This is a genomic window from Streptomyces sp. SD15 (genome assembly GCF_054462255.1).
Map to the genome: position 1 here is coordinate 1 of NZ_JBTLMO010000052.1, position 56,392 is coordinate 56,392.

Consider the following 56,392-nt stretch of genomic DNA (forward strand, 5'->3'; position numbering starts at 1 on the left):
CCCGCCAGGGGCGCTGCGCCCCCTGGACCCCCGCCATCGCCCGAAGGGCTCGTCCTCAAACGCCGGACGGGCTGGATATCCCGGCCGGGGTGTGATCTTTCAGCCCGTCCGGCGTTTGAGGACGAGGCCGTTCAGGCCGAACGGGGGTCTGGGGGCGGAGCCCCCAGGGGACGGGTAGGGGCGGCGGGGGCGAAAAATCGACCCCGGAATCGAGGAATGCCCGGCCCCCTACGGGGCAGGCGCACCGTACCCCCACGGGATCCGGTGCCGTCCCGGAGGAACCGGAGCAATACACCGCCTCCAGGACCCCGGTACCCCCTTCGGCGGCCGTCGCGCCAACTCTCCCGGGCCGGCGGCCGCCTCTCAGGGGACTCTGTGGGGTGGGCCACACGGGACCCGGCCGACCGGGATCCCGGATGCGCGATAACCTGACGGCGAATCTCTCTTGACGCCAAGAGATCGATCATCGGTATCCCTGATCGATCATCGCGGCGGACGCAGGGGAGGATTCTGCACCCCGGGGCAGGGACGCCCCACCGCCAGCTGTCATACGGAGAACGCCATGACCCGCACTCCCGTGAACGTCACCGTCACCGGCGCGGCCGGCCAGATCGGTTACGCCCTGCTCTTCCGCATCGCCTCTGGCCAGCTGCTCGGCGCGGACGTGCCGGTCAAGCTGCGCCTCCTGGAGATCACCCCGGCGCTGAAGGCCGCCGAGGGCACCGCCATGGAGCTGGACGACTGCGCGTTCCCGCTGCTCCAGGGCATCGACATCTCGGACGACCCGAACGTCGCCTTCGACGGCGCCAACGTCGCCCTCCTCGTCGGCGCCCGCCCCCGTACCAAGGGCATGGAGCGCGGCGACCTGCTCTCCGCCAACGGCGGCATCTTCAAGCCGCAGGGCAAGGCCATCAACGACCACGCCGCGGACGACATCAAGGTCCTGGTCGTCGGCAACCCGGCCAACACCAACGCGCTCATCGCGCAGGCCGCCGCCCCGGACGTACCGGCCGAGCGCTTCACCGCGATGACCCGTCTGGACCACAACCGCGCGCTGACCCAGCTCGCGAAGAAGACCGGCACGACGGTCGCGGACATCAAGCGCCTCACCATCTGGGGCAACCACTCCGCCACCCAGTACCCCGACATCTTCCACGCCACGGTCGCCGGCAAGAACGCCGCCGAGGTCGTGAACGACGAGAAGTGGCTGGCCGAGGACTTCATCCCGACCGTCGCCAAGCGCGGCGCCGCGATCATCGAGGCCCGTGGCGCGTCCTCCGCCGCCTCCGCCGCCAACGCAGCCATCGACCACGTGCACACCTGGGTCAACGGCACCGCGGACGGCGACTGGACCTCCATGGGCATCCCGTCGGACGGCTCCTACGGCGTCCCCGAGGGCATCATCTCGTCCTTCCCGGTCACCACGAAGGACGGCCAGTACGAGATCGTCCAGGGCCTGGACATCAACGAGTTCTCCCGCGCCCGCATCGACGCCTCCGTCAAGGAGCTCGAGGAGGAGCGCGACGCGGTCCGCGGCCTCGGTCTCATCTGAGCCACCGCCCCCCGCTGTTGCGTACGCAGGCCCCGTCCGGGTTTCCCGGGTGGGGCCTGCGGCGTTCCTGTGAATACAGGTGCAAGGGATGCCGCAAGCCCTCTATGCTGTGACGCTCAACACAGTGATGCGCCGGTGAAAACAGGACAGTTCACGCCTCGGGGGAGCAGCGTTGACGCAGACGTTCCATTTACCTCAACAGCCACAACCGCCGGATGCCGGTGTGCCGCACCCGCCCGGTGTGCCGCCGGGCGCGAGTGAGGCCACCCGGCTGCTGTGCGCGGGCAGTTACCTGGACTCGGACTACCGCGACGCGGTGATCGAGGAGCTGTACGTCCACGAGGAGCGCCTCGCCGCCCCCTCGCTCGGCTACGACGCCGCGCGCGTCCTGGCCCACGCACTGCGCGCCCGCCGGCTCGAACTCGGCTGGGCGGCCGGGATCCTGGGCCTGTGGGCGGTGGGTCTCCCGCTCTCCAACTATTTGCTGGTCGTCCTCCTGGTCCCGAGCCTGCTGCTCGCGGCCGCCTCCTGGATCCGGGGTTCCCAGGAACGTCCCCCGTGGTACCGGAGGTTCCCCGCCTGGCAGCTCCGCTGGGCGGGACGATTCCTGCTGCTCTACGTCGCGATCACGACGGCGCGCGCGGCCTTCGGGGCGGCGGATCAGGAGGAGCTCTACGACCTCTTCCGAACTTTCCTCCCCGACGAGTTGGCCACGGTGCTCTTCGAGGACGGCTTCACCATCAAGCCGATCCACGCCTGGGCCGCGCTGATCGTCCCGCTGCTGGTAGCGGTCTGCGTCGCCCTGCAGCGCGGCCAGTTCGCGCGGGCGCTGGCGCACGAGCTGCACCCGGCGCGCTTCGGCGACATGGCCGGCGACCCGGCCGAACTCGCCGAGGGACGGCGCTTCCAGCGGCTGCGCGCACGCATCCGGGTCGAACAGAGCTCGTCCCTGGTGATGTACCACGCGGCGCACCCCTTCTGCGGCGCCGGACAGGCGCACGACACCTGGAGCCTCGCCGTCGAGCTGCGGCCGGACCCGGACCGTCACGAGCCGCCGCTGCCCGTCAACAACCGGGTGATCCTCGACAAGGTCCATGAGCTGCTCGCGCGGTTGCGGCTGCCCTCGCCGCATGCCGGGGACGCGGTGCGGGACCGGCTGCGTCGGCTGGAGATCGACGAGTGTGTGTTCCTGCCGGTGGCGGGCCTGCCCCGGCGGGACCTCGCGCCGTACCACCCGGACGCGTTCCTCGTGCACCGCGCGGAGTCGGTCGAGGAGGGCGGCGAGACCCGGCGGCACTTCCTGCGGGCGCGGGTCGGAGGCTGGGAGGAGGAAGTCGTCACGACCGTCTTCGTCCGCGTGCACACCCAGGGTGGCATGCTGATGCTGGAGATCGCCCCGCACGTCCTGCTGCCGGTGCGCGCCGACTTCGAGGACGCGGACCGGATCGCCCACCAATACCGTCACAACAGCCCGCTGGGCAAGGCGGTCTGGGCCCTGGCGCGCACTCCTCGCTCGGTGCCGCTCGCCTTCGCGACACTGGGCCGCGGGGTGGCCCTGACCTGGCGGATCCTCACCGCGGGCTATGGCGCGGCGATGCCCGACGGGCCCGCGCGCTCGGTCCGTGAACTGGGCTCGGGGGACCGGGCCTCGCTCTTCCAGGACATGGACGTCAGCCGCTATCTGAAGTCGATCCAGGACCGGGTCGCGCAGGGAGTGCGGCAGGTGCTCAAGGACGCGGGCTACCGGACCGACGAGTTCGCCCAGAAGGTCGTCAACGTGAGCGGCGGCAGCACCCTGATCGAGAACGTGCAGGGCGCGTTCGCCATCGGCGACAACAACGTCGTCACCAACAAGACGCCGAGCGCGCCCGGTGCGCCGAGTACGGCGGGAGTGGATGGAAATGGCTGACGAGCAGGGCGCCGGAAGGGGCTCCATCAACATCAGCGGTGTGAGCGGCGCCTTCGCGATCGGCGACGGGAACAGCGTCGTCAATCAGTCCGGCGCGGGCCTGCCGCAACGGGACCCCGCGCAGGAGGAGTTGCTGCGGCGGGTGCGCGAACTCCGGGCCGACCTGGAGCGGCTGGTCGCCAGCAGCCAGACGGCCGAGCTGGACGCCGAACTCGCCGGGGCGCAGGCCGAGATCGAGGAGTCGGGACGGGCCGGTCAGGGGCGTCTCGCCCGGATCCGGCAGGCCCTCACGGACGCGGGCGCGCTGACCGGACTGTTGGCTTCGGCAGGCGCGGTGGCCGAGTCCGTCGCCGCGCTGCTGGGGAGCTGACTGTGGCCGGCGAGGGCGAGGTCCACTGGAATTCGGAGACACAGAGCTGGGAGACGGGCGCGGGACCGGCCCGCCACACCCCGCCGCCTCCGCCGCGGCCGGCCTTCGAGCCGGTGGTTCCGCCGGGTCCGGCTTCGGGTTCGGGTCCTGCTTCGGGTTCGGGTTCGGGTTCGGGTTCGGGTTCGGGTTCGGCTCAGGGTCCCTATCAGGGGGGTCCGTACGAGACTCCTGGCCTCGGTCCCGATCAGGTGGGCCCGTACCCGGCTCCTGGCCCCGGCCCTGCTGACCTGAGCGGGCAGTACCTGATTCCCGGACCGGGACCGGGCGGCGACCCCGGTCCGGGTCCGCGCCCGACGACGAGGAAATGGGTCGCGGTGCTGACCGCCGCCCTGCTCGTCGGCGCGGCGGCGGGATTCGGCGGCTGGTACGCGTCGAAGGGGGACGGCGGCGGTACGCACAAGGACGACGCCCGCACCAAGGTGTCCACCGCCCCCACCACCCCGAGCGTCTCCGAGTCCGCGCCCACCCCGACCCCGACCCTGGACGAGACGTCCGCGTCCCCCTCGGAAAGTGCCCTCCCGGCGGGATACCGGTCGGTCTCGACCGGGGAGTTCGACATGGTCGTACCGGAAGACTGGGAGCCGGATTCGGAGAACGGCAAGAACGGCGTCACGATCTACTACTTCAGGGAGTCGGGCGGCGGCCCCCGCTATCTCCAGGTCTTCCGGGTCAGCGAGGCCGACCCCACCCCGCGCGGCACGCTCACGGCGGCCGAGGCGGACCTGAAGAAGCGGCTGCCGGACTACCACCGCAACAGCCTCGAAGCCGTCGCCGACGACCGGGGCGAGGCCGCCGAGCTCGACTACACCCACTCGAGCGAGAAGTGGGGCGTGGAGCTGCGCACCCTGGACCGTGTCATCCACGCCGACGACAACCAGCTGTACGCCGTTCTCACCGCGGGACCGGCCGACGCGTGGCCCGAGCAGCAGGAGATCCAGGACGCGGCCGTACGGTCGTTCTGCCTGACCGGGGCCGCCTGCTGAACGAGGGGGTCACCGTGGGTCAGAGCCGCTTCTCGAACCAGTGGGCGGCGTACACGTTGTCGTCGTACCGCGGGATCTCCGTGTAACCGCACGCCCGGTACATCGCCTGCGCCTCGGTGAGCACCGCGTGCGTGTCGAGCCGTACGACGCCGTACCCGCGCTCGACGGCCCCTCGCTCCAGTCCGTCGAGGATCCGCCGGGCGAGGCCGAGCCGCCGGGCATCGGGATGCACCCACACATGCCGGATCTCGCCGACGCCCGCATCGAATCGCCGCAGCGCCCCGCATCCCACGGGGCGTCCCTCCTCGTACGCGACGAGGAAGGAGCCCGAGGTCCCCGACACCTCGTGGGGCCGGACGAGGGCGGCGGGGTCGAAGCCCTCGGGGAACCGTTCGTCGATGTCCGCGGCGTACGCGGCGAGGCAGTCGCGCGCGTCGCGGGAGGCGCCGTCGACGCGTTCGACGGTGATCGAGGCCAGCCGCAGCAGCCGTTCGGCGGTGGCGAGGGCGGTGGTGAGTTCGCCGCGCCGGCGCCCGTCGAGGCCGCCGAGCAGGCCTTCGGCCAGACCGTCGGCCCGCCGGTTCTGCTCCCGCACCTCGGCCCGGCCGGCCGGGGTGAGCTCCACGATCCGCAGCCGGCTGTCGCGGGGATGCACGCGCACCCGCACGAGCTCCTGCGCTTCGAGCGCCCGGACCATCCGGCTCAGGTACCCGGCGTCCAGTCCGAGCCGGCTCCTCAGCTCGCGCAGCGGTGCCCCGTCCCCGATCTCGAAGAGCAGCCGCGCCTCACCGAGGGGTCGGTCCTGCCCGAGATAGTGATCGTCGAGAACTCCGATGCGGCGGGTGAAATAGCGGTTGAAGCGCCGCAGCGCCCGCACGTCGTCCGTTGCCACCGGCTCGATTGAAACTGGCTCCATATTTCTTTGACCATAGTCAAAGAAAGGGTGGCTGTCCCGGGCTTTCCGTCCTCGTCCGTCCTCGTCCGTCCTCGTCCGCTCCCGGTCACCCTCGCCGAATGGTTCGGGTCATATGTGCCGAATTCTTCCGATTTTTCAGTGACGCCGGGGACTTCTGGTCACGGGTTGTGCATGCATCCGGGGTCGAGGGGCAGGTGCTCCGGGCCCTCGAGGTGACACGCGTGTGACGCAGGGGCATGGAACGGGAACGGAAGGCAACACCGATCATGGCTGGACAGCAGGCACAACAGACCATTCACGTGGGCGGCGAGTGGCGCGAAGCCGACTCGCGCGCCACCCGCGAGATCCGCGACCCCGCGGATGCCAAGCCGTTCGCCGTGGTCGCGGAGGGTGACGAGCGCGACACCGACGCGGCCGTGACGGCCGCCCGCCGAGCCTTCGACGAGGGCCCGTGGCCGCACACCCCCGTCGCCGAGCGCGCCGCGCTGCTGCGCCGCGTCGCCGACCTCCTCGTACGCGACCGTGAAGAGCTCGGGCTCCTGGAGAGCCGCGACGCGGGCAAGACGGTCGAGGAAGGGCGCGTCGACATCGACTGCGTCGCGGACGCCTTCCGGTACTTCGCCGATCTCGTCGTGGGGGAGGGCGGCGGGCGTGTCGTCGACGCCGGGTCCAAGGACATCCACAGCGTCGTCGTGCACGAGCCGGTCGGCGTCTGCGCGCTGATCACCCCCTGGAACTACCCGCTCCTGCAGGCCAGCTGGAAGATCGCTCCGGCCCTCGCCGCCGGGAACGTCTTCGTGATCAAGCCGAGCGAGATCACTCCGCTGACGACCGTGGCCCTGGTCCGGCTGCTGGCCGAAGCGGGGCTGCCGGCCGGGGTCGCCAACATCGTCACCGGCCCCGGGCACACGGTCGGCGCGCGCCTCGCCGAGCACCCGGGCGTCGACCTCGTCTCCTTCACCGGCGGGCTGATCAGCGGTACGAAGGTGGCCCGGGCCGCCGCCGAGACCGTCAAGAAGGTCGCCCTGGAACTCGGCGGCAAGAACCCCAACGTCGTCTTCGCCGACGCCTGCGCGACGGAGGAGGGCTTCGACACCGCGGTCGACCAGGCCCTCAACGCTGCCTTCATCCACAGCGGCCAGGTCTGCTCGGCCGGGTCGCGCCTGATCGTCGAGGAGTCCGTGCGCGAGCGCTTCGTCGCCGAACTCGCCCGCAGGGCCGGCCGGATCAGGCTCGGACGCGGCACCGAGGACGGCGTCGAGTGCGGCCCCCTCGTATCGGAGCAGCAGCGGGAGAAGACCGAGGCGTACGTCGCCTCCGCGCTGGCGGAAGGGGCCGTGCTGCGGGCGGGCGGCAGGCGTCCCGAGCCGTCCGACGCCAGGCCCGCCACCGGGTACTTCTACGAGCCGACCGTCCTCGACCAGTGCCGCCGCGGGATGCGGGTCGTCCGCGAGGAGGTCTTCGGGCCCGTCCTGACCGTGGAGACCTTCCGCACGGAGGACGAGGCCGTCGCGCTCGCCAACGACACCGAGTACGGGCTCGCGGGCGCCGTCTGGACCGCCGACGCGGGCCGCGCCCGCCGCGTCGCCGGACGGCTGCGGCACGGCACCGTCTGGATCAACGACTTCCACCCCTACCTTCCGCAGGCGGAGTGGGGCGGCTTCGGAAAGAGCGGTGTCGGGCGCGAACTCGGCCCCGCGGGGCTCGCCGAGTACCGCGAGACCAAGCACGTGTACCAGAACCTCGCCCCCAAGCCGGTTCGCTGGTTCGCCGGCTGAGCCCGGGCGACGTCCCCCACCGCACACAGCACCTTGGAGCACCACACCATGTCCCAGCACGAGAAAACGTACGACTACGTCGTCATCGGCGGCGGCACCGCGGGCTCTGTCATCGCCTCCCGGCTCACCGAGAACCCCGACGTCACCGTCGCCGTCATCGAGGGCGGACCCAGTGACGTCGACCGCGAGGACGTCCTCACCCTGCGCCGGTGGATGGGGCTGCTCGGCGGGGAGCTCGACTACGACTACCCGACCACCGTGCAGCCGCGCGGCAACTCGCACATCCGGCACAGCCGCGCCCGTGTCCTCGGCGGCTGCTCCTCGCACAACACGCTGATCGCGTTCAAGCCGCTGCCGTCGGACTGGGACGAGTGGGAGGCGGCGGGCGCCAAGGGCTGGGGCGCGGTACCGATGGAGGCGTACTTCGCGCGGCTCCTCAACAACATCGTCCCGGTCGACGAGAAGGACCGCAACGCCATCGCCCGGGACTTCGTCGACGCCGCCCGGGCCGCGCTGGGCGTACCCCGCGTCGAGGGCTTCAACAAGAAGCCGTTCACCGAGGGAGCCGGCTTCTTCGACCTCGCGTACCACCCCGAGAACAACAAGCGCTCCAGCGCGTCGGTGGCCTATCTGCACCCGGTGATGGACGAGCGGCCCAATCTGACACTCCTGCTGGAGACCTGGGCGTACCGGCTGGAGCTGGCGGGGACGCGCGCGACGGGCGTGCACGTGCGGACCAAGGACGGCGAGGAGATCCTCGTACGGGCGAAGCACGAGGTCCTGCTGTGCGCGGGCGCCGTGGACTCGCCGCGGCTGCTGCTGCACTCCGGGATCGGCCCGAAGCAGGACCTGGAGAAGCTCGGCATACCCGTCGCCCACGACCTGCCCGGCGTCGGCGAGAACCTGCTCGACCACCCCGAGTCGGTGATCGTCTGGGAGACGAACGGCCCCATCCCCGAGAACTCCGCGATGGACTCCGACGCGGGCCTGTTCGTGCGCCGCGACCCCGAACACGCGGGCCCCGACCTGATGTTCCACTTCTACCAGATCCCGTTCACGGACAACCCGGAACGGCTCGGCTACGAGCGCCCGGCACACGGCGTCTCGATGACCCCGAACATCCCCAAGCCGCACAGCCGCGGCCGGCTCTACCTGACCAGCGCCGACCCGGCCGACAAGCCCGCCCTCGACTTCCGGTACTTCACGGACGAGGACGACTACGACGGCCGTACCCTCGTCGACGGGATCCGCATCGCCCGTGAGATCGCCGCGGCCGAGCCGCTCGCCGGCTGGCTCAAGCGCGAGGTGTGTCCGGGTCCGGACGTCACCGGCGACGAGGAGCTCAGCGCGTACGCACGCCAGGTCGCGCACACCGTGTACCACCCGGCCGGCACCTGCCGCATGGGCGCTCCTTCCGATGAACTCGCCGTCGTCGACCCCGAGCTGCGCATCCGAGGCCTCGACGGCATCAGGATCGCCGACGCGTCCGTCTTCCCGACGATGCCCGCCGTGAACCCGATGATCGGGGTGCTCATGGTCGGGGAGAAATGCGCCGAGCTGATCGGGGGTGGTGAGCGATGAGTACCTCCACTCTCGTCAACGAAACCCCGGTCGAACCCGTCTTCTCCGTCCACAACCTGTGGAAGGTCTTCGGGCCCAAGGCCGACCGGGTCCCCGCCGATGCCGAACTCGCCGCCCTCACCCCCGCCGAACTCCGCTCCCGCACCGGCTGCACGGCCGCCGTCCGGGACGTGAGCTTCGAGGTGCGCAAGGGCGAGGTCTTCGTCGTGATGGGCCTGTCCGGCTCGGGCAAGTCCACGCTCGTGCGCTGTCTGACCCGGCTCATCGAGCCGACCGCGGGCGCGATCGTCATCGACGGCGAGGACGTACGCTCCATGGACAAGACCCGGCTGCGCGAACTGCGCCGCCACCGTGCCGCGATGGTCTTCCAGCACTTCGGCCTGCTCCCGCACCGCTCGGTCCTCGACAATGTCGCCTACGGCCTGGAGATCCAGGGCGTCGGCAAGGGGGAGCGCCGGGAGCGGGCGGCCGAGGTCGTCGCCAAGGTCGGCCTGGAGGGCATGGAACAGCGCCGGCCCGCTCAGCTGTCCGGCGGTCAGCAGCAGCGCGTCGGGCTGGCCCGGGCGCTCGCCGTCGACCCCGAGGTCCTGCTCTTCGACGAGCCGTTCAGCGCGCTCGACCCGCTGATCCGGCGCGACATGCAGGAGGAGGTCATCCGCCTGCACCGCGAGGAGGGCCGCACGATGGTCTTCATCACCCATGACCTGAACGAGGCCCTGCGCCTCGGCGACCGCATCGCGCTGATGCGCGACGGCCGTATCGTCCAGCTCGGCACGCCCGAGGAGATCGTCGGCTCGCCCGCCGACGACTACGTCCGCGAGTTCGTCCGGGACGTGCCGCGCGAGCAGGTCATGACGGTGCGTACGGCGATGCGCACCGCGTCCGCGGAGGAGGCGGGCCGGGGCCCGGTCGTGGCGCCGGACGCGACCGTCTCGGAAGCCATCGAGGCGGTGGCGCGCTCGGGTGACCCGGCACGCGTGATGGACAAGGGGCGCTGCGTCGGAGTCGTGGACTCGACGGCGCTGCTCGGGGTGGTGGCCGGGACGGACGCGCCCGCCGGTGCCGCCGTGGGCGAGAAGGCGGCCTGATGGCCACCGTCACCGCTACCGTCGGCCACACCGGCGTCTTCGCACTGGTCAAGGGCGCGACCAGACACCGTGCCGTCGGCAAGCTCCTGCTGCTCGCCGTCGCCGCGGCCGTGATCGTCCCCCTCCTCAACGCCCGCTGGGGCAGCGGAACCTGGCCCCACACCCTCACCGTCGACCTCACCGAACCCCTCGGCAGGGCCAGCGACTGGATCATCGACAACCGGGACAGCCACCCGCTGTTCCTGTACTTCTTCGGATACGTCAGCAACGCCATCGCCCTCGCCGTGCGCGCCGTCTACCTGGTGCTGCTCGCGGTGGGCTGGGCCGGCGTGACCGCGATCGCCGCACTCGTGGCCTGGCGGGCCGCAGGCGTACGGCTGGCGCTCGGCACGGCCGCCGCGTTCCTCGCCTGCGGACTGCTCGGCATGTGGGTGCCCACCATGCAGACGCTCGCACTCATGGTGGTCGCCGTCCTCGCGTCCCTCGCGCTGGGCGCCCTGCTCGGCCTCGCCGCCGGGCTCTCCGACCGCACGCACCGCGCGCTGCGCCCGGTCCTCGACACCATGCAGGTGCTCCCGGCGTTCGCCTACCTCCTGCCGGTCGTGCTGGTCTTCGGCATCGGCGTCCCCGCGGCGGTGCTCGCCACCGTCGTGTACGCCGCCCCGCCCATGGCCCGCCTCACCGCGCTCGGCCTGCGCGACGCGGACGCCGGTGTGATGGAGGCCGTCGCCTCGCTGGGGGCCACGGCCCGCCAGCGCCTGCTCACCGCACGCCTCCCGCTGGCCCGCAAGGAACTCCTCCTCGGCCTCAACCAGACGATCATGATGGCGCTGTCCATGGCCGTCATCGCCTCGGTGATCGGCGCGGGCGGCCTCGGCGACCGCGTCTACCAGGCCCTCGCCTCTGTCGACGTGGGGGCCGCGCTCGCGGCCGGTATCCCGATCGTGCTCCTCGCGGTCGTCCTGGACCGGGTGACCGGCGCGGCCGGGGAGCGGCTGGGGGAGGCGCAGAAGACCTCCACGCCATGGGCGTACGCGGCGGTCGTCGCCGTGGTCGTCGCGGTCGCCGGACGCCTCACGGGCCGTCTCGACTGGCCCGGCACCTGGACCGTGCAGATCGCCGAGCCGGTGAACCGCGCCGTCGACTGGATGACCAACCACCTCTACTCCGGCGTCCCCTACATCGGCGGCACCGCCGACTGGGCGGGACACTTCACCACGTGGGTCCTCGACCCCCTGCGCGACGGCCTGCAAGGGCTGCCCTGGTGGTCGGTTCTCCTGATCGTCGCCGCCCTCGCCTGGCTGCTCGGCACCTGGCGCACCGCGCTCACCGCCGTCCTCGCGATGGCCGCGATCGGCGTGCTGGGCGTCTGGAAGCCGTCGCTCGACACGCTGTCGCAGGTCCTTGCGGCGGTCGCGGTCACCCTCGTCCTGGGCTTCGCGACCGGCGTCGCGGCCGCGCGCAGCGAGCGGGTCGAGCGCCTGCTGAGGCCCGTCCTCGACGTCTTCCAGACAATGCCGCAGTTCGTGTATCTGATCCCCGTGGTGGCGCTGTTCGGCGTGGGCCGCGCGCCCGCCGTCGCCGCGGCGGTCGTCTACGCCCTCCCCGCCGTCGTCCGCATCACCACCCAGGGCCTGCGCGCCGTCGACCCGGCCGCGCTGGAGTCGGCGCGCTCGCTCGGCGCCACCGGCGCTCAGCAGCTGCGCCAGGTCCAGCTGCCGTTGGCCCGCCCCGCGCTGCTCCTCGCCCTCAATCAGGGCGTCGTGCTCGTCCTCGCCGTCGTCATCATCGGCGGGCTGGTCGGCGGCGGCGCGCTCGGCTACGACATCGTCTTCGGCCTCGCCCAGGGCGACCTGGCGACCGGCCTGGTCGCCGGAGCCGCGATCGTCTGCCTCGGGCTGATGCTCGACCGGGTGACGCAGCCGACGGAACGCCGCGCGAAGAAGGGAGCGTGACATGCGAGTTCGTACGACTTCTGTGGTGGCCGGTGTGTCCGCCCTCCTGGTGCTGACCGGCTGCGGCGCCGCCGACATGACCAAGCAGGCCTCGCCCTTCGCGGGCGCCCAGGGCGCGAAGACGGTGACCCTGTCCGTGCAGTCCTGGGTCGGCGCGCAGTCCAACGAGGCCGTCGCGCAGTACCTGTTGGAGCACGAGCTCGGCTATCGCGTCGACACCGTCCAGGTCGACGAGGTCCCCGCGTGGGACGCGCTCAGCCAGGGCCGGGTCGACGCCATCCTGGAGGACTGGGGCCACCCCGACCAGGAGAAGCGGTACATCGAGGACAAGAAGACGATCACTCCCGGCGGGGATCTGGGGGTCACCGGGCACATCGGCTGGTACGTCCCGACGTACTTCGCCGAGCAGCACCCGGACGTCACCGACTGGAAGAACCTGAACAAGTACGCCGACCAGCTCCGCACCGCGGAGAGCGGCGGCAAGGGCCAGCTCCTCGACGGCTCCCCGTCGTACGTCACCAACGACAAGGCGCTGGTGGACAACCTGAAGCTGAACTACCAGGTGGTGTTCGCCGGTTCGGAGGCGGCGCAGATCACGCAGATGAAGCAGTTCGCGAAGGAGCAGAAGCCGTTCCTCACGTACTGGTACTCGCCCCAGTGGCTCTTCAAGAAGGTCCCGATGACGGAGGTGAAGCTCCCGGCCTACAAGGAGGGCTGCGACGCGGACGCGGCGAAGATCGCCTGCGCATACCCGCACACCCCACTCCAGAAGTACCTCAACGCGGACTTCGCGAAGAGCGGCGGCAAGGCGGCCGCCTTCCTGAAGAAGTTCAAGTGGACGACCGCGGACCAGAACGAGGTCTCGCTGATGATCGCCAACGACAAGCTGTCGGCCCAGGAGGCGGCGAAGAAGTGGGTGGACAGCCACGCGTCCACCTGGAAGGCGTGGCTGTCCTGACTCCTGGCCCAGCCCGGCCGCGATCTCCCGTAGCGCGGCCGTGGCCCGGTGCTGGAGTCCCGGCCCGAACGTGACGCGGGTGGCCCCGAGTCCGCCGAGTGCGGCGGGCGAGGGGCCCTCGCCGTCCCACCGGGCCGGCATGTTGACCGGCCCCTGGAACCCGGACCGTAACAGCGGCAGTACGGCGGCCGGGGCGAAGACCGGATGCACGCGGTCGGCGCCCGCGGCGACGTACAACGCGGCCCGCTCGACGGCCTGTGCGGGGCCTGCCCGACCGCCGGGTCGAGCGCCTTGGTGCGCTCCGTTACCGGTGCTGCCCCGCCTCGTAGTGGCCCGGGACCATGCGCGTGGCCACCCCGAACCGGTTCCACGCGTTGATCACCGTGATCGCGGCGATCAGGTGCGCCAGCTCGGCCTCCTCGAAGTGCTTGGCGGCCTTCTCGTACACCTCGTCCGGTACGAAGCCGTCGGTGAGGACGGTGACGGCCTCGGTCAGCTCGATCGCCGCCAGTTCCTTCTCCGTGTAGAAGTGCCTGGACTCCTCCCACGCGCTGAGCTGCACGATCCGCTGGACGCTCTCGCCCGCCGCCAGCGCGTCCTTGGTGTGCATGTCGAGGCAGAACGCGCAGTGGTTGAGCTGCGAGGCGCGGAGCTTCACCAGTTCGCGCAGTTTCGGGTCGAGGCCCTGCTGGGCCGCCACTTCGAGCCGGATCATGGCCTTGTAGACGTCGGGGGCGAGCTTGGCCCAGTGGAGGCGGGGGCTGTGCTCCGGGGCGTATTCCACGGTGGTGTCGTTGTCATTCGCAGTCATGGCATCGACCCTACGAGTGAAGCAGCCCAGGTATGGTCCACCTCCATGGCTAAACCATGGGCCACTTTGGGGGTCGACCTCCACCTCGAGCCGGCCGGGCCCGGCGTCCGCAGGGGCACGGCGTGTGTGAATCCCGAGGGGACGGGCGTTCGTTCATCGAATGCGTGACTTTTGTGTGGGGTGGTCGTTGGGTGTGATGGAAGGATCTTCGGTTCACGGGCGGGGGTGGCGGGGTGGGCGGGCTGCGGGAACTGGCGGCGCCGTTTGTGGTGCCCGGCCCTTCGGGGGTTGCGATCCGTGACCGGCTCAAGGGCCTCACTGCCGCGGACGAGAAGGTCCTTCGCCTGGTGGGGGACCATCTGGGCACGCTGGCTTGCCGTGACCTCAAAGCCCGCTGCGCGGCCGGGCCGGAGCACCACGCCGAGGCATGGGCGAAGCGCAAGCGTGCCCTCACACAGGAGTCCTCCTCGCGCTGGGCCGGATCGATCACGAAGGCCAGCCATGACCAGTGGGCGCTGGCCCGGCGCGGTCAGCTCGCGCACATCCAGAGCCTCCAAGCCGGGATCAGCACGATCACTCACCGGCTGTCCCTGCCCGTCGGGGAGAAGGGCAGCAAGCACGCTCCTGGCGGGTACCGCAGCCCACAGGAATGGTTCGCCAAGTCCCGCCGCCTGCACCTGCTGACCGACCGGCTCGACGCCGCGCGGACCGAGCGTGAGGCCGGGGTGGTACACGTGGTGCGCGGCGGGAAGCGGCTGCTGAACACTCGCCACCACCTGGAGCAGGCGCGGCTCACCGAAGAGCGATGGCGCGCGCGGTGGCAGGCCGGGCGGCGGTTCCTGCAGGCCGACGGCGAATCCGGTAGGCGGTACGGCAACGAGACCCTCCGCGTCACCCCGGACGGCGAGGTCTCCCTCAAGCTCCCGGCCCCGCTGGCGCATCTGGCAAACGCCCCGCACGGCCGGTACGTGCTGGCAGCCCGCGTGGCGTTCACGCACCGGGGCGAGCAGTGGCGCGACCGCATCACCGCCAACCGGGCCGTCGCCTACCGCATCCACGAAGACACCGCCCGAGGCCGCTGGTACCTGACCGCTTCCTGGACCATCTCCCCCATCCGGACAGTCCCCCTGGAAGCGGCCCGCACGGGCGGCCTGGCCGGCGTCGACACCAACGCCGACCACCTTGCAGCCTGGCGCCTCGACCAGCATGGCAACCCCGTCGGTGAACCACTCCGCTTCGGCTACGACCTGACCGGCACCGCCGACCACCGCGACGCCCAGGTACGGCACGCCCTCATCCGCCTGTTGCACTGGGCCAGACGCCACGGCCTCGCGATCGCGATCGAAGACCTCGATTTCACCGCCGAGAAGACCCGCGAGAAGCACGGACGCCGCAAACGCTTCCGCAACCTCATCTCCGGCATGCCCACCTCCAGGCTGCGGGCCCGGCTGGTGTCGATGGCCGCCGAACTCGGCGTCGCCATCGTCGCTGTCGACCCGGCGTACACAAGCAAGTGGGGCGCTCAACACTGGCAGAAGCCCCTCACGAGCAAGAGCAGGAAGACCACTCGCCACGAGGCGGCAGCCGTGGCGATCGGAAGGCGCGCCCAGGGACACCCGATCCGGCGACGGACGGCACCGCCCCCACACGACCAGAGCGATCGTGCGGGGCATCGGACCGTCCAGGCCCCATCGGGCACCCGAGGGCGTGAGGGAAACCGCCCCCGTATCCCCGGACCACGGACACGATCCGTGCCGCCCGGACGCGGAGCGAACGCTGTGGACCAGAACGCCCAACACCGTTCGGGGCGTTCGGCTGAGCACGGGTCCTGGCAACAGGATTCACTCCCGCTCAGTCATGAGGAACGGTACGGGACACCGCCGGAACACGCGTGGTCGGGGGCGTTGGACGCGTTGTGCGCGGCGTTGCCTTTCGACGACCAGGACACCGGAAGCCCTTTTCCTGGATAGAGTCACCGGAAACCCTTTTGCTGGATAGAGTCACCCCATGAGCAATAGTGTTTCCATATCCCGCGTAGCCCTCAAGAAGACAACCCCCGACGTATCCGCGGCGATGGGCTCGCTGCACGGCGCCGCCGTTTCCGCGGCCCAGGACGCCAAAGTCGAACCGGAGCTCCTTGAACTGGTCCGGATTCGCGCCTCGCAGATCAACGGCTGCGCGTTCTGCCTCGACATGCACACGAAGGACGCCCGCGCCCAGGACGAGGCCGAGCAGCGGCTCTACGCGCTGAACGCCTGGCGGGAGACCCCCTTCTTCACCGAACGGGAGCGCGCCGCACTGGCGTTGACCGAGGCGGTGACGCTGGTGCACGACGGACACGTGCCGGACGCGGTCTACGCCGAGGCCGCGGAGGTCTTCGACGAGGCCCAGATCGCGGCGCTGATCTGGGCGGCCACCGTCATCAACGCGTACAACCGGATCGCGATCGCGACACGGATGGTGCCGGGCGCTTATCAGCCCGCCCGGAAGGCAAGCTGAATTTAGACAGCAATGAGCGTGCCGGGGCGAATGGAATTCGATCCGGCACGCTTTCTCATTGGTTTTCCCGGCGGTTCAGTCAAGCGGCTCCATGATGTCGTCCAGCCATTGCCGCCATTCCGCCGCGCGCACCGCGGGCGCGGCCCTCATCGGGCGCTTGGACGGGCTCATCCAGCCCGTCACCGGCCGGATTCCGTGCAGCGCGTTGACCAGCCACACCTCTCGGCCGTCCAGGTCGGCCACGGTCCGCTCGCGGTGGGCGATGCGGATCCCGGACCGTCGGGCGCGGTCCTGGACGAGCCCGGCCGTCACTCCGGCCAGGACGGGCAGTTGCGGCGAGGGCAGGCACAGGGTGTCGTCCTCCCACCAGAGCAGGCTGGAGGTGGCACCCTCCAGCGCCACACCCGAGGGCGTGATCAGCACCGCCTCCTCCGCGCCCTCGTCGGACGCCCGCCTGCGGACCCGGGCCAGAGTGTCCAGATCCGGTCCCTTGCGACGGGGGACCGTCCGCGGATCGGGCTGGCCCTCCGCCCAGACCCGCAAACCGGAGCCGAGCGGCGGTGCGGGCCGCAGCAGCAGTCTCAGCTCCGGCTCCTGGGATCCCGGCGCGAGTTCCACCCGGGGGAACCACTCTCCGGTGCGCGGCAGCGCGGCGCTCATGTCCTGCCAGAAGTCGACGAGCCGGCGCAGCGGGGGCCCGCCGCAGTCGCCGCAGGCCCGCAGGAAGCGTTCCCGGTGCCGTGCGAAGCCGCGCACCCGGCCGTCGCGCAGCAGCCACGAGTCCGCGACGAGCAGCCGCCCGCCCGATGCCGGGGCCGAACTCAGGCCACGGCCGGTCGACCACGCCAACAGCCCCTCCGCAATCGCCGGTTGTGTCACCAAGAGCTCCTTTCAGTACGTGTGGTTCAGTACTTCCGGCCCGCCACGGCCGCCGCCCCGTGCCGGGGCCCGTACGGTGCGTGCTCCAGCCAGGACCCGCACCACGGCAGCACGGGCGCGAGGGCCGCTGCCGTGCGCTGCTTGACGCGGACGATCCGGCGCCGCGGCCGCAGGTGGTCCAGCGCGATACCGGCGGCGGCGCTGTTGAACAGGGCCGCCGCGCGCCGGACGTCGGCGAACTCGGCGACCGCCTCCGTCGTCCCCGCGGCGACGGCCCGCGCCGCGGCCGCAGCGTCCGCGATCCCGCTGTTCATGCCGCGGGCGCCGAAGGGCGGGAACAGGTGGGCCGCCTCGCCGACGAGCAGCACGCGCCGCTGCGCATCGGTGAACGAGGCCGCGACCTTGCGCAGGAAGCGGTACGTCGACACCCACATGATCCGCTCGCCGTACCCCTCGCCCACGACCGACGGCAGCCATTGCCGTACGGCTTCCTCGGTCCCGTACGCCTCCTGCGCGTCGTCGTCCCGGCACTGGAGGTCGACCTGGAAGCCCCCGGTGAACGGCACCCGCATCACGCTGCGCCCGCCCACCCCCGGATGCTCGTAGTGGAAGACCCGCTCCAACGGCAGCTCGGCGCCCGGGATGTCGGCGACGTCCACGACGACGTGGAACCCCTCCGCGTGCGTGCCCTCCATGGCGATGCCCAGTTCGCGCCGGACGGTGGAGCGGGCGCCGTCGGCGGCGACGGCATGCGTGCCGGTCCAGAAGCGTCCGTCCCCGTCGGTCAAGGTGACCTCCGTCGGCGTGGCGATCACCCCCTCCACCCGGACGCCCCAGACGAACTCCACCCCGGCGGCCTCGCAGGCGGTGCGCAAGAAGCGCTCGGTGTCCACCTGGCGCAGGCTGGTGAAGGGCGGGGTGCCGGAGCCGGACGGTGGGGGGAAGGTGCGGGAGTACACCTCGCGGCCCCGGTACAGGGTCCGTCTGGTGTGCCAGGTGCGTCCGTACGCCGTGATGTCGGCGGCGAGTCCCGGGCGCATCCCGTCGAGCAGCCGGAGGGTCTCCCGGTGCACGAACAGGGCGCGACTGCCGGGCCGTTCACGATCCTGCGGGTCCGCTTCCAGGAGGACGACGGGGAGGCCGCGGGCGCGCAGGCCGAGCGCCGCCGACAGGCCGACGGGGCCGGCACCCACGACGAGGACCGGCTGCTCGCGATCGGGCGCCGGTGACTCGTCGCCGTCGGTGGCCGGGTTCACACGCGGGCGCTCTCGGTCAGCATGCGGGTGATCTCCACCCGCTTCACCTTCCACGTCGCCGTCATCGGCAGCTCCTCGAACCGCCACTGGCGAGGCTCGGCCATCGCGGGCAGGTCGGCCGTGGCCTCCCGCCAGCGCGCCGGGTCCAGGGGCCGTTCGCCGCGCACGCACACCACCGGCACCGGTTCGCGGTCCACGCCGGGCACGATGACGACCTCGCGCAGCTCGTCGAGCCGGGACATGAGCGTGTCCTCGACCTCGAGATTGCTGTGCACCGAGTCGATCTGATCGATCTCGCGGTCGATCAGATACAGGGCGCCCAGGCGGCTCCGGTACCCCATGTCGCCCATCTCCCACCAGCCGTCACCGTCGAGCTGGCGCTGGTACTGCTCCCGGGCGCCCAGGTAGGTGAGGATGCGGCCCCTGGTGCGGGCCTCGATCCGGCCGGGCTTCCCGGGGCGGGCCCGCCTGCCGGAGTCGTCGGTGACCCGGACCCGGGTGAAGCCGGGGATGCCGATCCCGACCCGGCGGCCGTCCGCACGCGCCGCACTGCGCCGGGTGAACCACTGGAACGCGACCGGGCCCGTCTCGCTCTGCCCGTACAGCTGGATCAGCCAGGGCGCGCGGCGCCGCGACGCGTCGAGCAGTCGCCGTACGGTGCGCGGATGGATCGCGTCGAACGTGGAGCCGTACGAGCGGACCCGGGACAGCGGTGCGCCGGGTGCGTCGGCCAGCTCCTCCCACAGCACGAACGTGTTGGGGTGGGTCTCGACGATGCCGGGGCGGTGCCGGGCCAGCAGCGGTCCCACCGTGGCGGGGTCCGGGTCGGTGATCAGCACGAGCGGGCTGCCGAAGCGCAGCAGGACGCCGAGCAGGTGATAGAAGCGCGAGTGCACGAACGACATGTGCAGTGCGGCGGTCTCGCCGCGGGTGGGCCAGCCCATCGCCTGCTGCGGTACGAGCCGGTTCCACATGGTGTTCGGGCAGTGCACGGCGAGCTTGGGGACGCCGGTGGTGCCCGAGCTGTGGGTGATCAGGGCGGGTTCCCGTGGGTGGAGCCGTACGGGCGAGGGAGGTTCGGCACCGGCGTACTTCTCCAGGGGGACGGCCCCGGGCGCGTCGTCCACGGAGAGTATCTGCCGTACGAGCGCGGAGACGTCGAGGTCCGTCAGCGGGCCGTCCAGTTTCGCTCTGTCGGTGATCAGCCAGGGCTGGTGCAGCCGTTCGAGGAGCTGTCCGACCACCGGTCCGGCCAGACCGGGCGACAGGAGGACGGGGACGGCGCCGATACGGGAGACGGCGCAGGTCAGCAGCATGATGTCGACGTTGTCCGTCTTGTGGACGACCACCTGCTCGGAGGGCCGGACCCCGGCCTCCCACAGTCGGCCGGAGAGTTCCTCGACCACGTCGGCCAGTACCGGATAGCTGAGGTCGACCCCGAGATCGGGATTGACGTCCAGCGGCCGGTCCAGGGTGACGAAGACGGCTCCGTGACGGTCCGCCGCCCGGCGGAACATCGGGCCCAGATAGAACCCGCGGTCGGCGAGCAGGGGGTGCGTCGGCTGGTGCTGTCGCATGCGTCCGTTCCTTTCTGAGAGGGGTTCTGCAAGGGGTTCGGCAGGGGGTTCTGCAAGGGAGGTGGTCGTGGTCACCAGGCGCCCTGCCGGACGAGGTGGCGGCGGAGCTTTCCGGTCGGGGTACGGGGCAGTGACCGGACGAAGCTGACGGATCTGGGGACCTTGAACGCGGCGAGGTGCTCGCGTGCCAGGAGCACGAGGTCGGCCTCCAGACCGGCGGGCAACGGCGTGACGGGGACGACGAAGGCCCGCAGCCGGCTGAAGCCGTGCCCGTCGAGGAAGGCGGCGACCGCGACCTCCCGCACCGCCGGATGGGTCCGCAGTACGGCCTCCACCTCCAGCGGGGAGACGGTGATGCCACCGACCATCTCCATGTCGTCGACGCGGCCCAGGTGCTGGTAGCTGCCGTCCGGTTCGCGGCGGGCGCGGTCGTGGGTGGCGAGCCAGCCGCCGACCAGGGTGCGTTCCGTCTCCTCGGGACGGTTCAGGTAGCCGGGCGTCACCGTCGGTCCGCGGACCCAGAGTTCGCCCTCCGCGCCGTCCGGCACGGGTCGTCCGGCAGGGTCGCGCAGTTCCACCTCGAAGCCGGGTACCGGACGGCCGACGGTGCCCGGGCGGTGGTGCTCGAAGCTGTTGGCGCAGAACGCGTGACCGGCTTCGGTGGAGCCGATCTGCTCCAGCACCGGTGCGCCGAGCAGTTCGGCCACTCGCTGTCCGAGCTCGTCGGGCATGCCCTCGCCGGCCGACACCGCGGCGCGTACGGAGGTGAAGCAGGCGGCGTGTCCGTTGCCCCGGTCGGTCACCAGGGCGGCGTACGCGGACGGCACGGAGTACAGCAGGGTCACCCGGTGCCGGGCGACGAGCTCGTCCACGGCGGCCGGGGCCGGACGCCGGTCCACCAGTACGGCGCTGGAGCCGGAGAAGAGCGGGAAGACGAAGGCGTTGCCGAATCCGTAGGCGAAGTACAGCCTCGACACCGACAGGGTGACGTCGTCCGGGGCGATACGCAGCAGGCGTCGGCCGATGAGGTCGTGGTACGTCTTCGGGTCGGCGTGACAGTGCACGACTCCCTTGGGCCGGCCCGTGGTGCCGGAGGTGTACTGGACGTACAGGGGCGTGTGCGCGTCGACCGGGTGGGCGGCGGTCGGCTCGGCGGCGGGGGTGAGCGCGACCAGCTGATCGGCGCCGAGGCGTGCCCGGTCCGCGAACCGGTCCTCCAGGCCCGGTCCGGTCACGCAGAGCACGGCCTCGGCGTCCTCGGCCATGAACGCGTGCTCAGTCGCGGGGAGTTCGGGGTTGACCAGGACCGCGACGGCCCCGAGGCGTGCGGTGGCGAGGAAGGCCGTCACCCAGGCGATCCCGTCGGGCAGTGCGAGCAGTACCCGGTCGCCGGGGCCCACGCCGTACCCGGCGAGCACGGTGGCCGCGCGGGCCGCGAGGTCGTGCACCTCACCGTGGGTCCACACCCGGTGCCCCTGGTGGAAGGCGGTCCGCTCGCTCCAACCGCGCCGCTCGACGAGGGCGGCGAGATGGGCCGAGAGGTTTCCGGGGGCGTCGGCGTCGGGCGGGGGTGGTGGCAGCGTGGACCGGGGGGTTGTAGTGGACCGAGAGGTCGTCGTGGACCGAGGAGTCGTCATCGGGCGGGCTCCTCGGCGGCCGTCGGGACCGGGGGCCGGCCCGGGCGGGACAGTGTCGCGGCGCAGTCCTGATGGGCTCGCATCTGCGCCGCAGTCTTCAGCAGCATCTCGTCGTACTCGGCGGCCGGATCGGAGTCGAGGACGATCGCGCCGCCGGCGCCCAGGTGCATCAGGCCGTCGGCGAGTACGGCGGTGCGGATGACGATGTTGAGGTCCGCGCCGCCGCTGCACCCCAGGTAGCCGAGTGCCCCGGAGTACACGCCGCGCGCCTCGGTCTCCAGGGAGTCGATGATCTCCATGGTGCGGAGCTTCGGCGCGCCGGTCATCGAACCGCCGGGGAAGCAGGCACGGACGCAGTCCACCGCGTCCGTGCCCTCGCGCAGCCTGCCCTCGACGGTGGAGACGAGCTGGTGCACGGTGGCGTACGTCTCGGTGGCCATCAGCCGGGAGACACGCACCGTGCCGGTCCGGCAGACCCGGCCCAGGTCGTTGCGGAGCAGGTCGACGATCATCAGGTTCTCGGCGCGCGTCTTGGCGTCCGCGGCCAGCGCGTCCCGCAGCCGGGCGTCCTCCTGGGGACTGTCGCCGCGGGGCGCGGTGCCCTTGATGGGCCTGGCCTCGGCGAGGCCGTCCCGGGTGATCCGCAGAAAACGCTCGGGGGACGCGCCCGCCACCTCGACCTCCCCGAACCTCAGAAACGCCGCGTACGGCGCCGGGTTGACGCGTCGCAGCACCCGGTAGAAGTCGTACGCGTCCGGCGGGGCGGGCAGCCGGGCGGCGTTGGTCAGACAGATCTCGTAGCTGGTGCCCGCCCTGAGCTCACGTGCGCAGGCCTCGATGTCCGCGAGGTACGTCGCCCGGTCGCGGACCAGCCACGGCTCGGCGGCGTCGAGGTCCGGCTCGGCCGGGAGGGGAAGCGCGGGCCGGTCCGTGGCGACGAAGGTGAGCTGGGCCAGCGCCGCGTCGAGCCAGTCGGTGGCCTCGCGGGTGGCCGCCGGGGTGTCCTCGGCGAGGCAGACGGCGTAGGTGAAGCCTTCCTGGTGGTCCACCGCGATCAGCCGGTCGGCGAACAGCCAGCACGCGTCGGGGGTTTCGGCCCGGTGGCGGTTCGGTGCGGGTGAGCCGCAGTCGGCCTTCATCTCGTAGCCGAAGTAGCCGACGTATCCGCCGGTGAAGTCGAAGGGCAGCCCGGTGGCGTCCACCTGGCGGTTCGCCAACTGCCGCTTGAGGTAGTCGAAGACGCTCGCCCGGACCTTGCGCGGGGGCCGCCCGGCCCGCTCGATCTCGCAGTGGCCGGCCGTGACGTCGTAGCGGACGAACTCGGCGAGCGGGCCACTGCCGTCGCCGAAGAACGAGAAACGGGACCGGCCCTCCTCGACCAGCGAGCTGTCCAGCCAGAACGCCCGCGGGGCGGCGGCGTACATGCGGGTGAAGGCGGCCTCCGCGTCGACCGCGGTGGCGATGCGGCGGGTGTGCAGGCGGTAGGCGGGGCGGACGGTCCGCGGGGAGTGCGCGGGGCGGACGGCTCCCGCGGGGCGGGGGATCGCCGCCGCGGACGGGGTGACCGCGGTGTTCTTCGTACGTGGCTTGCGGGCCCGTTCCGCCGTGAGGTTGCGGAAGTTCATGAGCATCCGGTGGCCGTAGTCGGTGAGGACGGACTCCGGGTGGAACTGCACCCCCCACAGCGGCCGGGTGCGGTGCCGCAGCCCCATCAGGACGCCGTCCTCAGCCCAGGCGGTGGCCTCGAGCGTTGCGGGGAGCGGCTCGGGCACCGACAGCGAGTGGTAGCGGACCGCGGTGAAGTTCTGCGGCAGCCCCTGGAACAGGTCCCGCTCGTCGTGCCGGATCGTGGACAGATGCCCGTGCCGGGGCTCGGGGGCGGGCGTCACCCGGCCCTGCTCCCCGAGGGCGATGCCCTGGTGACCGAGGCAGACGCCGAGTACGGGGATCGCGGACTCGGCGAGCACTCTGGCGCTGATCCCGAAGTCACGCGATGCGGCCGGGTGCCCCGGTCCCGGCGACACGACCACATTGTCGAATTCCCGGAGAGTCGCAAGATCCGGAATTCTGTCGGGCGCGTTCAGGATGACCACCGGTTCCTCGCCGTTGACCTCGGCAATCAGCTGGAACAGGTTGTATGTGTACGAGTCGTAATTGTCGATGAGCAGGGTCTTCACCCGCCCACCTCCCTTTGGTCGTTCTCTGGCCTACGCGGTCCGTCTCTTGTGCCGTCCACGGAGTGCCTGGAGCGGTGGGTACAGCCATTTCTTGAAGAAACGCTGGAGGCGCGGCATGAGAATCCAGGTGACGAGAGCCGTCACGCACAGGCACAACAGCAGAGTACGAATGAGCGGATTGAGGCCGCCCAGATAGGGGAGCACGGTCAGATTGAACAGGAGCACCGGCGGGAATACCGCGCTCATATTCACGAACCAGAGCTTCCATTTCGATGGAGGGCGCGGTGCGGCCGGTGCGGCGGATGCGGTCGGCGTGGTGGTCTGGGAATCGAACCACGCCTTCGAGCCCCGCACGCTCCTGCGTCCCGTCTCCCGGGCGAACCCCTGCGTCCGGGCCTCCCACTGTGCCCGGGTGATCGAGTTCTCCCAGGTCTGGGCCGAATCCTCGCTGTCGAAGCGGTAGAGCACATGCCACTCCGCCTCTCCGTCGGCAAGTACGCCACCTCCTAGGAAGCCCGGCTGCTGGGAGCCGGCCCGTAGTGCGGCCCACCCCCAGGAGTGGAAGTCGGTCTCGCGGCCCGGGATCACGTGATACGCCACCGTGACGGTAACGGGATTCCTGGTCACCCCACCGAATACGGAAAGAGGGACGGCCGCGTTCAAATCTTCAACGAAGTTTTCGACTGCCCTGTTGTCGTGCCTGGTCGCCTTGTCCGGTTGCCCTGCCCGGCTGTCCGTAACGTGATCTTTTACTGACTTTTTGGCCACCTTGGCACCCTCTGTCGAGTGATACTCCGGGTAACCTTTCTGGAATTCCTGAAAGTGCTTGCCGGGGAAGCGACTAAAGCTGCACCATCGCCATCCGGCCCGAAAATGGGGCGACGGAAAGAGTTGTGAAGGTTCCGTAAAGGAGATCCATGTCCAGGTACGACTGGAATCTGACCAATGAAGGAATCGAGCGGGCGCGTTCCGTGATCGAACCCGCCCGGAAAGAAGTGACCGCCCATCCGATTTACCAGCGGATAAACAGCCGGGAGCGTATGGCGACGTTCATGGCGCACCATGTGTTCGCGGTGTGGGACTTCATGTCCCTGCTCAAGTCCCTGCAACGGGAGCTGACCTGCGTCGACGTCCCTTGGGTGCCGCGCGGCTCGCAGGTGGGCCGACGGCTGATCAACGACATCGTGCTGGTCGAGGAGAGCGACGAGCTGAACGGCGGCTTCACCAGCCACTTCGAGCTGTACCGCGCGGGCATGACCGAGGCGGCGGCCGACACGACCCGGATCGACACCTTCCTCGCCCTGATCGCGGAGGGCCACGATGTGCCCTCGGCGCTGCGCGTCGCCCAAGTCCCGGGTCCCGCCGCCGAGTTTGTCCGCACGACCTTCGGGGTCATCGCCGACGGGCCACTGCACTGCCGGGCGGCCGCCTTCGCCTTCTCCCGGGAGGATCTCATCCCGGACATGTTCGACCAGGTCATCAAGAAGGAAGGAACCGACCGCTTCCCGCTCTTCTGCGACTACCTCGCCCGTCACATCGAGGTCGACGGCGAGGAGCACACCCCCATGGCCATGCAGATGGTGGCCGACCTCTGCGGCACGGACGACGCCCGCTGGCAGGAGGCCGTCGAAACAGCGACGCTGGCGCTGGAGGCCAGGTCGCGTTTGTGGGACGGCATCGTGGAGGCGATGGATTGACGTGAGCGCCGAGGACCGAGTTCGTGACTGTCGAGGCGTGAGTTTCGGGCCCGGTCGGCGTCTATGCCACGGCGGTCCCCGACATCGCGTACTTCAGCGTCGTCGACCCCGCCTGTTCCCCCTCCTCTCCGGACGCCGGCCCGAGCATCCCCAGCCCCGTGCACACCACCCCCAACGCACCCCCCTCCACCCCCCTCCACCCCGCTCAACCGCACCCGCGTCCAGCGCCAGCCCCGAGATACCGCCACTCCCGCAGTGCCCGCAGCAGCAGCGCGGCGTCCCCGCTCCCGACCGCGCCCCCGTCCCCGGTGCCGACTGCCGCCCGCGCGGCGATGGCCTGCAACACCGTCGCCGTATCGAAACAGGCCGCCGCACCAAGTGCGCACATCATCCCAAAAGGCACCAAGTGACTGTAGGGGGGATGATTGTCGGGGGACCGCTGTGCGTTTGTCGTAGGCGGTCTCTAATCTGATCGCTTGCGACAAGTGATATGAGTTACTTGATCGTTTGTGGCGAGCGAGATGAACTAGCGAGATGAACTTCTGATCGCTTCCGACGGGCGAGGCGAACTGAAGCGGGACAACGGGACAACGGGGGAACGAACATGGCAGACGCACGACGGCAACTACGCTCGGGCACGGTCGTACTCGGCGGCATGGGACTCCTCGCGGTGACCCTCACCGCCTGCTCCTCGGACCCCGACAAGCGCTGCGTGGACCGCGACAGCTACAACGCCACCAAGGGCTACCAGGTCGTCGCGGACAAGAACTGCAAGTCCACCAAGACCTCCGCCAACGGCTCCTGGTACTACGGCGGCAAGAAGAAGAGCGGCTGGATCGACGGCGGCTCCTTCACCAAGTCGGGCAAGGGATCCGGCAGCAGCACCAGCGACAGCAGCGTCGACCGCAACGGTTTCGGCAGCGGCAGCGGCAGCTCCGGCGGCTGAGCGACCCGGACCCCGATCGGACACGTACGCCGTGGAACGCCGAACCATCGAGCCCCGTGACGGCTGGCAGCAGACCGTCGAGCAGCAGGGCCTCATCTACCCCCTCACCCGCTACCCGGACGACTCGCTGCGCCCCTACTGGGACGAGAGCGCCTACTACGCCTTCTCGCTGCCCGAGGTGGAGTCCCTGGAGGAGGTCGTCGAGGACCTGCACCGCATGTGCCTGGCGGCAGCCGAGCACATCGTCACCGCGGACCGCTTCGCCGACCTCGGCATCACCGACCCCCGTCTGCGCGAACTCGTCGCCGAAGCCTGGCACCGCCGTGCCGAACTCCCCTCCGTCTACGGCCGGTTCGACCTGCGCTACGACGGCACAGGCCCCGCCAAGCTCCTGGAGTACAACGCCGACACCCCGACCTCCCTCGTCGAGGCCGCCGGCCCCCAGTGGTTCTGGATGGAGGACCGCTTCCCCGGCGCCGACCAGTGGAACTCCCTCCATGAACGCCTCGTCGCCGCCTGGAAGAAGCAGGCGTCCCTCCTCCCGCCGGGCAGCCCCCTCTACTTCGCGCACTCCGCCGCCGACGAACTCGGCGAGGACCTGATGACGGTCGCCTATCTGAAGGAGACCGCCGAGCAGGCCGGCCTCGACACGGACTGGATCTCGATGGAGGAGATCGGCTGGGACCCGCTGTCCGGCCGCTTCGTCGACAACCAGCTCCACTTCATCCGCAGCTGCTTCAAGCTCTACCCCTGGGAATGGCTCACCTCCGACCGCTTCGCCGACCACGTCCTGAACACCCTCGACAACGGCGGCGGCACGGGCACGACGATGTGGATCGAGCCCGCCTGGAAGATGCTCCTTTCCAACAAGGCACTCCTCGCCATCCTCTGGGAGCTGTATCCCGGCCACCCGAACCTCCTCCCCGCCCACCTCGACGGCCCGAGGGAGCTGGCCAGGACGACGGGGTACGTCGCCAAGCCCCTCCTCGGCCGCGAGGGCGCCGGTGTCACCGTCCACGAACCCGGCGCAGCCCCCCTCGTACGTGACGAACCCTGCTGTTACCAGGAGCTGGCCCCCCTCCCCTCCTTCGACGGCAACCGCGTCGTCCTCGGCGCCTGGGTCGTCGAGGACGAGTCGGCGGGTCTCGGCATCCGCGAGTCGTCCGGCCTGATCACGGACGAGTACGCCCGCTTCCTGCCACACGTGATCGTCTGACGAGGCCTAGACCCCGAGCACCCCTCTCAGCTGAGCCAGCCCCCAGTCGAGGTCCTCCTTGCTGATGACCAGGGGCGGGGCGATCCGGATCGTGACCCCGTGTGTGTCCTTGACCAGGACGCCGCGGTCCATCAGCTGCTCGGAGATCTCCCGGCCCGTGCCGTACTCCGGGGCGATGTCGACGCCCGCCCACAGCCCGCGCCCCCGCACCTGGGTCACATGGCCGGTGCCTGTCAACAGCCCCAGCTCCCGGTGCAGATGCTCGCCGAGCTCCGCCGCCCGCCGCTGGTACTCGCCCGACCGCAGCATTGCGATCACCTCCAGCGCCACCGCACAGGCCAGCGGATTCCCGCCGAACGTCGACCCGTGCTCACCGGGGCTGAACACCCCGAGCACCTCGCTGCTCGACACCACCGCCGACACCGGCACGACACCGCCCCCGAGCGCCTTGCCCAGCACATACATGTCCGGCACCACACCCTCGTGGTCACAGGCGAAGGTCCGGCCCGTCCGTCCCAGCCCCGACTGGATCTCGTCCGCGATGAACAGGACATTCCGCTCCCGCGTCAGCTCCCGCACGCCCGGGAGGTAACCGGCCGGCGGTACCAGCACCCCGGCCTCGCCCTGGATCGGCTCCAGCAGGACGGCGACCGTCTCCTCGGTGACCGCCGCCCGCAGCGCGGCCAGGTCCCCGTACGGCACGATGTCGAAGCCCGGTGTGTACGGCCCGAAGCCGGCCCGCGCCTCCGGGTCCGTGGAGAAGCTGATGATCGTCGTCGTACGGCCGTGGAAGTTGTTGCTCGCCACGACGATCCTCGCCCTTCCGTCCGGGACTCCCTTGACGCGATATCCCCACTTCCGGGCCGTCTTCACAGCGGTCTCCACCGCCTCGGCGCCCGTGTTCATCGGCAGCACCATCTCCATGCCGCACAGCTGCGCCAGTTCCGTACAGAAGTCAGCGAACCGGTCGTGGTGGAACGCCCGCGACGTCAGCGTCACCCGCTCCAGCTGCGCTCTCGCCGCGTCGAGCAGCCGCCGATGGCCATGTCCGAAGTTCAGCGCCGAATATCCGGCCAGCAGGTCGAGATAGCGGCGACCCTCGACATCGGTCATCCAGGCCCCGTCCGCCGTCGCAACGACAACCGGCAGCGGGTGGTAGTTGTGCGCGCTGTGCGCGTCGGCCAGGGCGATGTACGCCTCCGTGGTCTCCGTCGCGGTCACGGGATCTCCTTTCCTGCGGCATCGGGCAGCTTGTTACTTGCGCCGGAGTGCGCCTTGTGTGGGCTTGTGGCTTATTTCCTATCGTCGCTCGGATGGTGGACTGGGGGACCCTGCGATCCGGCGCGCCCGGTAGGCTGATCCGCGGGCCGTGACTGGCGCGCTGGGATGGGACCGACCATCGGGGAGCGGCCCAATCACTGTGTGCCGTGCGCCTGGGCCGAACCGCGAACGAACGCCACGTCCGGAGGCCGTCATGCCAGAGCCCCTTTCCACCGAGTCCACCGCCTTCCGTAGTGCCCTCGACGTGATCCGGGCCGTGGAGCCCCGCGTCGCCGACGCCATCGGTCAGGAAATCGCCGACCAGCGCGACATGCTCAAGCTGATCGCGTCCGAGAACTACGCCTCCCCGGCCACCCTCCTGGCCATGGGCAACTGGTTCAGCGACAAGTACGCCGAAGGCACCGTCGGCCGCCGCTTCTACGCCGGCTGCCGCAATGTCGACACGGTCGAAGCCCTCGCCGCCGAGCACGCCCGCGAGCTCTTCGGCGCCGAGCACGCCTACGCCCAGCCGCACTCCGGCATCGACGCCAACCTGGTCGCCTTCTGGGCCGTCCTCGCCGCCCGCGTCGAGGCCCCCGCCCTGGACCGGGCCGGCGTCCGCAACGTCAACGACCTCACCGAGGCCGACTGGGCCCAGCTCCGCCGCGACCTCGGCAACCAGCGCATGCTCGGCATGTCCCTGGACGCCGGCGGCCACCTCACCCACGGCTTCCGCCCGAACATCTCAGGCAAGATGTTCGACCAGCGCTCCTACGGCACCGACCCCGCCACCGGCCTCATCGACTACGAGGCCCTGCGCACCTCCGCCCGTGAATTCAAGCCGCTGATCATCGTCGCCGGCTACTCCGCCTACCCCCGCCTGGTGAACTTCCGCATCATGCGGGAGATCGCCGACGAGGTCGGCGCGACCCTGATGGTCGACATGGCGCACTTCGCCGGCCTGGTCGCGGGCAAGGTCCTCACCGGCGACTTCGACCCCGTCCCGCACGCCCAGATCGTCACCACCACCACCCACAAGTCGCTGCGTGGCCCGCGCGGCGGCATGGTCCTGTGCGACGAGACCCTCGCCGAGCAGGTCGACCGCGGTTGCCCGATGGTCCTCGGCGGCCCCCTCCCGCACGTCATGGCCGCCAAGGCCGTCGCGCTCGCCGAGGCCCGCCGCCCCGAGTTCCGTGACTACGCCCAGGCTGTTGTCGACAACGCCCGCGCCCTTGCCGAGGGCCTGATGCGTCGTGGCGCCACCCTCGTCACCGGCGGTACCGACAACCACCTCAACCTGATCGACGTCACCTCCTCCTACGGCCTCACCGGCCGCCAGGCCGAGTCCGCGCTGCTCGACTCGGGCATCGTCACCAACCGCAATGCCATCCCCGCCGACCCCAACGGCGCCTGGTACACCTCCGGCATCCGCATCGGCACCCCCGCGCTGACCACCCGTGGCCTGGGCACGACCGAGATGGACGAGATCGCCGGCCTCATCGACCGCGTCCTCACCACCGCCGAGCCCGGCACCACCGCCAAGGGCAGCCCGTCCAAGGCCCAGCACGTCCTGGACCCGAAGATCTCCGACGAGATCTCCCACCGCGCCACCGACCTGCTGACCGGCTTCCCGCTCTACCCGGAGATCGACCTCGGCTGACCCGCACCCCTGCGGGGGCTACATGTCGATCAACTCGTGTCGTGGTTCCCGCGGCGGTCCGGCAGCCTCACGCCGGGCCGCCGCGCGGCGTATCAGGAGGGTCCCGCAGCTGCCGAGGGCCAGGCCCCCGGCGAGTCCGGCTACCGCCCACCACAAGCCGGTGTCCTCGGCCGTCGCCGCAGCCGTCGTCGTTGCCGCACGGGGCCGCTCGATGGATGTGGATGTGGACGTCGGTGCGGGTGCGGCGGAGGCGTCCTCCGTCGTCTGCCAGGGCGCGGGATAAACGCCTCCCCCACCCTCACCGGACGGTTTGCCCAGCACGCCCAGCTTCTTGAACAGCGCGCGCACCTGGGCCGGTTGCTCGGCCCGGTGCCAGTAGCCGTTCAAGTTCGACATGTTGGTCGCCGTGTGTATCCAGACCTCCTTGCTGCGTGGCGAGTCCGGATAGACGCGGTCGACCCGCCACGGTGACACGTCATGGGCCATCCACGTGACATTGAGCTGACGTCCGCTGCCCACGCCCAGCCCGGGCGGTTCTTCGCGTATGCCGCTGCCCGGCTTGCCGAGCAGGCGTTCCAACTCCCCGTACCGCACGTCCGAGTAGTACAGAGCGGTGATCTGTGCACTCTCCGGCGACGCCACCAGCACACTCGTCGGACCGCCGGCCACCGCGGATGGCGCCCCCAGCAGCACCAAGGCGAGGGACACCCCCAGCGCCCCCAGCACCCCTAACGCCCCCATCAACGCGCCCAGTTCACGAATCCTGCGCATGCGAACCCCCAACCAGCCAGTCGAACCCGTGCGGCCTGTCCCGCGCCGCGTGTCACTTCTGGTACACCGCTCGACCCGCCGGGGTTCCCACTCGGCGCCGACCAGATTCCGGCCGCTCCATCCCGGCCGCTCCAACGACAGCTCTGGCTAGTTCAGCGACTTCGCGATCTCCACCGCCCGGGCCTTCGACGCCACTCCCTCCAGCCGAAGGGTCATGCCGCCCCCGTGTATCCACAGCAGCGTGGGCCCCGCGGTCCGCTTGGAGCGGGTGAAGCGATTGCCGTCCTCGTCCACCAGCCAGAAGCTCAGCAGATGTGGCTCGGGAAACCACAGCGCCGTGTGCGTGAAGTCCGTGGCCGCGCCCAGCGGCACATACTCAGGAGACTTCCGCACGGTCTTGGTGAAGGCGGGGTCCAGCCGCGCCGGGTACTCGTCCAGCCGGACCGTCCGCCCCTGCTCGCGCCAGCACAGGCTCATCAGGAACCGCCCCTCCGGCTCGCGCGTCACCGTCACGGCGTCGGGTGTTCCCAGGGCAGGCGGGGTGACAGGCGCGAACCCCGCCCGCCGCTGGGCCTGCGCCGGCGTCAGGGAAGGGCCACACCCAGGCACCCGGGCCCCGTGCGAGGGCACCGCCGACGGGTCGTGCCGCACCTCGACCCCGCCGAAGTCGAACCAGTCGAGGACCGCTGCGCGGACCGGGGGCGTGAGCACCAGGACCGTCAGCAGACCGCACAGGCCGGCGGACAGCGCCCGCCGGTGCGCCCGCGCCCAGCGGCGCACCGCCCGGAGCCGCTCGCCGGGCCTGGGAGGCTGGGCCACCGGCACCGGCACCTGATCGGCCAGTATCTGCTCCAGCACCCGCTCGACCATCGACTCGCTCCCGGCCGCCCCGGTCGGGTCCAGTGACCGCCCCAGCGCCCGCAACTCCTCCGGCAGCCGCGACGCACCCTCACGGGCACCCCGCCCCCGGCCCCCGGAGGATCCGGCGCGCTCCTCGTCGTGCGACTCGCCCGTGTCACTCATGCTCATCACCTCCTTCCCTGGGCTCTCCGGGCTTGAAATCCGGCAGGAGCCGGCCGAGCTTGCGCAGGGCGCGGTTGAGGCGGGACTTCACCGTGCCCCGCGGCCAGCCCAGGGCCTGGGCCGTCTCCGCCTCGTCCATCTCCAGGAGATAGCGATAGGTGACGACGAGCCGGTGCTCCTCGCTCAACTGATCCAGGGCGGCGAGCAGCGTCGCGCGGCGCTCTATCTCCAGCGCGGCGACCGCCGGGTCCGCCGATTCCGGTATCAGCGGCTCCGCCTCCACGAACGCGGCCTCCCGGCCGGCCAGCGTCCGCTGGCGCACCGCCGTCCTCACTGTGTTCCTCGTCTCATTGGCGACGATCGACAGCAGCCACGGCTTGAACGCCGCGCCGTCCCGAAAGCGCCCCAGCGAGCAGTAGGCCTTGATGAAGGCCTGCTGCACCACGTCCTCCGCGTCCGCACCCGCCCCGAGCGCCCTGGCCGCCCTGATCGCGATGCCCGTATGGGCACGCACCAGCTCCGCGTACGCCTCCGGCTCCCCGGCACGTACCCGCGCGATCACCACGGCCTCGTCGACGACGATGCGGCCCCCCTCCCGCGTCCTCACACTCTTGCTACACCGCCGAGGGCCAATCGGTTCCCACCCGCGCCGCACCTGTTTCCGGACCCGCATCCGGACCGACATCCGGACCGGCTTCCGGACCCGCATCCGGGCCGGGATCCGGACCGGCTTCCGGACCGGCATCCGGATCTGTTTCCGGTCAGTTCCGGACCCGGTCCCCACACCTGAGAGAATGGTGAGCATGGCCTCTGATCGTCCCCGCGTGCTCTCCGGAATCCAGCCCACCGCAGGCTCGTTCCACCTCGGCAACTACCTCGGCGCCGTCCGCCAGTGGGTGGCCCTGCAGGAGTCCCACGACGCGTTCTACATGGTCGTCGACCTGCACGCGATCACCGTTCCGCAGGACCCCGCGGACCTGCGCGCCAACACCCGGCTCGCCGCCGCCCAGCTGCTCGCCGCGGGTCTCGACCCGGATCGCTGCACGCTCTTCGTCCAGAGCCACGTCCCCGAGCACGCCCAGCTCGCCTGGATCATGAACTGCCTCACCGGCTTCGGCGAGGCGTCCCGCATGACCCAGTTCAAGGACAAGTCTGCCAAGCAGGGTGCCGACCGCGCCTCCGTCGGCCTTTTCACGTACCCGATCCTGCAGGTCGCGGACATCCTGCTCTACCAGGCCAACGAGGTCCCGGTCGGCGAGGACCAGCGCCAGCACATCGAGCTCACGCGCGACCTCGCCGAGCGCTTCAACGGCCGCTTCGGCCAGACGTTCACCGTCCCGAAGCCGTACATCCTCAAGGAGACGGCGAAGATCTTCGATCTCCAGGATCCGTCGATCAAGATGAGCAAGTCGGCGTCGACCCCGAAGGGCCTCATCAACCTCCTCGACGAGCCGAAGACCACCGCGAAGAAGGTCAAGAGCGCGGTCACCGACACGGACACCGTCATCCGCTTCGACCCGGAGACCAAGCCCGGAGTCAGCAACCTGCTCTCGATCTATTCGACCCTCACGGGAGCGGGTATCACCGAACTGGAAGAGAAGTACGAGGGCAAGGGCTACGGTGCGCTGAAGACGGACCTCGCCGAGGTCATGGTCGACTTCGTGACGCCGTTCCGGGAGCGCACCCAGCAGTATCTGGACGACCCGGAGACGCTCGACTCGATCCTGGCCAAGGGAGCCGAGAAGGCACGTGCCGTCGCCGCGGAGACGCTCTCCCAGACCTACGAGAGGGTGGGCTTCCTGCCCGCCAAGCACTGACTGCCCGTAAGGCAGCCGACGACACCGTCAGTACAGCAGCCAGTCCCGCAGTCAGTGCCCGGGCCAGTACCGCAGTCAGTGCCCGGGCCAGTACCGCAGTCAGTGCCCGGGCCAGTACCGCAGCCAGTACCACAGTCCCTTCGACTTCCAGTACGAGACGAGCACAACACCCGTACGACAGCCGGTACTGGGCTGCGCGGCCGTACAGTCGATAGCCGAACCAACCGGGCAGTCACCCCTGCCCGCGAAGCAACACCGACACGACGACAGGAGACGACGTGGGGACCGTAACGATCGGCGTGTCGATCGCGGTCCCGGAGCCTCACGGCAGCCTGCTCCAGGAGCGGCGCGCGGGCTTCGGCGACCCCGCGGCTTGCGGCATCCCCACCCACGTCACGCTGTTGCCGCCGACGGAGGTCGACGACTCGGCGCTGCCCGCGATCGAGGCGCATCTCGTCGAGGTCGCGGCCGTCGGGCGCCCCTTCCCGATGCGGCTGTCCGGGACGGGCACTTTCCGTCCGCTGTCGCCCGTCGTCTACGTGCAGGTCGCCGACGGCGCCGAGTCCTGCACCTGGCTGCAGCAGCAGGTCCGGGACGTGTCCGGGCCGATGGCCCGCGAACTGCACTTCCCGTACCACCCGCACGTCACGGTGGCGCACGGCATCGACGACGCGGCGATGGACCGGGCCTACGAGGAGCTCGCCGACTACCGGGCCGAGTGGCCGTGCACCGGGTTCGCGCTCTACGAACAGGGCGCCGACGGCGTGTGGCGCAAGCTGCGCGAGTTCGCCTTCGGTGGCGCGGCCGTACCCCCACAGGTCGTACCCCCACAGGCATGCGCGCCCGCGGAGCACGACACCACGCTGCCGACCTCCCACTAGAGGCTGCCGACCTCCCACTAGAACCAGGCCCTGTCCGATCGTCAGATCGGCAGGCGCCGGAACACCGCCCGCGGCACATGCCGCAGTGCTGCCATCACCAGCCTCAGCGCCCCCGGCACCCACACCGTCTCCGAGCGTCGCCGCAGCCCCACCTCGATGGCGGTCGCGACCGCCTCCGGAGTGGTGGCCATCGGCGCCTGAGCCAGGCCTGCCGTCATCCGCGTACGGACGAAGCCGGGGCGTACGACCATCACGTGCACGCCGGTGCCGTACAGCGCGTCGCCCAGGCCCTGCGCAAAGGCGTCCAGGCCCGCTTTGCTGGAGCCGTAGATGAAGTTGGAGCGCCGGGCGCGCTCACCCGCGACCGACGAGAGCACCACCAGGGAGCCGTGTCCCTGTGACTGCAGGGCCCGCGCGCACACCAGTCCCGCCGACACCGCGCCCGTGTAGTTGGTCTGCGCGACCCGCGCCGCGGACACCGGTTCCTTCTCGTCCCGCGCCTGGTCGCCGAGGACCCCGAAGGCGAGCAGCACCATGTCGAGGTCGCCCTCGGCGAAGACCTTGTCGAGCACCGTCTCGTGGGACTCGGAGTCGAGAGCGTCGAAGGCGACGGTACGGACGTCCGCGCCCAGCCTGCGCAACTGCGCGGCGTCCCTCTCCAGGGTCGGCGAGGGCCGTCCCGCGAGCCATACCGTGCGGGTGCGCCGCGCGATCAGTCGGCGTGCCGTGGCCAGCGCGATCTCGGACGTGCCGCCGAGGATCAGCAGGGACTGGGGGGCACCGAAGTCCTTCATGAGAACCACACTCCTAGGGGGCGACAGGGGGGCGATACAGGTGGCGAGACAGCGAAACGGCACTCTTGGAGGAGCGACAGAGCACTTTCAGGGGCAGCGGATTCACAGACCGAGGCGACGGGACAGGTCCGACATGAACACCCCGCGCGGATCCAACTCGCCCCGCAGCGCGCGGAAGGAGAGAACGTGGCGGGCGAACGAGCCCGACACGTGGTGGTTCTTGCCGTGGAGGTCCGCGCCGAGCGCGCCGCCGACCGTGACATAGCGGGTCCCGGGCGTGACCGGTCGAGCGGCGGTCGGGGCGGTGCGGCCCCAGCCCGTGACGGAGACGGCGTAGGCCGGGAAGGGGGCGGTGGCGGCAGGCATGACCGTGACCGTAGTGCCGGCCATCACGGCCAAGGGTGCATAACACCCCAATCTCCACGGGCCTGGCGACTCCTCACCGAAATGGGTGATTAATTGGAATGTCGTCATAGATCGCCGTAATTCTGTGGCTATTCCCTGGAAGAGTGGCCACTCCCTAGACGAGGGGGATCGCATGGGCAACCTCGACGGCATGCACCGTCGACTGCCGGCGGTCGGGCTCATCGGAGCGGCGGTCGACCGTGAGCGGGGGTCGCATACGCCGTAGGAAGCGGCGCACCGACACCGTCCCGGGCGCCGGAATCGGCATGGCGCTCGCCACTGTCCTGCGATTTTGGGGTACCCGGACCTTGGCCTTCCGAGGGTCTTCCAAGGCGTCGGCTTTTCTAGGCGAGGGCAGAGTCGGATCATGGACTGGCTGAAAAAGCTCCCCGGCGTGGGCCCCTGGGTCACCCGCCTGATGGCCACGCACGCGTGGCGGTCGTACGAGCGTCTGGACCGGGTGAAGTGGACGCGGCTCGCCGCCGCGATGACCTTCATCAGCTTCGTGGCGCTGTTCCCGCTGCTGACCGTGGCCGCCGCGATCGCCGCCGCCACGCTCTCGACTGACCAGCAGAAAGAGCTCCAGGACAAGCTCGCGGAGCAGGTGCCCGGCATCTCCGATCAGCTGGACATCAACGCGCTGGTCCAGAACGCCGGCACCATCGGCCTCATCGCGGGCGCCGTCCTGCTGTTCACCGGCATCGGCTGGGTCGGCTCGATGCGGGACTGTCTACGCGCGGTCTGGGAGCTGCCCGACAGCGAGGAGAACCCCGTCCTGCGCAAGCTCAAGGACGGCGGCGTCCTCGTCGGGCTCGGCGGCGCGGTGCTCGTCACCATCGCCGCCTCCACCATCGCCGCCACGACGGTGGGCTGGACGGCCCGGCAGTTCGGCATCGAAGAGCACGGCTGGGGCGGCAACCTGCTGCAGGCCGCCGCGTTCACCGTCGCCGTACTCGCCGACTTCCTGCTGCTCCTGTACATCCTGACGCTGCTGCCGGGTGTCCAGCCGCCGCACGGCCGGCTCGTCGTCGCCGCGCTGATCGGCGCCGCCGGCTTCGAGCTGCTCAAGCTGCTGCTCAGCAGCTATATGCGGGACGTCGCGTCGAAGAGCATGTACGGCGCCTTCGGCGTGCCCGTAGCGCTGCTGCTGTGGATCAACTTCACCGCGAAACTGCTGCTGTTCTGCGCCGCCTGGACGGCCACGGGGCCCGACGACTCGGAGTCCCCCGAGGTCAGCGACGCCGACGCATCAGATCAGGCAGGGGCCACCGGCGGTTGACCAGGAAGACACCGGCCGCGAGCAGTACGAGGAGGCCGCCCGCGACGGCCAGGGCGATCGCGACGCCGCCCGAACCGCCCGCAGTGCCGGAAGCGGCGGCCACCGGCTTCGCGGACGCCTTGCTGCCGTTGTCGTTGCCCGTGGCGTCGGCACCGGGAGTGGACGCGTTCGCGCCGGGCTGCGCGCTCGTGTCGACGCCCTTCGGCGCCACCAGCTCGCCCACCGGCTCGACCTTGTCCGCGGCCTTGAAGCCCCAGTCGAGCAACTGCGCGGCCTCCTTGTAGACCTCGTTGTGCTGGTCCTTCTCCGGGTTCATGACCGTGACGAGCAGCACCTTGCCGTCCCGCTCGGCGACACCGGTGAAGGTGGCGCCCGCGTTGGTGGTGTTGCCGTTCTTCACGCCCGCGATGCCCTGGTACGTGGAGATGTCGGTGTCACCGGTCAGTAGCCGATTGGTGTTCTGGATCTCGAAGGACTCGCGGGTCTTTTTGCCGTTCTTGCCCTTCTTCGTCTCGCCCGGGAAGTCTGCCCGCACGGTCGAGCAGTACTCCCGGAAGTCCTTCTTCTGCAGTCCGGAGCGGGCGAACAGCGTCAGGTCGTACGCCGACGACACCTGGCCCTTCGCGTCGTAGCCGTCCGGGCTGACCACGTGCGTGTCCAGGGCCTGGAGATCCTCGGCGTGCGCCTGCATGTCCTTGACCGTCTGGTCGACGCCGTCGTTCATCGCGGACAGGACGTGCACGGCGTCGTTGCCCGAGCGTAGGAAGACGCCGAGCCACAGGTCGTGAACGGTGTACGTCTCGTCTTCCTTTATCCCCACCATGCTGGAGCCCGAGCCGATGCCCGCCAGGTCGGAGACGGTGACCTTGTGTTTCTCGGTCTTCGGGAACTTCGGCAGCACGGTGTCGGCGAAGAGCATCTTCAGGGTGCTCGCCGGGGGCAGCCGCCAGTGCGCGTTGTGGGCGGCCAGGACGTCGCCGGACTCGGCGTCGGAGACGATCCAGGACCGCGCGGTCAGGTCCTTCGGCAGTACCGGGGCGCCGGAGCCGAGGTCGACCTGGGTTCCGGCCTGGCCGAGCCGTACACCGCCCACGGTCGACATGTTCGCCGGGGGAGTGGCGCTCGGGGTCGGCGACGGCTTGTCGGCGGCGAGGACTGGCGCGGCCGTCAGCGAAAAGGACAACAGGGTGGCAGATGTGACCAACAAGGAGCGCTTGACGGTCTTTTTGGAGGCGGGCACGGTCGAGAAAGTACAGGGCGCCGGTCGGGAAGTCCCATCGCCCTCCCCACCCCGGAGGCGGGGTCCGGCCGACGGCGGCGATACTGAACCCATGAAGCTCAGCCGCCCCATCTCCTGGTTCCTGCTCGCCTTCGGGGTGTGGAGCTGGGTCATCTGGATCACTTTCGTCAAAAACCTTGTCAAGGACAGCAGTGGGCTCGCGTTCGACGACGCGGGCGACCCGACCGCGTACTTTTGGGTGCACCTGACACTCGCCGTCGTCTCCTTTGTCCTGGGGACGGTCGTCGGCGGCATCGGGTTCCGCGGCCTGCGCGCGTTGCGCCGGAAGCCGTAACCGGAAGCCGGAAGCCGGAAGCCGGAAGCCGGAAGCCGGAAGCCGGAACCGGAAGCCGTACCGGAAGCCGGAACAGGAAAACTGGCAGAGGAAAGAGTGGGGGGTACGGGCATCATGGTCGTCGTCTTCGTGCTGGTGGGCGTGGCGGTCCTGGCCGCGTTCGTGGGACTGCACTGGTACGTATGGCGACGCCTGGTGCGTGACACCACGTCCGGTCCCGGGCTCGCCCGGCGTGCGGGCACGGTGGTCTTCGTCGCCGGTCCCGTGCTGATGTTCGCCGGCATCGCGTCCGAGCAAGCGGGTGCGCCGTTCTGGCTCCAGCGCACGCTGGCCTGGCCCGGCTTCCTGTGGATGGCGCTGTCGATCTACCTGGTCCTCGCCGTGGTGGCGGGTGAGGTCGTACGGCCGCTGCTGCGGCGGTTCGTGGAACGACGAGCGGATGCGGGGGCAGATGCGGGGGCAATAGCACCCTCGGATCTCGTGGAATCGGCGATCGGTTCTCGGCCGGTCGCCGAATCGGTCGCTCATGAACATGCTGCTGCCGGTGCCGGATTCGGCACCGGATCCGGATCCGGTGCTGACGCGCCGTCCGCCGCGACCGGGCACCCCGACACGTCCCCTTCCGGCACTCCGGAGACCGCGGCCGCCGCGACGCCCTCCGGGGTCTCCCGTCGCCTCTTCGTCTCCCGCGCGGTGGGTGGGACCGCCGCTGCCGCCGCACTGGCGACGGTGGGGTACGGCACGTACGGCGTTCTGCGCGGGCCGAAGGTGAAGCGGGTGACCGTGCCGCTGGCCAAGCTGCCACGCTCGGCGCACGGGTTCAGGATCGCCGTCGTCAGCGACATCCACCTCGGGCCCATCCTGGGCCGGGACTTCTGCCAGCGGGTCGTCGACACGATCAACTCGACACAGCCCGACCTGATCGCGGTCGTCGGTGACCTGGTGGACGGCAGCGTGAAGGACCTCGGGCCCGCCGCCGCGCCGCTCGCGCGGCTGAAGGCGCGGCACGGAAGCTACTTCGTCACCGGCAACCACGAGTACTTCTCCGGCGCCGAACAGTGGGTCCGAGAAGTGCGCGAACTCGGTCTGCGACCGCTCGAGAACGCGCGCACGGAACTGGCCGGATTCGACCTTGCGGGCGTCAACGACGTTGCGGGAAAGAGCGAGGGTCAGGGGCCCGACTTCGGCCAGGCGCTCGGCGACCGGGACACGGCACGGGCCGCCGTGCTCCTCGCCCACCAGCCGGTCCAGATCCACGACGCCGTCAAGCACGGAGTCGACCTCCAGCTCTCCGGCCACACCCACGGCGGCCAGTTCTGGCCCGGCAACTACATCGCCGAGCTCGCCAACCCCACGGTCGCGGGCCTGGAGCGGTACGGCGACACGCAGTTGTACGTCTCCCGAGGCGCCGGCGCCTGGGGACCGCCGACCCGCGTGGGCGCCCCGTCCGACATCACTGTCGTGGAGCTGGCCTCGACACAGGCGTGACCGGCGTACCGGCGTCACACCGGGCCGCACCAGCCGCCCCCGCCCCCGCCCGCAAGCATGAGAAACCTATGTGACACCGGTCGGTAACTCCCGCCCCCACAAGCAGAGTTGAACCCTCAGATGCCTCTTCCCTCAGTTGAAACTCCTGTGGTTAGGTGATCCCTGTCACTGGGGAGTGACACGGGGGTGGGGCCTGGGGAGGGCAACCGATGCGATCGGTTCGCATGCGGATTCTCGCGACGCTGCTGGTGCTGGCGGCCGCGGGAGTCGGCGGCTGGCAGCTGCTGCCGGCGCAGGGGGACAAGAACAAGACCATCAGGGTCGGGACGACGGACGCCGTCACATCACTCGACCCGGCCGGCGCGTACGACGCCGGCTCCTGGGCGCTGTTCAGCAATGTGTTCCAGTCACTGCTGACGTTCGAGCCGGACGGCGCCGCCCCCGTGCCCGACGCCGCGGAGAGTTGCCGCTTCGAGGACACCGGACTGGATACGTACACCTGTACGCTGCGCGACGACCTGACCTTCCCGAGCGGGCGCGAGATGACCGCCGAGGACGTGAAGTACTCCTTCGACCGGGTCAAGGCCATCAACTCGGACGTGGGCCCGGTCTCCCTCTTCGACACCCTCGGCTCGGTGGACGCGAAGGGTCTCACGGTCACCTTCCACCTGTCCTCGCCGGACGCCACCTTCCCGTTCAAGGTGGCCACCGGCGCCGGTTCGATCGTCGACCACACCCGCTATCCGAAGGGCGCCCTGCGCACCGACCGCGGCGCCGACGGCACCGGCATGTACGTACTGAAGACGTATACGAAGGGCAAACAAGCCGTCCTCGCCCCCAACGAGCGCTACCGGGGCGCCGTCGAAGAGCCCGGCAGTCCCACTGTGCTGCGCTACTACGCCGACCCCAAGGCGCTGGAGAGGGCCTGGAAGGGGAAGGCGATCGACGTCGCCACCCGCCAGCTGCCCCCCGCGGTGCTCGCCGGCCTCTCGCCGAGCGACCCGGACCAGCACGTCACCGAGGCCGACAGCGCCGAGACCCGCAACCTCGTCCTCAACGTCCGCGGGGGCTCGGCGCTCCACGACCGCCTCGTACGCCAGGCCCTCGCCGCGCTGATCGACCGCGAGCAGCTGGTCAGCGAGACGTACAAGGGGACCACCGAAGCGCTGTACGGGCTGGTCCCCACGGGCATCACGGGCCACTCGACCTCGTTCTTCGACGCCTATCCCAAGCCCAGCGAGGAGAAGGCGCGGGCGCTGCTCGCGGAGGCCGGGGTGCAGCTTCCGGTCCGCTTCACCTACGGGTACGCCGAGGGCCGGGGTGCCGCCGGCGAGGAGGCCGCCGAGCTCAAGAAGCAGCTGGAGGCGGGCGGCCTGTTCAAGGTGGAGACCAAGGGCTACGAGTGGACCGACTTCCAGAAGCGGTACGCGGAGGGCCAGTTGGACGCGTGGGCGGTCGGCTGGGTCGCCGACTTCCCCGACCCGGACACCTTCAGCACCCCGCTCGTCGGTACCGGCAACACCATGAAGAACGGCTACAGCAGCAAGGAAGTCGACCGGCTGATTCAGGCCAGTCAGCAGTACGAGGACCGCAGCCGTACGCCGGACGACTTCGAGGAGCTGCAGGAAATCGTGGCCCAGGATGTTCCCCTGATTCCCCTGTGGCAGCGCAAGGAGTATGTAGTCAGCAGTGAGGACGTCGGGGGCGGCCAGTATCTGTCGGACGGGACCGGGGTCTTCCGCCTCTGGCGGCTGAACTGGATATGACAGCTGACGTGATCTCGCGGGGTGGACCCGCAGCCCAGTGACATCGTGCTCTCGCCCAACGCAGCACCATGTGTAGGAGGTGTGTGCGGGGTGAGGAGTTGACGTGTTGAGACGCAACTCGTTCCGGCTGCCCCGGCATCCGGCGTCCGTCGGCCTCGCCAGGCGCCGGGTGCGTGACCATCTGTCGGACTGGGGTCACAGTCCGGACGACCCCGCCGTGGCCGACGTCGTTCTGCTCGTCTCCGAGCTGGCGACCAACGCAGTGCGCCACGGCATGCTCCTGGACCGGGAGTTCGAGGTCGCGGTGACCGCCCTCGCCGACGGATCCTGCTTCATCGAGGTCTCCGACGAGGACTTCGCCGAACCCCGGCTGCGGCCGGTCACCGAGGGGGAGGAGACCGGCCGCGGGCTCCTTCTCGTGGATAACATCGCCGTGGCGTGGGGGGTGTGGAGCCGGGGGCGCTACGGGAAGACGGTGTGGGCGCTGGTGTCCGCGGCCCCTTGACCGCCGCCCTCTCGACCGCCGGGCCGATGACTCACGGGGTCGGTGACTCACGGGGTCGGTGACGCACAGGTTCGGTGACTCACGGGTTCGGTGACTCACGGGTTCGGTGTGGAGCCGTACGCCGTCAGGAAGCGGTCGCGGAAGTCGCTCATCTTCCAGACCGGGGCGTTGTGCTCGGGCCGCAGGCCGTCCGTCCAGCCCCAGTCGGCGATCTTGTCGAGGACCTTCGGGTCCTTGGCGACGATCGAGATCGGCACGTCACGGCTGGCGTTGCTGCCGCTGACCCGGGAGATGGGCTGGTGGTCGCCGAGGAAGACGAGCACGGTGTTGTCGTTGCCGTACTTCACCAGGTAGTCGATGAGGCTGGTCACCGAGTACTGGATGGACTTGCCGTACTCCTCCTTCGACTTGGTGGCGTCGGTGAGGATGTCGGCGGGATCCTTGCCGGCTTTCTGGATGGCGTTGTAGATCGAGCCGTCGCCGACCTGGTCCTGGGGGACCGTCTCGGGAATCGGCGCCCAGGGCTGGTGGCTGGAGGTCAGGATGATCGTCGACATGAGCGGCTTGTCGTGCTTCTTGCCGTGCTCCAGTTGCTCGAACGCGGTCAGGGCGTGCTGGTCGGGCATGGTCGACCAGCTGAACTTCGGCCCCTTGTAGCCGAGTTTGCTGGAGTCGTACACCTTGTCGATGTCGTAGAACTTCGACTCCGGCCAGGCCTTCTGGATGCCCGGCATGACGCCGACCGTGTCCCAGGCGCCGGTCTTCTTGAAGGCGCCGGACAGGGTCAGATGGTCGCCGGAGGTGACCGTGCGGTAGCGCCCCTGGCTGTTGATCCACAGGCAGGACATGAAGGTGGAGTGGCCCAGCCAGCTGCTTCCGCCGTACGTCGCCGAAGTGAGCCAGCCGCTCTCGGCCGCGAACCCAGCCTTGCGCAGCTTCTCGTTCGACTCCGTCAGCGTCGCGTCGACCCCCGGCGCCATGATCGGGTCCTCGATCACGCTGCGGCCGTAGCTCTCGATGAAGGTGATCATCATGTCCTTGCCGCGCAGCTCGGTGAGCAACTGCTCCGGCGGGGTCTTGGCGAACGTGTCCTCCTTGGCCACCTTGGCGAACTCGGCCTCGTCATGCAGGGTCTTGCGCACCCGCTCCACTCGCTGCTGGACCAGCGTGGCCGTGCGGTCGGAGGCGATCGGCACCCCGGCGACCTGCACACTGAGCGCCGTACAGGTGATCCAGACAGTCCCGAGGACCAGGGTCGCGCGCGTCGCCCTGACGGTGTGCCGGGCCGGCAGGTTGCTGAGCCGGACCACGGACAGCGCCATGAGCACGAGCAGGGCGACGACGAGAGCAAGGGCCGCCACGGTGGCACCGATCGCGCCCGTCTCGCCCAAGGTGTCCTTGAGGTACGCCTGCGTGTCGGCGAACAGGCCCCAGTCGAGGATCACGTCGAAGCCCCGGCCGAGGTACTGCGGGAAACCGATGTCGAGGAGGCTCAGGATGGCCATGACACCGAGGCTCAGCCCCGCGAGCACCGCCACCACGAGACGTGGCCTGCGCGGCAGCACGATCATCACGGCGGCACCGAAGATCGCCTCCACCGGGATGCGGGTGAACTGCCTGAGCCTGAGGGCGCCGGGCACGTTCGGCAGGTTGAGGGCGGCGATCACGAGCGCGGCGGCCAGCAGATTGATGGTCCACGTCAGGGTCCGCGCCGCGACGGGGTACCTGTCCCGCCAGCCACGCCAAGGCCAAGGCCGACGTGGGCCGGATGTCGCGAGTGGTACGTCGTCAGCGGTCGCCTGGTCCCCGTCCGGCAGCTGCCGAGAGCTCGTGTTGATCGACAACCCGAAGGTCCCACGACCCAACGACGGCCCACGTTCAAGCGTCCAGGTCCGCTTATGTTCAAGCGAACCCCCGCACTTGTTCAAGCAGCTCACCCCGCGGACGGCACACCCGTCTCACCGCACCGGCAGCGTCACCGTCACCGCGAGCCCCTCACCCGGCGCCGTCCGCACCACCACCTCACCCCCGTGCGCCGTCACCACCCCCTGCACGATCGCCAGCCCGAGCCCGCTCCCGGCCCCGCCGCCCGCCCGGAAGAACCGGTCGAAGATGCGCGCCGCGTCGTCCTCCCCGAGCCCCGGCCCCTGGTCCGCGACACACAGTCGTACGACCCCGCCCGCGCGTTCCAGACCGAGCCGCACCGGCACCTCGGCGGGCGTGTGCGTGCGTACGTTGGCCACGAGGTTGCCCAGAACCTGCCGTATCCCCGACTCGTCGGCCTGGACCAGAAGGGTGCCGTCGGCGCCCACGGTCACCGGGCGCCCCGGCTGCTGGGCCCGCAGATCCTCGGCCGCGTCCCGCACCAGACGGCTCAGGTCGACGTTCTTGAAGCGCAGTTCGGGACGCTGGTCGAGCCGGGCCAGGGTGAGCAGCTCGTCCACGAGCCGGCCCATACGGTCGGCCTCCGCGTTCATCCGGTCCCAGGCCCGCTTCCGCTCCTCCGGCTCGCGCAGCATCCCTTTCTCGTACAGCTGGAGATAGCCCCGTATCGCCGACAGCGGGGTACGCAGCTCGTGCGAGGCGTCCGCGACGAAACGGCGCAGCTGGGCCGCGCTGCGCTCGCGTGTCCGGTACGCCGATTCCACCTGGTGGAGCATGGAGTTGAGGGCGAGCCGCAACTGCTCGACCTCCTGGGTCGGATGGTGGCTGGAGGGCACGCGGCGGGTCAGATCCCCCTCCGCGATCGCGGTCGAGGTCTCCACCATGTCCTCCAACGGCCGCATCCGGCGGCGCACGCTGAACATCGTCAGGCACGCGAGCAGCGACAACAGCATGGTCCCGAAGGTCAGATCGAGCTTGAGGGCCATGCCGATGCCCTTGTGCAGGGCCTCGGTCGAGGTGGCGAGCAGCACGTAGGTACCGTCGCCGAGCCGTGCCCCGGTCGCTCGGTAGGCGGCGCCGCGCACGGTGATGTCGCGCGGATCGCCGGCGGCGACGAGCGCGCCGGGGTCGTCCACGGCGGCGGCCAGCGCGCGCTGGCTCTCGGTCGGCTTGCCCCCGGCGATGTCGATGGCCTTCCCGCTGCCGTCGACCGCCGCGAAGATCGAGTCGGGCCGCGGTGAGTCGTCCGTGAGGGGGATGAGCCGGTCGCGGATGAACGCCAGCTTGTTCAACGAGTCGATCTGATCCATCGTGAGCTGCGAACTTGCCAGTGAATCCCGGGTCTTGGTCAGCTCCGCATCGACCTGGACGACCAGATAGTGCCGCATGCCCATCAGGCTGATGGCGGTCGCCATGATGATGCCCAGGGCCAGCAGTGCCACGTTCGCGAGGGTCAGTTGGCCGCGCAGCGAGTGGATCCCGTGGTGGCGGCGACGGCGGAGGGTCATGCGAGTCCGTATCCGACGCCCCGCCGGGTCTGGATCACCGGCGGCCCCAGGGGCTCCAGCTTGCGCCGCAGATAGCTGATGTAGGTCTCCACGACGGTCGACTCGGCCGAGTGCTCGTACTGCCAAACATGGCGCAGGAGTTGCTCCTTGGGCACGATCCGCCCGCCATTGCGGACGAGGAAGCGGAGCAGGGCGTACTCGGTGGGGGTGAGTTCGACCGTACGGTCACCGCGGTGGACGCGGTACGTCGTCTCGTCCAGCTCCAGTTCGCCGTACCGCAGGGGCGGTCGCTGCGGCAGCACATCGGCGGGGCGGGTGCGGCGCAGGACGGCCGTGATCCGGGCGATGACCTCGTCGATGTTGAACGGCTTGGTGATGTAGTCGTCGCCGAAGCCGAGCGCGCCCACGATCTCGGCGGGTGCGTCCCGAGCGGTGAGGAAGACGATCGCCAGGTCGGGCTGCCGTACGCGCAGTTCACGGCCCAGGGCGCGGCCGTCGCCGTCCGGCAGCATCACGTCGAGCAGCGCCGCGTCGGGGCGGGTGCGCTCGGCGAGCGTGAGCGCCTGGCGGACGGTGCCCGCGATCATGACCTCGAAGCGGTGGTAGCGCAGGGCGATGGCAAGGACGTCCGCGATGCTCGGCTCGTCCTCGACAACCAGGACGGTGGCCCCCTCATGAGCGCTCATGTCCCCAGTATCCGCGCGCCTTTCGGGCTGTGGGGCGGCTCTCGCTTTGGAGTTCCTTGTGAGTCATGGGTTGGCCGTGTTCCCGCGCCCGTGTCGCCGTCGAAGGTGGATACCAGGACCTGGGGGGACCAACGGACCGATCGACTATCGATCGACTGTCGAATAAGGAGCGTTGAGCGTGGCGACATTGGCACGGTGGTGCTATCGGCACCGGCTGGTGGTCCTGTTGCTGTGGGTGGGGGCGCTGTTCGGACTGGGGTTCACGGCTTCGACCGCGGGCACGGACTACGCGAACGTCTTCTCTCTGCCGAACACGGACTCCAAGCGCGCGTACGACCTGATGGAGAAGGCGTTCCCGGAGAGCGCGGGTGACACCGACACGGTGGTGTGGAAGGTCGACGAGGGCACGGTCAGGGACCAGTCCGTACGATCCCGGATCGAGCCCGCGCTCGAGAAGATCGGCGCGATGAAGGGGGTCGGCGACGTCACCAGCCCGTACGCGGGCGATCAGGGCGCGGCGCAGATCAGCGAGAACGGGCGGATCGCGTACGCCCAGGTCACCTTCGGCGAGCAGGCGAACGCCGTACCCAAGGAGCTGGTGCAGGACGTCGTCGACACCGCGCAGGACGCCGAGCGCGACGGTCTGCAGGTCGACCTGGGCGGTCAGGCGATCACGCGGGTCCAGGAACCGCCCGCCGGACTCGCCGAGATGGTCGGCATCCTGGCCGCGGCTGTCGTCCTGTTCCTCGCCTTCGGCTCGCTCTTCGCGATGCTGCTCCCGATCGGCATCGCCGTCTTCGGCGTGGGCACCGGCCTGTTCTCCACGCAGCTGATCAGCCATGTCACGAACGTGCCCGACCTGGCCCCGCTGCTCGCCACGCTGATCGGACTCGGCGTCGGCATCGACTACGCGCTGTTCATCGTCACCCGGCACCGGCGCGGCATCCAGCGCGGCATGGCCCCCGAGGAGTCGGCGGTCACCGCCCTCAACACCTCGGGCCGGGCGGTGCTGTTCGCGGGCGGCACGGTGTGCATCGCGCTGGCCGGAATGCTGGTGACGAACCTGCGCTTCCTGGACGGCGTGGTCATCGGCACCTCGCTGACGGTGGTCTTCAGTGTGCTCGCGGCCGTCACGCTGCTGCCCGCGCTGCTCGGTTTCCTCGGCCCCCGGGTGCTCAGCCGCCGCCAGCGGCGCGCCCTGGCCGCCAAGGGGCCCGAGCCGGAAGGGGCGAGCGGCCTGGCAGAGCGCTGGTCGGCGGGTGTCCAGAAGCGCCCGCGCTCGGTCGCCGTGATGGCTTTGATCGTCATGGCGGTGCTCGCGCTGCCCGTGCTGTCGCTGCGGCTCGGCGCCACCGACCAGGGCAACGACGACGCGACGACGACGACCAGGAAGGCGTACGACCATCTCGCCGAGGGCTTCGGGCCCGGTTTCAACGGACCGCTCCAGGTGGTCTCGGCCGGCGGGGACACCGACGCGCTGGTGCGGGGCATCCGCGCCGCCGACGGAGTCGCCCAGGCCACCGCGCTGCCGCCCGCGCAGGGCGTCACGGTGATCCAGGTGGTGCCGACCACCTCACCGCAGTCCGAGGAGACGGACCGGCTCATCGACACACTGCGGGACGAGGTGATCCCGGACACGGGGGCCGAGGCCCATGTCGGTGGAGTGACCGCGGTCTCCAAGGACTTCTCGAGCATCACCGGCGACCGTCTGCCGTACTTCATCGCCACGATCATCGGCCTCGGCTTCCTGCTCCTGATGGTCGCCTTCCGTTCCCTCGTGGTGCCGCTCACGGCCGCCCTGATGAACCTGATCGCGGCCGCCGCGTCCTTCGGCGTCCTTGTCGCGATCTTCCAGTGGGGCTGGGGCCTGGAGCTGCTGGGCCTCGGCAAGGAGGGCCCGATCAATGCCTTCCTGCCGGTCATCATGCTCTCGCTGCTCTTCGGCCTGTCGATGGACTACCAGGTGTTCCTGGTGAGCCGGATGCACGAGGAGTGGGTCCACACCAAGGACAACGCCCGCGCGGTGCGGGTGGGCCTGGCGGAGACCAGCCGCGTCATCAACTCCGCCGCGCTGATCATGGTGTGCGTCTTCCTGGCCTTCGTGCTCAGCGGCGACGCGGGAGCGGCGATGGCAGGCGTGGGCCTGGCCGCGGCGGTCGCACTCGACGCGTTCATTCTCCGTACGGCGCTGGTGCCGGCGGCGATGCATCTGCTGGGCAAGTCCAACTGGTGGCTGCCGGCCGGGCTGGAGAAGCGGCTGCCGCATCTGGCGGTGGAGCCGGCGGAGGAGGCGGAGTCCGTGGAGCAGGTTTCGGCGGAAGGAGCGTCGGTCGTCCACGGCTTCGTCCGCGACGCGGAGGGGGCGCCGGTCGACGGGGCGGTCCTCACCCTGCTCAGCAAGGGCGGGCGTCAACTGGACCGGGTGACCTCACTGGCGGACGGCTCGTACATCGTCTCGGTACCGGCTCCGGGGACGTATCTGCTGGCGGCGACCGCTCCGTCGTACGCGGCGCGGGCCCGGCATGTGGTGGTCACGGATGAACCGCTCGTGCACGACGTGGAGTTGCGGGAGGGCGAGGTGGACGCCGTCAACTAGCCTTCGATTGCCCGGCCTTGAGGATCTCGTCGACGTCCAGGGAGACCTTGGCGCCGATGGAGTCGGGGAGGGTGACGATGTCGCCGGGGGTGTGGACGCGGTGGAGCGCGTACTCACCTCCGGCGGGGTCGGTCAGGACGTGGAGGCGCTGGTGCTTGCGGTCGACGATGACGTAGACCGGGACCTTCGCCTGGGCATACGCGGTGACCTTGGTGCGGAGGTCGTTCTGGAAATTGCTGGAGGTGACTTCCAGGACGAGACGGAATGCGACCGGGTCGTAGCAGTTGTTCTCGACGAGGTGATCCTCGATGTCGGCGTCGACGACTGCGAGATCGGGGACCGCGAAGTCCTCGGTACCGGCGGGGAGCCAGAGCCCCACTCCCTCGAGCACTTCGGTTTCGCCGCCGTCCAGACCGGCGGCGGCGAAGGGGCGTCTCAACCTGGACAGAGCGCGGGCGTGCGCAAAGTTGGGGGGTGGGGTCACGATGATCGAGCCTCCGATGATCTCGACGCGGTACCCCGGGTTGCGGTCCATGAGCCGGTTCGCCTCGGCGATCAGCGGTCGGTCGCCGTGCGGCCGCTCGACGGATGCTGCGGACATCACGTGCCTCCTGTGGGCTGGTGCCGAGAGCATCATCGTAGGCCGGACCCCACCCCCATGTCCCGTACCAGCGGCTTCACCTGAACGGGGTGCCCCGCCCCGGATCCGGCAGCAGCTTCGTCATCCCCGGCAGGAAGTCCGCGAACAGCTCGTGCACCTCGTGGACGAGCGGCCGCAGCACCCGGAAGCGGGCCAGCGACACACCCCGCGTCGTGATCCGGGCACCGCGCTCGGCGAGCCGGTAACTGCGCTCGCGCCCCTCGGTCCGGTCGAAGACCCAATACAGCACGAGCCCCATCTGGGACAGCCACATCAACTCGGGCAGCACGTCCCGCAGCTCATCCGGAACCTTCGCCTTCGACCCGGCGAGCACCTCTTGGTGCAGGGCGATCGACTCCTCGCGCGGCCCCGTCGACTCGGGCGAGAAGGGGCTGAGCGGGCTCTCCGGATCGGCGGCGTTCTTGAAGAACTGCGCCGCGAACTCGTGGTACGGCTCCGCCACGTCCAGCCACGCCTTGAGCACGCCCGCGATCCGCGCCTCCAGGTCCTTCTCGCGCTCCAGGACCGGCCGGATCGCCGCCTGGTGCTCGGCGCCGATCCGGTCGTAGAAGCCCTGGATCAGGTGCTCCTTGCCGGCGAAGTAGTAGTACGCGTTGCCGACGGAGACCCCGGCCTCCTTGGCGATGGCCCGCATGGTCGTCTTGTCGTAGCCCCGCTCCTGGAACAGCCTGAGCGCCGTCTCCAGAATCAGAGCGCGGGTCTGCTCGCTCTTGGCGACGCTCTTTTTCGCGTCACCTTCGTCGGGGGCGGGGCCGGGGTTGTCTGTCGGTGCTGGCACGGGAACAGAGCCTAACGAGTGAAGCAGGAGCCGCCGTCACAGCCGGGAGGCTCGTACGTCCACCCGAGGCTCGGCTCGTACACCCACCCGTCCCCCCGCCGGTAGGCGCCCCCGCCCCACCCCTCGGCGGCACGCGCCTCCCGCCACTTGGCGGCGGCCAGCATGGCGCCCTTGGCGAGCCGGGCCCCGGCCGGGGTACTGAGCCGATGCGCGAGCGGCCGGTGCTCGCGCAGCGCCCACAGGCATACGACCCAGGCGGTGGCCCCCCGGTAGACCTGCCCGCCGTCCCCCACGACGGTGATCTCGTCGAGGGTGGCCCCGTGATCGAGGGCGGGGAAGAGCCCCCGGGCCTCGTCGGACCCGGCCGGAACCATCCGAAGCGGCACCAGCTGGGCCTGCTTGACGAGCCAGTCCCGCAGGAAGGTGCACATCGAGCACTGGGCGTCGAAGAGAACGGTGAGCCCGAGGACCGGGACGCGCGCGGCGTTCCGGTCCTGGGCGGCCGAGGGAGCAGCCATCGGGGTCACGCTCCGGCCGACGGGGCGACCCAGTCCTGCGGCGCGATGGGCGGCAGCTGCTCCCGCTCCATGACACCCCGCCGCCGGATCTTGTTGAGTACGTACACGTTGCCGAGGTGCATGACCCCGAGGACGAGCAGGACGACGCCGAGCTTGGTCGACAGGGCCTCGAAGATGCCGCGGGCGTCGGCGATCTCGTCGTCCTGGTTCAGATAGAGCGCGACGAAGCCCAGGTTGACGAGGTAGAAGCCCACCACCAGCAGGTGATTGACGGCGTCGGCGAGCTTCTCGTTTCCGTGCAGCACGTCGGAGAGAAAGATCCGCCCGTTGTGGCTCAGCGTGCGCGCCACCCAGACGGTCAGCGCGATGCTGACCAGCAGATAGATGACGTACGCGACGACTGTGAGGTCCATGTCCCCACCCCTTCTTGAACCTTCTCGAACTTTCTTGAACGCGTTCAAAACGCTGTCGAGGAAGACTGTAGACCTGCTTTTGAACATGTTCAAGTCAGGTCGGGGAGGGTGTGGGGATGGTGTGGGGGATGCCTACGCCCGTGCGGGGCGGGCCAGTTCGGGCCGCTTGCCGTAGTCCGTGAAGCCGATGACATTGCCCCAGGGGTCGGCGACCTCGACGGTCCACCCGGTGGCGACCGGGAAGGGGGCGTCGAGGGGCTGGATCCCCGCCGAGGCCAGTGCGTCGGCGGTGGCCCGCGCGTCCCGGACCTCCAGCCACACCCGCGCCGAGGCCCACGTCGGCGGCCGATGGCTCAGCTCCTCGTCCAGGCGCAGCAGCACGCCCGGCGTCTCGTTCCCGATCTTCAGCAGTGCGATCCCGGCCTCGTCCAGCCGGAACGCCACCGGAAACCCGGCCCGCCCGTAGAAGCCCACGGCTTCCTCCAGGTCGCCCACGGGCAGCAGCACGTTGTCGAAGCCGAGCAGCTCGTACGACTCTTCATCTGACATGCCATCACATTAGGGACGGCCCCTTCGGGGAGCCCGGGGGCTGACCGTGGGGGTCACTCGATGGGGGGAGGCGGGGGACATTGCGCCTGGGTACGCTGAATCGACAGGCGAGACTCCGTCGCATGGGAGCAATCATGGCCGCCGCATCCGAGAACGGGCTCGACGAGGAGCCGTCGTACTGCTGGCCGATCCCGCCCGTCGAGGGCTGGACCGCGGACGACCTCGACCGGATTCCTGGCCTCCCGCCGCACACGGAGTTGATCGACGGGAGTCTCGTTTTCGTGAGTCCGCAGACCGCTTTCCACGCACGCTGTATGCGTCTTCTGGAGAACAGCCTTCTGGATCAGGCCCCGGGGCATCTCGATGTCATGCGGGAGATGACCATCAAGCTGGACACCAAGAATCGGCCAGAGCCTGATCTCTTGGTCTTCCCAGTGGAAGCAAACACTGGCCCCCGCCAGACCTGGTACCGGCCCGAGGACATCGTCCTTGCCGTCGAAGTCGTCTCCACCGAGTCTTGCGTACGCGACCGCGAGGTCAAGCCCCGCAAGTACGCCGCAGCCGGGTTCCCGCACTTCTGGCGGGTCGAGGAGGACGAGGGCAAGGGCCTCCCCGTTATCTACGTCTACGAACTCGACCCGGCCACCAAGTCCTACGCCCTCACCGGCATCTTCCACGACCGCCTCAAGGTCGCCCTCCCCTTCGACATCGAGATCGACCTGACGGCGATCGACCAGCGGCGGGGCGGTTCGGAGCCGGCCCGGGACTGAGTGCACAACGGCGGGCGGGAGCCGAACCGTGATTGTCAGTGGTGCCTCGTACTGTCGTCGGCATGGGAATGGTGACGTTCGTCGACGAGACGACCAGTGGGGACCGGGGCGAGGGCTGGGCGCTTGAGATCGCCGAAGAGCGGCTCAGCACACGTGAGTTGATCCGGCGGCGGGTCTTTCAGGAGGTCGCCGAGTACAACGCGCGGATGCCGCGGGTGTTCCAGGGGCTCGTGCAGCCCGAGGACACCGAGCGGGTGCGGGACGGGTACGCGTTGCGGACACCGCGCCGGATAGACCCCGAGGCACAGACCGAGCTCGCCCTCAAGGCGTTCGCGGGCAATGGGTTCCTGGTGCTCGTGGGGGACCGCCAGGTGGCCGAGCTCGACGAGGAGATCGAGCTGACCCTCGGCACCGAGGTCACCTTCCTGAAGCTCGTCGCGCTGGTGGGGGGATGACGGCCGTGTACGTCAAGACGTACAAGTCGCTGGTCCGACAGCGGATCACCGACGGCGCCATGGACGCGCTCGCCGTGGACATGCTGAAGGCCGCGGCGATCAACAGGGGTCACTGGGGCCGTGAATGGGGCGAGCTCCTGGACCTCATGCGCGGACTGCGTGTGGAGGACCGGAGCGGCCTCGCCGACGCTCTGGTGGAGCAGTACCACTCGGAGCAGGCCGGCCCGATCGCCCGGCAGAACGTCCTGACGCTGCTCGCTCTCATCTCCCCGGGCCTCCCCAGCGACCCCCTCTCCGCCGAGCGGCTCACGGAACTCGACGCCCTCGGCGGCCGCCACTCCTTCTGGTACGCCACCCGCCTCGACCTCCTCGCCGAGGCGGAGCTGGCGGCCGGCAGGCAGCTTGCCCCCGCAGTCGTGGCCGTCTTCCGCCGCACAGCCATGGAGGCCTACCGCTTCGATGCCCTTGCCGACGTGGTCAAGAAGCTCCCCGACCCCGTTCTCAACGTCGGTGAGGAGTGGGCCGAGCGCGCCATGGAACAGATGAAGCAGATGAAGCAGATGGAACAGGTGGAACAGATCGCCGGACCGAATGGTGCCGACGACAACCCCTGGCGGGCCCTGCTCGCCCACGTCACCACCGCGACCGCCTCCAAACCCACCGCCAAGTGGGACAAGCAGGCCCGCACCCTCATCGACACCCTCGGCGCGGACCGGGTCCGGGACACCGTGCTGCCCTGGCTCGCCCTCGTCGGCCGCCCCCGCACCCTCCCGCTCGAACGCCAGACGCATGAGCCGGACATCAACAGCGCCTACGACCCGTACAACGCCAACGCGCTGCGTGGCCTCGCCTGGCTGCTCTCCCTGCTTCCGCCCCACCCCGACACCGCCCGGGCGCTGGGCGCGCTCGTCGAGACCTCCCTCAAGAAGGTCGCGGGGCTCGGCCCGCGCAACCCCAAGGTCGCCAACGCCGGTGTCATCGCCCTCTCCCGCGTCGACAGCGAGCCCGCTCTCGCCGAACTGGCCCGGCTGGCCACCCGGGTGACGTACAAGAACACCGCCAAGCTGCTCGACGGCGCGCTGGAGGCGCGGGCCACCGCGCTCGGGCTGAGCCGCGAGGAGATCGAGGAGCTGGCGGTCCCGGCGTACGGTCTCACCGAGGTGGGCCATGCCCGCCACCCACTCGGTGAGCTCACCGCCCTCCTCGACATCCACGGCGGCAGAGCGGTGCTGAGCTGGCGCAGCGCCGCAGGCAAGGCGGTGAAGAGCGTCCCCGCAGCCGTGAAGCGCGACCACGCCGACGGCCTCAAGGAACTCAAGGCCGCGGTCAAGGACATCGACAAGATGCTCTCGGCCCAGAGCGAGCGCCTGGACCGGCAGTTCCTCGCCCGGCGCACTTGGTCGTACGACATCTGGCGCGAGCGCTACCTCGACCACCCCCTCGTCGGCACCTTGGCCCGCCGTCTCCTGTGGACGGTCGACGGCACCTCCGTCGGATTCGCCGACGGCGATCTGCGCACCCTCACCGACGACCCGGTGACCGGCGGCGCGGAGGTCACCGTCTGGCACCCGGTCGGACGCGAACCCGCAGAGATCGTCGCCTGGCGGGACTGGCTGGAGCGACATGCGATCACCCAGCCCTTCAAGCAGGCCCACCGCGAGGTGTACCTGCTCACGGACGCGGAACGCACCACGGACACCTACTCGAACCGTTTCGCGGCCCACATCCTGCGCCAGCATCAGTTCAACTCTCTGGCCGCGGCCAGGGGTTGGCGCAACAAGCTCCGGCTGTGCGTGGACGACGAGGCACCCCCCGCCACCCGCGAGCTGCCCCAGTGGGGCCTGCGCGCCGAGTACTGGATCGCGGGCGACGGCGAGGAGTACGGCGAGGACACCACCGACTCCGGCAGCTTTCTGCGACTGCGTACCGACCAGGTCCGCTTCTACCCGATCGACGCCCCGGAGAACTCGGCGCACTGCTGCGGCGGCGAGTACAGCATGTGGCTGCGAAACGGCGAGGATCCCGTCGCCCCCCTCTCCCTCACCGACATTCCGCCCCTCGTCCTCTCCGAAGTCCTGCGTGACGTCGACCTGTTCGTGGGTGTGGCGAGCGTCGGCAACGACCCGACCTGGCAGGACGGCGGACCCGGCGGCCGCTTCCAGGAGTACTGGACGTCGTACGGCTTCGGCGAGCTGAACCAGAGCGCCGAGACCCGCCGCACCCTCCTCGACCGCCTGATACCCCGGCTCGCCATCGCCGACCGCTGCACTCTGGAGGGCCGTTTCCTGCACGTCAAGGGGGAGCGCCACACGTACAAGATCCACCTCGGCTCGGGCAACATCCTGATGAGCCCGAACGACCAGTACCTGTGCATCGTCCCCAAGTCCGGTGGCACCAACGCCCAGACCGGCTACCTCCCCTTCGAAGGCGATCGCACCCTCGCGGTCATCCTGAGCAAGGCGATGCTGCTCGCCGACGACAGGAACATCACGGATCCGACGATCCT

49 protein-coding genes, 3 pseudogenes and 1 riboswitch (1 of these 53 cut by a window edge) are annotated in these 56,392 nt (G+C 70.1%); of the genes and pseudogenes, 27 read left to right on the forward strand and 25 right to left on the reverse strand.

Features of this window, described 5'->3' with window-relative positions:
* Positions 1 to 562 precede the first annotated feature (562 nt).
* From ACX28W_RS35320 to ACX28W_RS35335, 4 genes are all read left to right on the forward strand, one after another.
* Positions 563 to 1,552 carry a malate dehydrogenase gene (locus ACX28W_RS35320; RefSeq protein WP_459004092.1) on the forward strand — a complete coding sequence of 330 codons (990 nt, stop codon included), beginning with the start codon at positions 563 to 565 and terminating at the stop codon, positions 1,550 to 1,552.
* Between the two features lie 223 nt (positions 1,553 to 1,775).
* Positions 1,776 to 3,461, forward strand: coding sequence for a hypothetical protein (locus ACX28W_RS35325; RefSeq protein WP_459004093.1), 1,686 nt, complete (start codon positions 1,776 to 1,778; stop codon positions 3,459 to 3,461).
* Entirely contained in the window at positions 3,454 to 3,831 is a 378-nt protein-coding gene (locus ACX28W_RS35330; protein ID WP_459004094.1) for a hypothetical protein, read from the forward strand. The genes ACX28W_RS35325 and ACX28W_RS35330 overlap by 8 nt, the downstream gene beginning before the upstream one ends.
* A gap of 374 nt (positions 3,832 to 4,205) precedes the next feature.
* Positions 4,206 to 4,874, forward strand: coding sequence for a hypothetical protein (locus ACX28W_RS35335; RefSeq protein ID WP_459004095.1), 669 nt, complete (start codon positions 4,206 to 4,208; stop codon positions 4,872 to 4,874).
* Between the two features lie 19 nt (positions 4,875 to 4,893).
* Here the strand turns inward: ACX28W_RS35335 and ACX28W_RS35340 are convergent, their stop codons facing one another.
* Entirely contained in the window at positions 4,894 to 5,790 is an 897-nt protein-coding gene (locus ACX28W_RS35340; RefSeq protein ID WP_459004096.1) for a bifunctional helix-turn-helix transcriptional regulator/GNAT family N-acetyltransferase, read from the reverse strand.
* Positions 5,791 to 6,056: 266 nt separating this feature from the next.
* Here ACX28W_RS35340 and ACX28W_RS35345 point away from each other — a divergent pair, with 266 nt between their 5' ends.
* From ACX28W_RS35345 to ACX28W_RS35365, 5 genes are read left to right on the forward strand one after another with little or no spacing between them, the layout of a single operon-like run.
* Positions 6,057 to 7,568 carry an aldehyde dehydrogenase family protein gene (locus tag ACX28W_RS35345; RefSeq protein ID WP_459004097.1) on the forward strand — a complete coding sequence of 504 codons (1,512 nt, stop codon included), beginning with the start codon at positions 6,057 to 6,059 and terminating at the stop codon, positions 7,566 to 7,568.
* 48 nt (positions 7,569 to 7,616) lie between these two features.
* Positions 7,617 to 9,149 (forward strand): GMC family oxidoreductase, encoded by a 1,533-nt coding sequence (locus ACX28W_RS35350; protein ID WP_459004098.1) that lies wholly within the window; start codon positions 7,617 to 7,619, stop codon positions 9,147 to 9,149.
* A complete protein-coding gene (locus ACX28W_RS35355) occupies positions 9,146 to 10,237 on the forward strand; it encodes a quaternary amine ABC transporter ATP-binding protein (RefSeq protein ID WP_459004099.1) in 1,092 nt (363 codons plus the stop codon). Before ACX28W_RS35350 ends, ACX28W_RS35355 begins: the two co-directional genes overlap by 4 nt.
* Positions 10,237 to 12,192 carry an ABC transporter permease gene (locus ACX28W_RS35360; protein WP_459004100.1) on the forward strand — a complete coding sequence of 652 codons (1,956 nt, stop codon included), beginning with the start codon at positions 10,237 to 10,239 and terminating at the stop codon, positions 12,190 to 12,192. Before ACX28W_RS35355 ends, ACX28W_RS35360 begins: the two co-directional genes overlap by 1 nt.
* Position 12,193: 1 nt before the next feature.
* Positions 12,194 to 13,150: an ABC transporter substrate-binding protein gene (locus ACX28W_RS35365; protein WP_459004101.1), complete on the forward strand. Its 957-nt coding sequence runs from the start codon at positions 12,194 to 12,196 to the stop codon at positions 13,148 to 13,150.
* Between the two features lie 9 nt (positions 13,151 to 13,159).
* On the opposite strand, the pseudogene ACX28W_RS35370 reads toward ACX28W_RS35365, so the two are convergent.
* Positions 13,160 to 13,426, reverse strand: a pseudogene (locus ACX28W_RS35370) (isocitrate lyase/phosphoenolpyruvate mutase family protein); the annotation flags it as partial.
* A 28-nt stretch (positions 13,427 to 13,454) separates the two neighbouring features.
* Positions 13,455 to 13,961 carry a carboxymuconolactone decarboxylase family protein gene (locus ACX28W_RS35375; RefSeq protein WP_459004102.1) on the reverse strand — a complete coding sequence of 169 codons (507 nt, stop codon included), beginning with the start codon at positions 13,959 to 13,961 and terminating at the stop codon, positions 13,455 to 13,457.
* Between the two features lie 233 nt (positions 13,962 to 14,194).
* Between ACX28W_RS35375 and ACX28W_RS35380 the strand changes: the two genes are divergently transcribed.
* Entirely contained in the window at positions 14,195 to 15,931 is a 1,737-nt protein-coding gene (locus ACX28W_RS35380; RefSeq protein WP_459004103.1) for an IS200/IS605 family accessory protein TnpB-related protein, read from the forward strand.
* Positions 15,932 to 15,968: 37 nt separating this feature from the next.
* Entirely contained in the window at positions 15,969 to 16,460 is a 492-nt protein-coding gene (locus ACX28W_RS35385) for a carboxymuconolactone decarboxylase family protein (protein ID WP_459004104.1), read from the forward strand.
* A 75-nt stretch (positions 16,461 to 16,535) separates the two neighbouring features.
* On the opposite strand, the gene ACX28W_RS35390 is transcribed toward ACX28W_RS35385, so the two are convergent.
* The 6 genes from ACX28W_RS35390 to ACX28W_RS35415 form a co-directional block, all read right to left on the reverse strand.
* Positions 16,536 to 17,339, reverse strand: a complete 804-nt coding sequence (locus tag ACX28W_RS35390; protein ID WP_459004105.1) for an aminotransferase class IV — start codon at positions 17,337 to 17,339, stop codon at positions 16,536 to 16,538.
* 26 nt (positions 17,340 to 17,365) lie between these two features.
* Positions 17,366 to 18,595 (reverse strand): FAD-dependent monooxygenase, encoded by a 1,230-nt coding sequence (locus tag ACX28W_RS35395; RefSeq protein ID WP_459004106.1) that lies wholly within the window; start codon positions 18,593 to 18,595, stop codon positions 17,366 to 17,368.
* A complete protein-coding gene (locus ACX28W_RS35400; RefSeq protein WP_459004107.1) occupies positions 18,592 to 20,172 on the reverse strand; it encodes a class I adenylate-forming enzyme family protein in 1,581 nt (526 codons plus the stop codon). The genes ACX28W_RS35395 and ACX28W_RS35400 overlap by 4 nt, the downstream gene beginning before the upstream one ends.
* 71 nt (positions 20,173 to 20,243) lie before the next feature.
* Positions 20,244 to 21,809 (reverse strand): AMP-binding protein, encoded by a 1,566-nt coding sequence (locus ACX28W_RS35405; protein ID WP_459004108.1) that lies wholly within the window; start codon positions 21,807 to 21,809, stop codon positions 20,244 to 20,246.
* Complete coding sequence (gene pabB, locus ACX28W_RS35410) at positions 21,806 to 23,986, reverse strand: aminodeoxychorismate synthase component I (RefSeq protein WP_459004109.1); 2,181 nt, start codon at positions 23,984 to 23,986, stop codon at positions 21,806 to 21,808. The genes ACX28W_RS35405 and pabB overlap by 4 nt, the downstream gene beginning before the upstream one ends.
* A gap of 30 nt (positions 23,987 to 24,016) precedes the next feature.
* Positions 24,017 to 24,613 carry an antibiotic biosynthesis monooxygenase gene (locus ACX28W_RS35415; RefSeq protein ID WP_459004137.1) on the reverse strand — a complete coding sequence of 199 codons (597 nt, stop codon included), beginning with the start codon at positions 24,611 to 24,613 and terminating at the stop codon, positions 24,017 to 24,019.
* A gap of 290 nt (positions 24,614 to 24,903) precedes the next feature.
* Between ACX28W_RS35415 and ACX28W_RS35420 the strand changes: the two genes are divergently transcribed.
* Complete coding sequence (locus ACX28W_RS35420) at positions 24,904 to 25,683, forward strand: DUF3050 domain-containing protein (RefSeq protein WP_459004110.1); 780 nt, start codon at positions 24,904 to 24,906, stop codon at positions 25,681 to 25,683.
* A 64-nt stretch (positions 25,684 to 25,747) separates the two neighbouring features.
* Here the strand turns inward: ACX28W_RS35420 and ACX28W_RS35425 are convergent.
* Positions 25,748 to 26,074, reverse strand: a pseudogene (locus ACX28W_RS35425) (hypothetical protein); the annotation flags it as partial.
* A 213-nt stretch (positions 26,075 to 26,287) separates the two neighbouring features.
* Here ACX28W_RS35425 and ACX28W_RS35430 point away from each other — a divergent pair.
* On the forward strand, positions 26,288 to 26,629 hold the full coding sequence (locus ACX28W_RS35430; RefSeq protein WP_459004111.1) for a hypothetical protein: 342 nt from the start codon (positions 26,288 to 26,290) through the stop codon (positions 26,627 to 26,629).
* Positions 26,630 to 26,660: 31 nt separating this feature from the next.
* Positions 26,661 to 27,845 carry a glutathionylspermidine synthase family protein gene (locus ACX28W_RS35435; protein ID WP_459004112.1) on the forward strand — a complete coding sequence of 395 codons (1,185 nt, stop codon included), beginning with the start codon at positions 26,661 to 26,663 and terminating at the stop codon, positions 27,843 to 27,845.
* Positions 27,846 to 27,851: 6 nt separating this feature from the next.
* Here ACX28W_RS35435 and rocD read toward each other — a convergent pair whose 3' ends face one another.
* Positions 27,852 to 29,066 carry an ornithine--oxo-acid transaminase gene (gene rocD / locus ACX28W_RS35440; RefSeq protein WP_459004113.1) on the reverse strand — a complete coding sequence of 405 codons (1,215 nt, stop codon included), beginning with the start codon at positions 29,064 to 29,066 and terminating at the stop codon, positions 27,852 to 27,854.
* 138 nt (positions 29,067 to 29,204) lie between these two features.
* Positions 29,205 to 29,291: riboswitch (ZMP/ZTP riboswitch) on the forward strand.
* 28 nt (positions 29,292 to 29,319) lie between these two features.
* Between rocD and ACX28W_RS35445 the strand changes: the two genes are divergently transcribed.
* A complete protein-coding gene (locus tag ACX28W_RS35445) occupies positions 29,320 to 30,765 on the forward strand; it encodes a glycine hydroxymethyltransferase (protein WP_459004114.1) in 1,446 nt (481 codons plus the stop codon).
* A gap of 18 nt (positions 30,766 to 30,783) precedes the next feature.
* Here the strand turns inward: ACX28W_RS35445 and ACX28W_RS35450 are convergent, their stop codons facing one another.
* The 3 genes from ACX28W_RS35450 to ACX28W_RS35460 form a co-directional block, all read right to left on the reverse strand.
* A complete protein-coding gene (locus ACX28W_RS35450; RefSeq protein ID WP_459004115.1) occupies positions 30,784 to 31,536 on the reverse strand; it encodes a hypothetical protein in 753 nt (250 codons plus the stop codon).
* A gap of 147 nt (positions 31,537 to 31,683) precedes the next feature.
* Positions 31,684 to 32,565, reverse strand: a complete 882-nt coding sequence (locus ACX28W_RS35455; protein ID WP_459004116.1) for a hypothetical protein — start codon at positions 32,563 to 32,565, stop codon at positions 31,684 to 31,686.
* The gene (locus tag ACX28W_RS35460; RefSeq protein WP_459004138.1) at positions 32,552 to 33,121 is read right to left on the reverse strand and encodes an RNA polymerase sigma factor; all 570 of its coding nucleotides are present in this window, start codon (positions 33,119 to 33,121) and stop codon (positions 32,552 to 32,554) included. The genes ACX28W_RS35455 and ACX28W_RS35460 overlap by 14 nt, the downstream gene beginning before the upstream one ends.
* 241 nt (positions 33,122 to 33,362) lie before the next feature.
* On the opposite strand from ACX28W_RS35460, the gene trpS reads away from it, so the two are divergent.
* Entirely contained in the window at positions 33,363 to 34,376 is a 1,014-nt protein-coding gene (gene trpS, locus ACX28W_RS35465) for a tryptophan--tRNA ligase (protein WP_362071485.1), read from the forward strand.
* A 278-nt stretch (positions 34,377 to 34,654) separates the two neighbouring features.
* Positions 34,655 to 35,257, forward strand: coding sequence for a 2'-5' RNA ligase family protein (locus ACX28W_RS35470; RefSeq protein ID WP_459004117.1), 603 nt, complete (start codon positions 34,655 to 34,657; stop codon positions 35,255 to 35,257).
* Between the two features lie 41 nt (positions 35,258 to 35,298).
* On the opposite strand, the gene ACX28W_RS35475 is transcribed toward ACX28W_RS35470, so the two are convergent.
* Together ACX28W_RS35475 and ACX28W_RS35480 are read right to left on the reverse strand one after the other, a co-directional pair.
* Positions 35,299 to 36,051 (reverse strand): decaprenylphospho-beta-D-erythro-pentofuranosid-2-ulose 2-reductase, encoded by a 753-nt coding sequence (locus ACX28W_RS35475; protein WP_459004118.1) that lies wholly within the window; start codon positions 36,049 to 36,051, stop codon positions 35,299 to 35,301.
* 102 nt (positions 36,052 to 36,153) lie between these two features.
* Positions 36,154 to 36,417, reverse strand: a complete 264-nt coding sequence (locus ACX28W_RS35480) for a hypothetical protein (RefSeq protein ID WP_459004141.1) — start codon at positions 36,415 to 36,417, stop codon at positions 36,154 to 36,156.
* A gap of 269 nt (positions 36,418 to 36,686) precedes the next feature.
* On the opposite strand from ACX28W_RS35480, the pseudogene ACX28W_RS35485 reads away from it, so the two are divergent.
* Positions 36,687 to 36,836, forward strand: a pseudogene (locus ACX28W_RS35485) (GtrA family protein); the annotation flags it as partial.
* On the forward strand, positions 36,824 to 37,735 hold the full coding sequence (locus ACX28W_RS35490) for a YihY/virulence factor BrkB family protein (RefSeq protein ID WP_459004119.1): 912 nt from the start codon (positions 36,824 to 36,826) through the stop codon (positions 37,733 to 37,735). The pseudogene ACX28W_RS35485 and the gene ACX28W_RS35490, both read left to right, overlap by 13 nt.
* Here ACX28W_RS35490 and ACX28W_RS35495 read toward each other — a convergent pair.
* A complete protein-coding gene (locus ACX28W_RS35495; protein WP_459004120.1) occupies positions 37,689 to 38,975 on the reverse strand; it encodes a D-alanyl-D-alanine carboxypeptidase family protein in 1,287 nt (428 codons plus the stop codon). The two genes, ACX28W_RS35490 and ACX28W_RS35495, sit on opposite strands and share 47 nt — an antisense overlap.
* A gap of 91 nt (positions 38,976 to 39,066) precedes the next feature.
* Here ACX28W_RS35495 and ACX28W_RS35500 point away from each other — a divergent pair, with 91 nt between their 5' ends.
* The 4 genes from ACX28W_RS35500 (at position 39,067) to ACX28W_RS35515 (ending at position 43,068) form a co-directional block, all read left to right on the forward strand.
* Positions 39,067 to 39,309: an SCO4848 family membrane protein gene (locus ACX28W_RS35500; RefSeq protein WP_459004121.1), complete on the forward strand. Its 243-nt coding sequence runs from the start codon at positions 39,067 to 39,069 to the stop codon at positions 39,307 to 39,309.
* A gap of 114 nt (positions 39,310 to 39,423) precedes the next feature.
* Complete coding sequence (locus tag ACX28W_RS35505; protein WP_459004139.1) at positions 39,424 to 40,797, forward strand: metallophosphoesterase; 1,374 nt, start codon at positions 39,424 to 39,426, stop codon at positions 40,795 to 40,797.
* Positions 40,798 to 41,006: 209 nt separating this feature from the next.
* The gene (locus ACX28W_RS35510; RefSeq protein ID WP_459004122.1) at positions 41,007 to 42,563 is read left to right on the forward strand and encodes an ABC transporter substrate-binding protein; all 1,557 of its coding nucleotides are present in this window, start codon (positions 41,007 to 41,009) and stop codon (positions 42,561 to 42,563) included.
* 103 nt (positions 42,564 to 42,666) lie between these two features.
* On the forward strand, positions 42,667 to 43,068 hold the full coding sequence (locus tag ACX28W_RS35515; RefSeq protein ID WP_459004123.1) for an ATP-binding protein: 402 nt from the start codon (positions 42,667 to 42,669) through the stop codon (positions 43,066 to 43,068).
* 95 nt (positions 43,069 to 43,163) lie between these two features.
* Here the strand turns inward: ACX28W_RS35515 and ACX28W_RS35520 are convergent, their stop codons facing one another.
* From ACX28W_RS35520 to ACX28W_RS35530, 3 genes are all read right to left on the reverse strand, one after another.
* On the reverse strand, positions 43,164 to 44,912 hold the full coding sequence (locus tag ACX28W_RS35520; protein ID WP_459004124.1) for a sulfatase-like hydrolase/transferase: 1,749 nt from the start codon (positions 44,910 to 44,912) through the stop codon (positions 43,164 to 43,166).
* 114 nt (positions 44,913 to 45,026) lie between these two features.
* Entirely contained in the window at positions 45,027 to 46,460 is a 1,434-nt protein-coding gene (locus ACX28W_RS35525) for a sensor histidine kinase (RefSeq protein WP_459004125.1), read from the reverse strand.
* Positions 46,457 to 47,146 carry a response regulator transcription factor gene (locus ACX28W_RS35530; protein ID WP_459004126.1) on the reverse strand — a complete coding sequence of 230 codons (690 nt, stop codon included), beginning with the start codon at positions 47,144 to 47,146 and terminating at the stop codon, positions 46,457 to 46,459. The genes ACX28W_RS35525 and ACX28W_RS35530 overlap by 4 nt, the downstream gene beginning before the upstream one ends.
* 187 nt (positions 47,147 to 47,333) lie before the next feature.
* Here ACX28W_RS35530 and ACX28W_RS35535 point away from each other — a divergent pair, with 187 nt between their 5' ends.
* Positions 47,334 to 49,742: an MMPL family transporter gene (locus ACX28W_RS35535; protein WP_459004140.1), complete on the forward strand. Its 2,409-nt coding sequence runs from the start codon at positions 47,334 to 47,336 to the stop codon at positions 49,740 to 49,742.
* Here the strand turns inward: ACX28W_RS35535 and ACX28W_RS35540 are convergent.
* The 5 genes from ACX28W_RS35540 to ACX28W_RS35560 form a co-directional block, all read right to left on the reverse strand.
* The gene (locus tag ACX28W_RS35540) at positions 49,735 to 50,343 is read right to left on the reverse strand and encodes a Uma2 family endonuclease (RefSeq protein WP_459004127.1); all 609 of its coding nucleotides are present in this window, start codon (positions 50,341 to 50,343) and stop codon (positions 49,735 to 49,737) included. The genes ACX28W_RS35535 and ACX28W_RS35540 overlap by 8 nt on opposite strands.
* Before the next feature lie 76 nt (positions 50,344 to 50,419).
* Positions 50,420 to 51,181: a TetR family transcriptional regulator gene (locus ACX28W_RS35545; RefSeq protein ID WP_459004128.1), complete on the reverse strand. Its 762-nt coding sequence runs from the start codon at positions 51,179 to 51,181 to the stop codon at positions 50,420 to 50,422.
* A gap of 11 nt (positions 51,182 to 51,192) precedes the next feature.
* Entirely contained in the window at positions 51,193 to 51,699 is a 507-nt protein-coding gene (locus ACX28W_RS35550; protein WP_459004129.1) for a DCC1-like thiol-disulfide oxidoreductase family protein, read from the reverse strand.
* Positions 51,700 to 51,704: 5 nt separating this feature from the next.
* Entirely contained in the window at positions 51,705 to 52,112 is a 408-nt protein-coding gene (locus ACX28W_RS35555) for a hypothetical protein (protein ID WP_362071454.1), read from the reverse strand.
* A 132-nt stretch (positions 52,113 to 52,244) separates the two neighbouring features.
* Positions 52,245 to 52,661: a VOC family protein gene (locus ACX28W_RS35560; RefSeq protein WP_459004130.1), complete on the reverse strand. Its 417-nt coding sequence runs from the start codon at positions 52,659 to 52,661 to the stop codon at positions 52,245 to 52,247.
* Between the two features lie 134 nt (positions 52,662 to 52,795).
* Here ACX28W_RS35560 and ACX28W_RS35565 point away from each other — a divergent pair, with 134 nt between their 5' ends.
* From ACX28W_RS35565 to ACX28W_RS35575, 3 genes are all read left to right on the forward strand, one after another.
* Positions 52,796 to 53,431 carry a Uma2 family endonuclease gene (locus ACX28W_RS35565; RefSeq protein ID WP_459004131.1) on the forward strand — a complete coding sequence of 212 codons (636 nt, stop codon included), beginning with the start codon at positions 52,796 to 52,798 and terminating at the stop codon, positions 53,429 to 53,431.
* A gap of 62 nt (positions 53,432 to 53,493) precedes the next feature.
* A complete protein-coding gene (locus ACX28W_RS35570; protein WP_459004132.1) occupies positions 53,494 to 53,886 on the forward strand; it encodes a hypothetical protein in 393 nt (130 codons plus the stop codon).
* Positions 53,883 to 56,392 carry the 5' portion of a DUF4132 domain-containing protein gene (locus ACX28W_RS35575; RefSeq protein ID WP_459004133.1) on the forward strand. Its footprint extends 13 nt past the window's final position, so the window shows 2,510 of its 2,523 coding nt (coding positions 1–2,510); it begins with the start codon at positions 53,883 to 53,885; its stop codon lies off the right edge, out of view. Before ACX28W_RS35570 ends, ACX28W_RS35575 begins: the two co-directional genes overlap by 4 nt.

Excerpts from the sequence above, each read along its gene's own strand:
- ACX28W_RS35430 (WP_459004111.1), top strand. The coding sequence starts at position 26,288 with ATGGCAGACGCACGACGGCAACTACGCTCGGGCACGGTCGTACTCGGC.
- ACX28W_RS35385 (WP_459004104.1), top strand. The coding sequence starts at position 15,969 with ATGAGCAATAGTGTTTCCATATCCCGCGTAGCCCTCAAGAAGACAACC.
- ACX28W_RS35345 (WP_459004097.1), top strand. The coding sequence starts at position 6,057 with ATGGCTGGACAGCAGGCACAACAGACCATTCACGTGGGCGGCGAGTGG.
- ACX28W_RS35475 (WP_459004118.1), bottom strand. The coding sequence starts at position 36,051 with ATGAAGGACTTCGGTGCCCCCCAGTCCCTGCTGATCCTCGGCGGCACG.
- ACX28W_RS35490 (WP_459004119.1), top strand. The coding sequence starts at position 36,824 with ATGGACTGGCTGAAAAAGCTCCCCGGCGTGGGCCCCTGGGTCACCCGC.
- ACX28W_RS35480 (WP_459004141.1), bottom strand. The coding sequence starts at position 36,417 with ATGCCTGCCGCCACCGCCCCCTTCCCGGCCTACGCCGTCTCCGTCACG.
- ACX28W_RS35455 (WP_459004116.1), bottom strand. The coding sequence starts at position 32,565 with ATGAGCATGAGTGACACGGGCGAGTCGCACGACGAGGAGCGCGCCGGA.
- ACX28W_RS35420 (WP_459004110.1), top strand. The coding sequence starts at position 24,904 with ATGTCCAGGTACGACTGGAATCTGACCAATGAAGGAATCGAGCGGGCG.
- ACX28W_RS35525 (WP_459004125.1), bottom strand. The coding sequence starts at position 46,460 with ATGACCCTCCGCCGTCGCCGCCACCACGGGATCCACTCGCTGCGCGGC.
- ACX28W_RS35505 (WP_459004139.1), top strand. The coding sequence starts at position 39,424 with ATGGTCGTCGTCTTCGTGCTGGTGGGCGTGGCGGTCCTGGCCGCGTTC.
- ACX28W_RS35320 (WP_459004092.1), top strand. The coding sequence starts at position 563 with ATGACCCGCACTCCCGTGAACGTCACCGTCACCGGCGCGGCCGGCCAG.
- ACX28W_RS35350 (WP_459004098.1), top strand. The coding sequence starts at position 7,617 with ATGTCCCAGCACGAGAAAACGTACGACTACGTCGTCATCGGCGGCGGC.
- ACX28W_RS35450 (WP_459004115.1), bottom strand. The coding sequence starts at position 31,536 with ATGCGCAGGATTCGTGAACTGGGCGCGTTGATGGGGGCGTTAGGGGTG.
- ACX28W_RS35510 (WP_459004122.1), top strand. The coding sequence starts at position 41,007 with ATGCGATCGGTTCGCATGCGGATTCTCGCGACGCTGCTGGTGCTGGCG.
- ACX28W_RS35375 (WP_459004102.1), bottom strand. The coding sequence starts at position 13,961 with ATGACTGCGAATGACAACGACACCACCGTGGAATACGCCCCGGAGCAC.
- ACX28W_RS35565 (WP_459004131.1), top strand. The coding sequence starts at position 52,796 with ATGGCCGCCGCATCCGAGAACGGGCTCGACGAGGAGCCGTCGTACTGC.
- ACX28W_RS35540 (WP_459004127.1), bottom strand. The coding sequence starts at position 50,343 with ATGTCCGCAGCATCCGTCGAGCGGCCGCACGGCGACCGACCGCTGATC.
- ACX28W_RS35500 (WP_459004121.1), top strand. The coding sequence starts at position 39,067 with ATGAAGCTCAGCCGCCCCATCTCCTGGTTCCTGCTCGCCTTCGGGGTG.
- ACX28W_RS35405 (WP_459004108.1), bottom strand. The coding sequence starts at position 21,809 with ATGACGACTCCTCGGTCCACGACGACCTCTCGGTCCACTACAACCCCC.
- trpS (WP_362071485.1), top strand. The coding sequence starts at position 33,363 with ATGGCCTCTGATCGTCCCCGCGTGCTCTCCGGAATCCAGCCCACCGCA.
- ACX28W_RS35340 (WP_459004096.1), bottom strand. The coding sequence starts at position 5,790 with ATGGAGCCAGTTTCAATCGAGCCGGTGGCAACGGACGACGTGCGGGCG.
- ACX28W_RS35550 (WP_459004129.1), bottom strand. The coding sequence starts at position 51,699 with ATGGCTGCTCCCTCGGCCGCCCAGGACCGGAACGCCGCGCGCGTCCCG.
- ACX28W_RS35530 (WP_459004126.1), bottom strand. The coding sequence starts at position 47,146 with ATGAGCGCTCATGAGGGGGCCACCGTCCTGGTTGTCGAGGACGAGCCG.
- ACX28W_RS35560 (WP_459004130.1), bottom strand. The coding sequence starts at position 52,661 with ATGTCAGATGAAGAGTCGTACGAGCTGCTCGGCTTCGACAACGTGCTG.
- ACX28W_RS35355 (WP_459004099.1), top strand. The coding sequence starts at position 9,146 with ATGAGTACCTCCACTCTCGTCAACGAAACCCCGGTCGAACCCGTCTTC.
- ACX28W_RS35445 (WP_459004114.1), top strand. The coding sequence starts at position 29,320 with ATGCCAGAGCCCCTTTCCACCGAGTCCACCGCCTTCCGTAGTGCCCTC.
- ACX28W_RS35400 (WP_459004107.1), bottom strand. The coding sequence starts at position 20,172 with ATGCGACAGCACCAGCCGACGCACCCCCTGCTCGCCGACCGCGGGTTC.
- ACX28W_RS35330 (WP_459004094.1), top strand. The coding sequence starts at position 3,454 with ATGGCTGACGAGCAGGGCGCCGGAAGGGGCTCCATCAACATCAGCGGT.
- ACX28W_RS35360 (WP_459004100.1), top strand. The coding sequence starts at position 10,237 with ATGGCCACCGTCACCGCTACCGTCGGCCACACCGGCGTCTTCGCACTG.
- ACX28W_RS35555 (WP_362071454.1), bottom strand. The coding sequence starts at position 52,112 with ATGGACCTCACAGTCGTCGCGTACGTCATCTATCTGCTGGTCAGCATC.
- ACX28W_RS35365 (WP_459004101.1), top strand. The coding sequence starts at position 12,194 with ATGCGAGTTCGTACGACTTCTGTGGTGGCCGGTGTGTCCGCCCTCCTG.
- ACX28W_RS35570 (WP_459004132.1), top strand. The coding sequence starts at position 53,494 with ATGGGAATGGTGACGTTCGTCGACGAGACGACCAGTGGGGACCGGGGC.